Origin of the sequence: Weissella coleopterorum (genome assembly GCF_011304355.1) — a bacterium.
Lineage (GTDB): Bacteria > Bacillota > Bacilli > Lactobacillales > Lactobacillaceae > Weissella > Weissella coleopterorum.
This window is the reverse complement of sequence record NZ_CP049888.1, coordinates 1,268,773-1,326,443: the sequence shown is the minus strand read 5'-3', so window position 1 is coordinate 1,326,443 and position 57,671 is coordinate 1,268,773. Positions and strand designations below refer to the sequence as shown.

Annotated in this window: 58 protein-coding genes, 2 tRNA genes, 3 pseudogenes and 1 riboswitch (1 of these 64 running past the window's edge); of the genes and pseudogenes, 54 read left to right on the top strand and 9 right to left on the bottom strand. The window is 38.7% G+C overall.

All coding sequences use genetic code 11. The features are described from left to right. The 9 genes from galU to G7084_RS06720 form a co-directional block, all read left to right on the top strand. Positions 1 to 172, top strand: the 3' portion of a protein-coding gene (gene galU, locus G7084_RS06760; protein ID WP_166011201.1) for a UTP--glucose-1-phosphate uridylyltransferase GalU. It extends 704 nt beyond the left edge of the window; the window shows 172 of its 876 coding nt (coding positions 705-876); its start codon lies off the left edge, out of view; its stop codon occupies positions 170 to 172. A gap of 207 nt (positions 173 to 379) precedes the next feature. Then, positions 380 to 1,309: a thioredoxin-disulfide reductase gene (trxB, locus tag G7084_RS06755; protein ID WP_166011199.1), complete on the top strand. Its 930-nt coding sequence runs from the start codon at positions 380 to 382 to the stop codon at positions 1,307 to 1,309. A gap of 50 nt (positions 1,310 to 1,359) precedes the next feature. Next, positions 1,360 to 1,554: a hypothetical protein gene (locus tag G7084_RS06750; RefSeq protein WP_166011197.1), complete on the top strand. Its 195-nt coding sequence runs from the start codon at positions 1,360 to 1,362 to the stop codon at positions 1,552 to 1,554. Between the two features lie 200 nt (positions 1,555 to 1,754). After that, the gene (locus G7084_RS06745; RefSeq protein ID WP_166011195.1) at positions 1,755 to 2,018 is read left to right on the top strand and encodes a phosphocarrier protein HPr; all 264 of its coding nucleotides are present in this window, start codon (positions 1,755 to 1,757) and stop codon (positions 2,016 to 2,018) included. A gap of 47 nt (positions 2,019 to 2,065) precedes the next feature. Then, the gene (ptsP, locus tag G7084_RS06740) at positions 2,066 to 3,793 is read left to right on the top strand and encodes a phosphoenolpyruvate--protein phosphotransferase (RefSeq protein ID WP_166011192.1); all 1,728 of its coding nucleotides are present in this window, start codon (positions 2,066 to 2,068) and stop codon (positions 3,791 to 3,793) included. 172 nt (positions 3,794 to 3,965) lie between these two features. After that, entirely contained in the window at positions 3,966 to 4,772 is an 807-nt protein-coding gene (tpiA, locus tag G7084_RS06735; RefSeq protein WP_166011190.1) for a triose-phosphate isomerase, read from the top strand. Between the two features lie 80 nt (positions 4,773 to 4,852). Next, positions 4,853 to 6,184: a phosphopyruvate hydratase gene (gene eno, locus G7084_RS06730; RefSeq protein WP_166011188.1), complete on the top strand. Its 1,332-nt coding sequence runs from the start codon at positions 4,853 to 4,855 to the stop codon at positions 6,182 to 6,184. A 104-nt stretch (positions 6,185 to 6,288) separates the two neighbouring features. Further along, positions 6,289 to 6,855, top strand: coding sequence for a DNA-3-methyladenine glycosylase I (locus G7084_RS06725; RefSeq protein WP_166011186.1), 567 nt, complete (start codon positions 6,289 to 6,291; stop codon positions 6,853 to 6,855). A 4-nt stretch (positions 6,856 to 6,859) separates the two neighbouring features. After that, positions 6,860 to 7,714 carry a DNA/RNA non-specific endonuclease gene (locus tag G7084_RS06720; protein ID WP_166011184.1) on the top strand — a complete coding sequence of 285 codons (855 nt, stop codon included), beginning with the start codon at positions 6,860 to 6,862 and terminating at the stop codon, positions 7,712 to 7,714. A gap of 62 nt (positions 7,715 to 7,776) precedes the next feature. Here G7084_RS06720 and G7084_RS06715 read toward each other — a convergent pair whose 3' ends face one another. Beyond that, complete coding sequence (locus G7084_RS06715) at positions 7,777 to 7,977, bottom strand: hypothetical protein (protein ID WP_166011182.1); 201 nt, start codon at positions 7,975 to 7,977, stop codon at positions 7,777 to 7,779. 159 nt (positions 7,978 to 8,136) lie between these two features. Here G7084_RS06715 and G7084_RS06710 point away from each other — a divergent pair, with 159 nt between their 5' ends. Both G7084_RS06710 and G7084_RS06705 read left to right on the top strand, forming a co-directional pair. After that, entirely contained in the window at positions 8,137 to 8,508 is a 372-nt protein-coding gene (locus G7084_RS06710; RefSeq protein ID WP_166011180.1) for a helix-turn-helix domain-containing protein, read from the top strand. After that, positions 8,505 to 8,960 carry a hypothetical protein gene (locus G7084_RS06705; RefSeq protein WP_166011178.1) on the top strand — a complete coding sequence of 152 codons (456 nt, stop codon included), beginning with the start codon at positions 8,505 to 8,507 and terminating at the stop codon, positions 8,958 to 8,960. The genes G7084_RS06710 and G7084_RS06705 overlap by 4 nt, the downstream gene beginning before the upstream one ends. Positions 8,961 to 9,507: 547 nt before the next feature. Here G7084_RS06705 and G7084_RS06700 read toward each other — a convergent pair. After that, positions 9,508 to 9,579 (bottom strand) — tRNA-Arg (locus G7084_RS06700). Between the two features lie 497 nt (positions 9,580 to 10,076). Between G7084_RS06700 and gap the strand changes: the two genes are divergently transcribed. After that, positions 10,077 to 11,087, top strand: coding sequence for a type I glyceraldehyde-3-phosphate dehydrogenase (gene gap / locus G7084_RS06695; RefSeq protein WP_166011176.1), 1,011 nt, complete (start codon positions 10,077 to 10,079; stop codon positions 11,085 to 11,087). 145 nt (positions 11,088 to 11,232) lie between these two features. Further along, positions 11,233 to 12,456 (top strand): phosphoglycerate kinase, encoded by a 1,224-nt coding sequence (locus tag G7084_RS06690; protein ID WP_166011174.1) that lies wholly within the window; start codon positions 11,233 to 11,235, stop codon positions 12,454 to 12,456. Between the two features lie 253 nt (positions 12,457 to 12,709). On the opposite strand, the gene G7084_RS06685 is transcribed toward G7084_RS06690, so the two are convergent. Continuing rightward, complete coding sequence (locus G7084_RS06685; RefSeq protein WP_166011172.1) at positions 12,710 to 13,288, bottom strand: LysM peptidoglycan-binding domain-containing protein; 579 nt, start codon at positions 13,286 to 13,288, stop codon at positions 12,710 to 12,712. 183 nt (positions 13,289 to 13,471) lie between these two features. Between G7084_RS06685 and G7084_RS06680 the strand changes: the two genes are divergently transcribed. The 15 genes and pseudogenes from G7084_RS06680 to ntdP all read left to right on the top strand — a co-directional run bounded on the left by G7084_RS06680 (position 13,472) and on the right by ntdP (position 26,389). Then, on the top strand, positions 13,472 to 14,002 hold the full coding sequence (locus G7084_RS06680; RefSeq protein WP_166011170.1) for a YqeG family HAD IIIA-type phosphatase: 531 nt from the start codon (positions 13,472 to 13,474) through the stop codon (positions 14,000 to 14,002). Further along, entirely contained in the window at positions 13,992 to 15,134 is a 1,143-nt protein-coding gene (gene yqeH, locus G7084_RS06675) for a ribosome biogenesis GTPase YqeH (protein ID WP_166011168.1), read from the top strand. The genes G7084_RS06680 and yqeH overlap by 11 nt, the downstream gene beginning before the upstream one ends. Before the next feature lie 2 nt (positions 15,135 to 15,136). Continuing rightward, positions 15,137 to 15,451, top strand: coding sequence for a ribosome assembly RNA-binding protein YhbY (yhbY, locus tag G7084_RS06670; protein ID WP_166011166.1), 315 nt, complete (start codon positions 15,137 to 15,139; stop codon positions 15,449 to 15,451). 23 nt (positions 15,452 to 15,474) lie between these two features. Continuing rightward, positions 15,475 to 16,113, top strand: a complete 639-nt coding sequence (locus G7084_RS06665) for a nicotinate-nucleotide adenylyltransferase (protein ID WP_166011164.1) — start codon at positions 15,475 to 15,477, stop codon at positions 16,111 to 16,113. Continuing rightward, positions 16,106 to 16,411, top strand: a complete 306-nt coding sequence (locus tag G7084_RS08400; protein ID WP_343032806.1) for an HD domain-containing protein — start codon at positions 16,106 to 16,108, stop codon at positions 16,409 to 16,411. Before G7084_RS06665 ends, G7084_RS08400 begins: the two co-directional genes overlap by 8 nt. Further along, a complete protein-coding gene (gene yqeK, locus G7084_RS08395) occupies positions 16,369 to 16,698 on the top strand; it encodes a bis(5'-nucleosyl)-tetraphosphatase (symmetrical) YqeK (protein ID WP_343032805.1) in 330 nt (109 codons plus the stop codon). Before G7084_RS08400 ends, yqeK begins: the two co-directional genes overlap by 43 nt. A gap of 20 nt (positions 16,699 to 16,718) precedes the next feature. Further along, a complete protein-coding gene (rsfS, locus tag G7084_RS06655) occupies positions 16,719 to 17,096 on the top strand; it encodes a ribosome silencing factor (protein WP_166011736.1) in 378 nt (125 codons plus the stop codon). Next, on the top strand, positions 17,096 to 17,848 hold the full coding sequence (locus tag G7084_RS06650) for a class I SAM-dependent DNA methyltransferase (RefSeq protein ID WP_166011162.1): 753 nt from the start codon (positions 17,096 to 17,098) through the stop codon (positions 17,846 to 17,848). Before rsfS ends, G7084_RS06650 begins: the two co-directional genes overlap by 1 nt. A 3-nt stretch (positions 17,849 to 17,851) precedes the next feature. Beyond that, positions 17,852 to 19,078 (top strand): nucleotidyltransferase, encoded by a 1,227-nt coding sequence (locus G7084_RS06645; RefSeq protein ID WP_166011160.1) that lies wholly within the window; start codon positions 17,852 to 17,854, stop codon positions 19,076 to 19,078. Beyond that, on the top strand, positions 19,059 to 19,613 hold the full coding sequence (locus G7084_RS06640) for a DUF177 domain-containing protein (protein ID WP_246163779.1): 555 nt from the start codon (positions 19,059 to 19,061) through the stop codon (positions 19,611 to 19,613). Before G7084_RS06645 ends, G7084_RS06640 begins: the two co-directional genes overlap by 20 nt. Positions 19,614 to 19,634: 21 nt before the next feature. After that, a pseudogene (gene mutS / locus G7084_RS06635) lies at positions 19,635 to 22,198 on the top strand (DNA mismatch repair protein MutS). Positions 22,199 to 22,282: 84 nt separating this feature from the next. Continuing rightward, entirely contained in the window at positions 22,283 to 22,918 is a 636-nt protein-coding gene (locus G7084_RS06630; protein ID WP_166011158.1) for a redox-sensing transcriptional repressor Rex, read from the top strand. A gap of 63 nt (positions 22,919 to 22,981) precedes the next feature. Further along, on the top strand, positions 22,982 to 24,919 hold the full coding sequence (locus tag G7084_RS06625) for an ABC-F family ATP-binding cassette domain-containing protein (RefSeq protein ID WP_166011156.1): 1,938 nt from the start codon (positions 22,982 to 22,984) through the stop codon (positions 24,917 to 24,919). Between the two features lie 15 nt (positions 24,920 to 24,934). Continuing rightward, a complete protein-coding gene (locus tag G7084_RS06620) occupies positions 24,935 to 25,735 on the top strand; it encodes a RecX family transcriptional regulator (protein WP_166011153.1) in 801 nt (266 codons plus the stop codon). Between the two features lie 102 nt (positions 25,736 to 25,837). Further along, on the top strand, positions 25,838 to 26,389 hold the full coding sequence (ntdP, locus tag G7084_RS06615; RefSeq protein ID WP_166011151.1) for a nucleoside tri-diphosphate phosphatase: 552 nt from the start codon (positions 25,838 to 25,840) through the stop codon (positions 26,387 to 26,389). A gap of 64 nt (positions 26,390 to 26,453) precedes the next feature. Here the strand turns inward: ntdP and G7084_RS06610 are convergent, their stop codons facing one another. Beyond that, positions 26,454 to 27,197 (bottom strand): M15 family metallopeptidase, encoded by a 744-nt coding sequence (locus G7084_RS06610; RefSeq protein ID WP_166011149.1) that lies wholly within the window; start codon positions 27,195 to 27,197, stop codon positions 26,454 to 26,456. A gap of 108 nt (positions 27,198 to 27,305) precedes the next feature. Between G7084_RS06610 and G7084_RS06605 the strand changes: the two genes are divergently transcribed. Beyond that, positions 27,306 to 28,496, top strand: a complete 1,191-nt coding sequence (locus tag G7084_RS06605) for an aminotransferase class I/II-fold pyridoxal phosphate-dependent enzyme (RefSeq protein ID WP_166011147.1) — start codon at positions 27,306 to 27,308, stop codon at positions 28,494 to 28,496. 37 nt (positions 28,497 to 28,533) lie between these two features. Beyond that, positions 28,534 to 29,154, top strand: a complete 621-nt coding sequence (locus tag G7084_RS06600) for an ECF transporter S component (protein WP_166011145.1) — start codon at positions 28,534 to 28,536, stop codon at positions 29,152 to 29,154. Between the two features lie 82 nt (positions 29,155 to 29,236). Here G7084_RS06600 and mscL read toward each other — a convergent pair whose 3' ends face one another. Continuing rightward, positions 29,237 to 29,617 (bottom strand): large-conductance mechanosensitive channel protein MscL, encoded by a 381-nt coding sequence (gene mscL, locus G7084_RS06595; protein WP_166011143.1) that lies wholly within the window; start codon positions 29,615 to 29,617, stop codon positions 29,237 to 29,239. 199 nt (positions 29,618 to 29,816) lie between these two features. On the opposite strand from mscL, the pseudogene G7084_RS06590 reads away from it, so the two are divergent. The 10 genes and pseudogenes from G7084_RS06590 (at position 29,817) to thrS (ending at position 40,879) form a co-directional block, all read left to right on the top strand. After that, positions 29,817 to 31,477, top strand: a pseudogene (locus tag G7084_RS06590) (formate--tetrahydrofolate ligase). Between the two features lie 111 nt (positions 31,478 to 31,588). After that, positions 31,589 to 32,227, top strand: a complete 639-nt coding sequence (locus G7084_RS06585; RefSeq protein WP_166011141.1) for an HD domain-containing protein — start codon at positions 31,589 to 31,591, stop codon at positions 32,225 to 32,227. Between the two features lie 125 nt (positions 32,228 to 32,352). Next, a complete protein-coding gene (locus G7084_RS06580; protein ID WP_166011139.1) occupies positions 32,353 to 32,628 on the top strand; it encodes a co-chaperone GroES in 276 nt (91 codons plus the stop codon). Positions 32,629 to 32,672: 44 nt separating this feature from the next. Beyond that, positions 32,673 to 34,292 carry a chaperonin GroEL gene (gene groL, locus G7084_RS06575; RefSeq protein WP_166011137.1) on the top strand — a complete coding sequence of 540 codons (1,620 nt, stop codon included), beginning with the start codon at positions 32,673 to 32,675 and terminating at the stop codon, positions 34,290 to 34,292. A gap of 210 nt (positions 34,293 to 34,502) precedes the next feature. Further along, entirely contained in the window at positions 34,503 to 34,997 is a 495-nt protein-coding gene (locus tag G7084_RS06570; RefSeq protein WP_166011135.1) for a hypothetical protein, read from the top strand. A 13-nt stretch (positions 34,998 to 35,010) separates the two neighbouring features. Beyond that, positions 35,011 to 35,547: an ECF-type riboflavin transporter substrate-binding protein gene (locus G7084_RS06565; protein WP_166011133.1), complete on the top strand. Its 537-nt coding sequence runs from the start codon at positions 35,011 to 35,013 to the stop codon at positions 35,545 to 35,547. A gap of 21 nt (positions 35,548 to 35,568) precedes the next feature. Continuing rightward, positions 35,569 to 37,569 (top strand): DNA mismatch repair endonuclease MutL, encoded by a 2,001-nt coding sequence (mutL, locus tag G7084_RS06560; protein WP_166011131.1) that lies wholly within the window; start codon positions 35,569 to 35,571, stop codon positions 37,567 to 37,569. A gap of 28 nt (positions 37,570 to 37,597) precedes the next feature. Further along, positions 37,598 to 38,095 (top strand): YehS family protein, encoded by a 498-nt coding sequence (locus G7084_RS06555; protein ID WP_166011129.1) that lies wholly within the window; start codon positions 37,598 to 37,600, stop codon positions 38,093 to 38,095. Positions 38,096 to 38,132: 37 nt separating this feature from the next. Beyond that, the gene (locus tag G7084_RS06550) at positions 38,133 to 38,588 is read left to right on the top strand and encodes a flavodoxin domain-containing protein (RefSeq protein ID WP_166011732.1); all 456 of its coding nucleotides are present in this window, start codon (positions 38,133 to 38,135) and stop codon (positions 38,586 to 38,588) included. A 341-nt stretch (positions 38,589 to 38,929) separates the two neighbouring features. After that, positions 38,930 to 40,879, top strand: coding sequence for a threonine--tRNA ligase (thrS, locus tag G7084_RS06545; RefSeq protein WP_166011127.1), 1,950 nt, complete (start codon positions 38,930 to 38,932; stop codon positions 40,877 to 40,879). Positions 40,880 to 40,972: 93 nt separating this feature from the next. Here the strand turns inward: thrS and G7084_RS06540 are convergent, their stop codons facing one another. From G7084_RS06540 to G7084_RS06530, 3 genes are all read right to left on the bottom strand, one after another. Further along, complete coding sequence (locus tag G7084_RS06540; RefSeq protein WP_246163777.1) at positions 40,973 to 41,473, bottom strand: energy-coupling factor transporter transmembrane component T; 501 nt, start codon at positions 41,471 to 41,473, stop codon at positions 40,973 to 40,975. 151 nt (positions 41,474 to 41,624) lie between these two features. Continuing rightward, a complete protein-coding gene (locus G7084_RS06535; protein ID WP_166011123.1) occupies positions 41,625 to 43,025 on the bottom strand; it encodes an ABC transporter ATP-binding protein in 1,401 nt (466 codons plus the stop codon). A 3-nt stretch (positions 43,026 to 43,028) separates the two neighbouring features. Next, the gene (locus G7084_RS06530; protein ID WP_166011120.1) at positions 43,029 to 43,592 is read right to left on the bottom strand and encodes an ECF transporter S component; all 564 of its coding nucleotides are present in this window, start codon (positions 43,590 to 43,592) and stop codon (positions 43,029 to 43,031) included. A 90-nt stretch (positions 43,593 to 43,682) separates the two neighbouring features. Next, a riboswitch (TPP riboswitch) is annotated at positions 43,683 to 43,776 on the bottom strand. 137 nt (positions 43,777 to 43,913) lie between these two features. Between G7084_RS06530 and G7084_RS06525 the strand changes: the two genes are divergently transcribed. The 11 genes from G7084_RS06525 (at position 43,914) to G7084_RS06475 (ending at position 55,161) form a co-directional block, all read left to right on the top strand. Then, a complete protein-coding gene (locus tag G7084_RS06525; RefSeq protein ID WP_166011118.1) occupies positions 43,914 to 44,888 on the top strand; it encodes a ribose-phosphate diphosphokinase in 975 nt (324 codons plus the stop codon). A 36-nt stretch (positions 44,889 to 44,924) separates the two neighbouring features. Further along, a complete protein-coding gene (locus tag G7084_RS06520) occupies positions 44,925 to 45,914 on the top strand; it encodes an aldo/keto reductase (RefSeq protein ID WP_166011730.1) in 990 nt (329 codons plus the stop codon). A 235-nt stretch (positions 45,915 to 46,149) separates the two neighbouring features. Then, positions 46,150 to 46,962: a Cof-type HAD-IIB family hydrolase gene (locus tag G7084_RS06515; protein WP_166011116.1), complete on the top strand. Its 813-nt coding sequence runs from the start codon at positions 46,150 to 46,152 to the stop codon at positions 46,960 to 46,962. A 17-nt stretch (positions 46,963 to 46,979) separates the two neighbouring features. Beyond that, on the top strand, positions 46,980 to 48,344 hold the full coding sequence (locus G7084_RS06510; protein WP_166011114.1) for an RsmF rRNA methyltransferase first C-terminal domain-containing protein: 1,365 nt from the start codon (positions 46,980 to 46,982) through the stop codon (positions 48,342 to 48,344). A 106-nt stretch (positions 48,345 to 48,450) separates the two neighbouring features. Next, entirely contained in the window at positions 48,451 to 48,762 is a 312-nt protein-coding gene (gene gatC, locus G7084_RS06505) for an Asp-tRNA(Asn)/Glu-tRNA(Gln) amidotransferase subunit GatC (protein ID WP_166011112.1), read from the top strand. Then, positions 48,762 to 50,219 carry an Asp-tRNA(Asn)/Glu-tRNA(Gln) amidotransferase subunit GatA gene (gatA, locus tag G7084_RS06500; RefSeq protein ID WP_166011110.1) on the top strand — a complete coding sequence of 486 codons (1,458 nt, stop codon included), beginning with the start codon at positions 48,762 to 48,764 and terminating at the stop codon, positions 50,217 to 50,219. Before gatC ends, gatA begins: the two co-directional genes overlap by 1 nt. Next, complete coding sequence (gene gatB, locus G7084_RS06495) at positions 50,219 to 51,658, top strand: Asp-tRNA(Asn)/Glu-tRNA(Gln) amidotransferase subunit GatB (protein WP_166011108.1); 1,440 nt, start codon at positions 50,219 to 50,221, stop codon at positions 51,656 to 51,658. The genes gatA and gatB overlap by 1 nt, the downstream gene beginning before the upstream one ends. A gap of 4 nt (positions 51,659 to 51,662) precedes the next feature. Next, positions 51,663 to 52,595 (top strand): diacylglycerol kinase, encoded by a 933-nt coding sequence (locus tag G7084_RS06490; protein ID WP_166011106.1) that lies wholly within the window; start codon positions 51,663 to 51,665, stop codon positions 52,593 to 52,595. 145 nt (positions 52,596 to 52,740) lie between these two features. Next, a tRNA-Gly gene (locus tag G7084_RS06485) sits at positions 52,741 to 52,812 on the top strand. Between the two features lie 144 nt (positions 52,813 to 52,956). Then, a complete protein-coding gene (locus G7084_RS06480) occupies positions 52,957 to 53,967 on the top strand; it encodes a lactonase family protein (RefSeq protein WP_166011104.1) in 1,011 nt (336 codons plus the stop codon). An 18-nt stretch (positions 53,968 to 53,985) separates the two neighbouring features. Then, the gene (locus tag G7084_RS06475; protein ID WP_166011101.1) at positions 53,986 to 55,161 is read left to right on the top strand and encodes an AI-2E family transporter; all 1,176 of its coding nucleotides are present in this window, start codon (positions 53,986 to 53,988) and stop codon (positions 55,159 to 55,161) included. Between the two features lie 48 nt (positions 55,162 to 55,209). On the opposite strand, the gene G7084_RS06470 is transcribed toward G7084_RS06475, so the two are convergent. Beyond that, positions 55,210 to 55,896: a VTT domain-containing protein gene (locus G7084_RS06470; protein ID WP_166011099.1), complete on the bottom strand. Its 687-nt coding sequence runs from the start codon at positions 55,894 to 55,896 to the stop codon at positions 55,210 to 55,212. A gap of 129 nt (positions 55,897 to 56,025) precedes the next feature. Here G7084_RS06470 and G7084_RS06465 point away from each other — a divergent pair. From G7084_RS06465 to G7084_RS06455, 3 genes and pseudogenes are all read left to right on the top strand, one after another. After that, a pseudogene (locus G7084_RS06465) lies at positions 56,026 to 56,606 on the top strand (peptidylprolyl isomerase). A gap of 31 nt (positions 56,607 to 56,637) precedes the next feature. Beyond that, a complete protein-coding gene (locus tag G7084_RS06460) occupies positions 56,638 to 57,024 on the top strand; it encodes a CvfD/Ygs/GSP13 family RNA-binding post-transcriptional regulator (RefSeq protein WP_166011097.1) in 387 nt (128 codons plus the stop codon). 41 nt (positions 57,025 to 57,065) lie between these two features. Next, on the top strand, positions 57,066 to 57,449 hold the full coding sequence (locus G7084_RS06455) for a hypothetical protein (protein WP_166011095.1): 384 nt from the start codon (positions 57,066 to 57,068) through the stop codon (positions 57,447 to 57,449). The last annotated feature ends 222 nt before the right edge of the window (positions 57,450 to 57,671 follow it).

The window sequence follows — 57,671 nt, the reverse complement described above, 5'->3', positions numbered from 1 at the left end:
TACCTTGAACCAACGTCAGCACGTTTATGCGCACGAATTTAAGGGGCATCGTTACGATATTGGCTCAAAGATTGGTTTCTTAACTACTAATATTGAATTTGGGTTAGAACATCCACAAACTGGTGCCGCCCTTAAGCAATATATTAAGGACTTGGCTAAAACTTTGGACTAAGTTAAACAAATTAGAAAAGGTGAGGGATAATTTATTCGCACCTTTTTTTATTTGTTTCTGATGTAATGTTATGATGATGGTGTTTGGCCGCCATTTGATGATTTCTGTCATTGATAATCGGTGAATGAAATTATGAGTTAAATGCGGTATAATTTTTAGATAAAACTGCGTTAAATTTTAGATAAAAAGTTTAAAGGAGGTAATGAAATGAGTGAACATTTTGCGGTGACAGTTATTGGTGCTGGACCTGGTGGAATGACCGCGGCGATATATACCGCTCGTGCTAATTTAAAGACGTTAATGTTAGACCGAGGAATTTACGGTGGTCAAATGAATAACACCGCTGAAATTGAAAATTATCCAGGTTATGTCTCGATTCAAGGACCAGAATTATCTGAAAAAATGTATGCGGCTACTGAAAAATTAGGCGTTGAATACACATTCGGCAACGTTGAGCAGATTGTAACTCAAGCCGATAAAACTTTTAAAATTATGACCGACATGGATGAATACACAACTGATTCCGTGATTATTGCAACTGGCTCACAGTATAAAAAATTAGGAGTACCTGGTGAAGATACCTATTCAGGGCGTGGAATATCATATTGTGCGGTCTGTGATGGAGCATTTTTTAAAGAAAAAAATGTGGTTGTAGTTGGTGGTGGTGATTCTGCCATTGAAGAAGCTAATTATTTGGCTGGGATTGTTGATCATGTAACTGTGATTCATCGGCGAGGCGAGTTACGCGCCCAAAAAATATTACAAGATCGTGCCTTTGCTAATAAAAAAATTGATTTTATGTGGAACACAGAAGTAGAAGCTGTGGCCGGTGATGATCAAAAGGTCACAGGGGTAAAATTAATCAATAATCAAAGTCAAGAACGTTCTATCTTTGATGCCGCAGGAGTCTTTATTTATGTGGGATTGTTGCCAGTAACAGAACCTTTTGCTAATTTAGATATTACTGATGACGCCAATTGGGTTGTAACTAACGAGCGAATGGAAACCAAGCAAGCAGGGATTTTTGCGTTAGGTGATGTCCGGGCCAAAGAATTACGGCAAATTGCTACGGCAGTTGGTGATGCAGCAATTGCTGGTCAAAATGCTTACTCTTATGTTGAAAGCTTAAATGATTAGCCACAATGAATCTATTGATTTATTAAAAAAACATATCGAGGAATTCATAGATGGATTATAATAAATTATTGGAACAATTACGAATGGGTGAAATTGATGAATTTGAATTGGAATCCGACCAATTTCAAGTCTTTTATGAAATTTGGCGAAGTTATCCATATCAAAACGCTATTCGCGGAATTGCAGGTCGAAATGGTTTGATCACTTATCGTCGAGCTGAAATTTCAGAGGAGCTAACCAAATAATTATTCATCAAAGTTGTTCTAATTAACAAGGCGATTAAGACTTTTAAATGCTGATTTATCATTTTTTGAAAGGTGTTGTTAATATGCGGTCTGTAACCGTTTGCAAAAAATACAAAAGATCGTTATAATAAGAAAGGTAAGAAGGATTAGATCCTGGTTACCTTAAACAATGAATACAAAAATAAGGGAGTACATTTATCATGGAATCACGCGAATTTCACATTATAGCCGAAACAGGTATTCATGCTCGTCCAGCCACTTTGTTGGTTCAAACAGCATCAAAGTTCTCATCAAACATTACTTTGTCATACGACGGTAAAGATGTTAACTTGAAGTCAATCATGGGTGTTATGTCTTTGGGAGTTGGACAACATGCTGATGTTAATATTTCTGCTGAAGGTGATGATGCTGCGGAAGCAATTGAAGCCATCGGACAAACAATGTCAGATGAAGGATTAGCTTAAGCATTATTGGAAAATTAAAATGTTGCACAATGAGGGGGAGCCGAATTATGGCACAAGTGATCAAGGGGATCGCCGCATCAAATGGAGTGGCGATTGCAAAAGCCTATAAGTTAGTGGAACCTGATTTGTCTTTTGAGCAAGTTACAATTGATGACGTGCAAGCAGAAAAGGGCCGCTTAGAAGCGGCTTTTTCTGTATCAAAGACAGATCTGGAACAAATCAGAGATAAAGCTAAACAAAATATGGGGGCCGAAGAAGCTGAAGTTTTTACGGCGCATATTATGGTGTTGGAAGATCCAGAGTTAATCAGTGGGATCAATAATATGATTGATAGCGAGCATGTGAATGCAGAAAGTGCACTGAAGAGTGTGACTGACATGTATATTGACATGTTTGAAGGAATGGCCGATGACAATCCATATATGGCGGAACGAGCTGCTGATATTCGGGATGTGACTAAGCGTGTTTTGGCGCATTTGTTGGGAAAACAATTACCTAACCCAGCATTGATTCAAGAAGAAGTTGTAATCATTGCAAAGGATATGACGCCATCTGATACGGCACAGTTGGATCGGAAATTTGTTAAAGGTTTTATCACTGATTTGGGCGGGCGGACTGCGCATGCGGCCATTATGGCACGAACATTGGAAATTCCAGCGGTTGTCGGTTCAGCATCTGCAACTAAAAAGATTAACGATGGAGATATGTTGATCTTAAACGGATTAGATGGAACGGCAATGGTAGATCCTGATCAGGATGAAATCCAACAAGCACAAAAGACGGCGGCGGATTATAATGCAAAGAAAACCGAATGGGCTAAGTTGAAAAATGAAGCATCAGTTTCTGCGGATGGTAAAAAGTTAGTTGTTGGTTCAAACATTGGAACACCAAAAGATTTAGCGGGTGTGTTAGAAAGTGGATCTGAAGGTGTGGGACTCTATCGGACAGAATTCTTGTACATGGATTCAGCTGAACTACCAACCGAAGATGATCAGTTTGAAGCTTATAAGACGATTTTGGAAGGAATGGGCGATAAGCCGGTGACAGTTCGGACCATGGATATTGGTGGAGATAAGTATCTTCCTTATCTTCCCCTCCCTAAGGAAGAAAATCCGTTTATGGGTTATCGAGCAATCCGAATTTCATTAGATCGCACAGATATTTTCCGGACGCAGTTGCGAGCATTGTTACGGGCTTCTGTTTATGGCGAGCTTTGGATTATGTTCCCTATGATTGCGACCCTTGGTGAATTCCGAGCAGCGCGCGATATTTTCAATGATGAAAAGCAAAAGATGATTCAAGCTGGAGTCGCGGTAGCGGATGATATTAAGCTAGGAATTATGATCGAAATTCCAGCTGCCGCCATGTTAGCCGATCGTTTTGCACAAGAAGTTGATTTCTTCTCAATCGGGACTAATGATTTAATCGCTTATACTATGGCTGCGGATCGCGGGAATGAACATGTTTCATATTTGTATCAACCCTACAACCCATCTATTTTGCGTTTAATTAAGAATGTGATTGATGCGGCTCATAAGTATGATAAGTTTGTTGCAATGTGTGGTGAAATGGCGGGAGACCAAATTGCAGCACCATTATTGTTGGGGATGGGCTTAGATGAATTTTCAATGTCATCGACTTCAGTCCTTCAGACGCGAGCACTTTTGAAGTCACTGGATTCAAAGGAAATGGCAATTTTGGCCGATAAAGCATTGAACATGGATAGTAACGATGAAGTAAAGGCACTTGTGGAAGCAACGTTAAAACTAAAATAATGTAAAATCGTATAGTCAGATCATGAGATGTGGCTATACGATTTATTTTTATAAAATCAAAATTGGTATATGTTGAAAATAACCTTGTGAATGGCTTAATAAAGTAATTTATGTTGTTCTATTGATATTTTTGGTATAATGTTGATATGCGATTGGTGAAGGGAGCAGCATGATGGAAATGATGAATCGACGACCATTGGTCATCGCGAATTGGAAGATGAATAAGTTGCCAAGCGAATCGGCCGCGTATATTCAAAAAATTGAAAATCCGTTAAAACGTTATCCAGATGTAATTCCCGTTTTAGCAGGGCAAGATGTTTTATTACCTGCGATGGTTGAAGCAGCGAAGAACACGGCCATCTCAATCGGTGCTGAAAATATGTATTGGCAAGATCGAGGTGCTTTTACAGGTGAAACTTCACCCGCTGCACTGGAAGATCTGGGTATTAGTTACGTTATTATTGGTCATTCAGAACGCCGTAATTATTTCCGTGAAACGGATGAAAAGGTGAACTTGAAGGCCCAGGCGGCTTTGCAACACAATTTGATTCCAATTATTGCTATTGATGAAGCTATTAAGCCTAGAGATGATAATGATCGTTCGCATTGGGTGGTCAATGAAGTCATTGAATCTTTAGAAGGAATTCCTGCTGAAGTAGTTAAATCCGTAATTATAGCATACGAACCAACTGCTGCAATTGGCAGTGGACAGGCGATGACACCAGCTTTAGCTCAATTTAGCTTGCGTCGAATTCGCCTGACATTGGCTGACATGTATGATTGGGATGTAGCTAATGCCGTTCGTATTATGTATGGTGGATCAGTTAAACCAGAAAATGCCTATGAATTAATGATTCAAGACGACATCGATGGTGTATTGGTTGGGGATTCAGCCTTGAATCCTGATAATTTTATTGAGCTGTGTCAAGTAGCAAATCGAGCACTTCTCACAAAAATTAGACGACTTGATGAGTTTTAATTAAAAAATATGTTATAATTTTCTTTGTGATGGGTATTACAACCCCAGTTACTAATTATATAATTTGTAAGGAGAATACAATGTCTGCAATTACTGATATTTATGCACGTGAGGTCTTGGATTCACGTGGGAATCCTACTGTTGAAGTCGAAGTTTATACTGAAGAGGGTGGTTTCGGTCGCGGAATCGTTCCTTCAGGAGCTTCAACTGGAGAACACGAAGCTGTTGAACTTCGTGACGGTGACAAGGGGCGTTTCCTTGGTAAGGGAACTTTGAAGGCTGTTGAAAATGTCAACACAACAATTAAGAATAAGTTGATTGGTATGGATGTTACTGATCAAGTTTTGTTGGATAAGACTATGATTGCTTTAGATGGAACTCCAACTAAGGCTAAGTTAGGTGCCAACGCTATTCTTGGTGTATCAATTGCTGCTGCTCGTGCCGCTGCTGATGAATTGGGAACTCCATTGTACAACTACCTTGGTGGTTTCAATGCCCACACTTTGCCAACACCAATGATGAACGTTATTAATGGAGGAGCACACGCTGCTAACTCTGTTGATTTCCAAGAATTCATGATTATGCCTGTTGGTGCTAAGACAATGGCTGAAGCGATTCGTATGGGATCAGAAACTTTCCATGCTTTGCAAGCATTGTTGAAGGCATCAGGACACTCAACTGCTGTTGGGGATGAAGGTGGATTTGCGCCTGACTTTAAGTCAAATGCAGAACCATTTGAATACTTGTTGAAAGCGATCGAAAATGCTGGTTACACTGCTGGTAAGGACATTGCAATTGCCTTTGACGTTGCTTCTTCAGAATTCTTTGATGCAGAACGTAACCTTTACGTATTGGATGGAGAACCTGATAAGAAGGAATACACGACTGACGAATTTATTGAATACTTGTCAGACTTAGTTGAAAAGTACCCAATCGTTTCAATCGAAGATCCTTTGGATGAAAACGAATGGGATGCCTGGGTTAAGTTAACTGATAAGCTTGGAGACAAGGTTCAATTAGTTGGTGATGACTTCTTTGTTACTAATACGGAATACTTGAAGAAGGGAATCGACATGGGCGCTGCCAATGCGATTTTGATCAAGGTTAACCAAATTGGTACATTAACTGAAACAATGGAAGCCATTGAAATGGCTAAGGAAGCTGGATACACAGCGATTGTTTCTCACCGTTCAGGTGAAACTGAAGACACAACAATTGCAGACTTGGTTGTCGCAACTAATGCTGGACAAATTAAGACTGGTTCAATGTCACGAACTGATCGAATTGCCAAGTATAACCAATTGATGCGGATTGAAGATTTGTTGACACCTACAGTAGCTGACTACAAGGGAATCAACAGCTTCTACAACATCGATAAAGATGCAAAAGATGCAATCATCAACTATAAGTAATAAAAATTGAGCAATCATGGTTTGCAAAAACAATGGTGACTGAATTTCGGGATGGATTGGAAGATATTTCCAATCCATTTTTTGTTGGGAGTAGGAGGTAGTAGATGATAGAACGTTGTCGCTGGGCTGTGAATGGTCCACAAAATTTACAAGAGTATCATGATCATGAATGGGGAATTCCTGAACATAGCGAGCAGAAATTATTTGAACTATTATCTTTAGAAACGTACCAAGCTGGATTAAGTTGGCAAACAGTTTTAGATAAGAGAGCTGCCTTTAAAGCGGCATTTTTTAATTATGAAATCGGAAAAGTTGCAGAAATGACGGAAATTGATCTAGAAAAATTATTACAAAATAAACAAATTATTCGGCATCGATTAAAATTAGCTGCAACGATTCAGAATGCTCAAGCGGTGGTGAAACTCTGGAAGCAGAATGTGACATTAAATCAGTTGTTATGGGAAAGTGTTAATTTTAAAACGATTGACCATCAGGTTCAGACAGATCAAGTAATTGATTCGACAACATCATTAGCAATCGACCTGTCTAAAAAATTAAAGCAAGCTGGGTTTAAGTTTATGGGCCCAGTGACAACTTACTCTTTGATGCAAGCTGCTGGATTGGTGAACGATCATGAGGTAAAATGTCAATATCACGGAGAAGGAGTTTGAATTAATGAATCGTAGGAAAAAGGTTAATTATAAAAAATGGTATGGACTAGTTGCAGCAGTAGTGGTTGCGACAGGAGGATATTTAGAAACTCAACATCAAAAAGATCCGTCAAGTAATGCTAATTATGCAACGGCGTCGGTTAAAGTTGATCAGAATATTAAAACTGGTTCAGTTAATGACGAAAAGCCAACAGAAAGCTTAGCAACTTCAGTTTTGACAGAAGATGTTAAGAAGCAAGTGAAAGCGAAATCGATTAAATATAACGGCACCGGGGCTTTTGTAGTTGATCAAAATAAGACTAATTTTAATACGAATGTTTCAGCAGCACCTTATGTCCAATTAGCGCGTCAAGATCAACAGGGGCGACCGGGAGCAGCGAATGCTTGGTTGTCAAAGGCAAGCCGCCAATATCGCAATCGTCAAGAAACGGGGAATAATCGGACAATTAATCCTGTTGGTTGGCAACAACTACGAATTAATGGGAAAAGCCAAGTGCTCTACAATCGAGGTCATTCTGTTGGTTATGCATTGGCCGGTAACATTAAAGGTTTTGATGCAAGTGAAGCAAATCCGCAAAATATCACTACCCAAACTGCTTGGGCTAATCAATCTTCGAATGGTAATGATCAGAATACGGGACAAAACTATTACGAAGGATTGGTTCGCAAGGCATTGGACTCCAATAAAAAAGTTCGATATCGGGTTACCCCGCTTTATACGGGGAACAATCTAGTCCCTTCGGTTAACCATATTGAGGCTAAATCATCAGATGGTACCCTTCAAGTGAATGTTTTAATTCCCAATGTGCAGCCAGGAATCACAATTAATTACCAAAATGGAGTTGGTAGAGTTAATTAGAAACAAAAAGAGAACTAATTGTTCAATCTGGGAAAGATGAATAAATTAGTTCTCTTTATTTTTTAATGATGAATCGCATAATACATCGCGTCTGATTTAGGTTCTCCAGTTAAACGCTTATAAAGGTAACGGGTCATTCGATAGATGCCGCGCCAATATTTTTCAGTAGATTGAATTGTAAAATTGGTCACAGTATATAAGCCCACCAAAACCAAAGAGAAGAAAAAGATCGTAATTAATGATATAAAAAGATTTGAGTACATGATAAACCTCCTGAATAATAGCAAATAATTTAAATTTTAATGAATAATCATATTATATATTAGGTTAAACTTTATTTCAATGGTTAATTAGGTTTAACCTTGAAATTAATTAAGTTTCAGTTTATAATAATGTAAAATAAATTTAAACAGGAGTTCAATATGGCAAGTTCAGAAGGTCGAATTATCATGGGGCGTAACATCAAACGTTTGTTAAAAGAAAACCGTATTACGGCGGTTAAATTTGCCGAAACGATTGGAGTTTCAACGGCAACTGTTTCGGATTGGTCCAATGGTAAGACATATCCTCGAATTGATAAACTTGAATTAATGGCTAATTTCTTTGGAGTTGGGAAATCTGAATTAGTTGAAGACCAACAGAATAAATTACATGATAATGAAGAACCTACGCTTATTGCAGCGCATTGGGGAATTGATTTATCACGCCTACCAGATGGCGATCGCCAGAGAATAATTGATCGTGCTAAATCTTATGTAGAAGGTTTAGTGGCAGATTATGAGGACCATAAATGAATAGCAATGAATATGATGAACTGTTAATACGGGTAGAGGAAGACTTAAAGCAGCACAAACTTGTGCCAATCATTTCAGATACAGTCCCGTTATATCAAGAAACCCAATTGGAAGGAGTAGCTTTTCTAAAGGGTCGAAATGCATTTATTTTTGTGGATAAAAATTTAAGCATTTTTGATAAGGCAAAAACTTTAGTTGAAGAGTACTTCCATGCGATTTCTGATTTAGGAAATCATTTAGATTACGATGAATTACGGGCGAGCAATGATGAAGTTGAGGCGCGTGCCGCTATTATTGAATATATGACTGATGAACAAACCATTTTAAATCTAGTTAAAAAATATCCCGATCAATCTTTTGAACCATGGATGATCATGGATGAACTAGGATATGATCTTGAATTTGCGGAAGAGACGGTTGCTTATTATGAGCGCCAGGGAATGATTAACTAAAAAGTGTTTAAATGAGATGTTCCGCCAAAGGTCAGATCAGTTAGTTAAACTTATGCCTTATAAAATGATGCGTGAGTGGCGCATCCAGAATTGAATCAATCAAAAGACTAATCGGTTCGGATTTAATAACTGATTAGCCTTTTTAAATTAATTTGGGAAACCTATTGATGAAGCATAAGGCTGAAATTAATAATAAGAGAACTAAGTATTAATTAGTTTGGTTTAAAGAATACTAAAATTAAGACAGTTGTCCCATAAATAAAACACTTTGCATACAAAAATATAAGCATTCAACGTCTCGAATAAAGCGTGTGAAGTTGACGCCGTTTGGTGGCATTAAATGAAACTATTTTGATTGAACAAGCTAAATATAGTTCGACAAATTAAAAGCCTACTGACTAGATTAATTTCTAGCTGGTAGGCTTTTTTAGTTTATTATGATGTAAATCAATCCAAACCGGAATATTTTAATTGGGTACTCGTATGGGTACTTGATTTATAAATAACATGCTAATTCGCACTGTACCAATACATTGCGATTTCAATATGCGCACCGGGGGAATCGAACCCTCATCTCAAGAACCGGAATCTCACGTGATATCCATTACACTAGGCGCGCCTTAACAACTTGATAATTATAGCATAAAACTAGTAATAAGTACAAGATAATCATGGCTACACAGTCGGGAAAAGGCTTAAATAATTTGGGTTAAATATATAATTAATGAACTTGGCGGAGGGTAATATTAACTTCCAAGAAAGCAGAGTATTAAAACATAAATGGGATTAATAGCTAAATTTATTAGAAGCTTTTTTTGAATGTGAAAGTGTTGAACTACGCGGAGCTGAATGAAATGTGAAACTTTCACAATCCACGATTAAAATTAGATAATAAAATTTGCTGAAAAATCAAAAAAAATGATAAAAACTCGTTGAAATTAATTATAACGAACATGTAAAAACAGCCATTGGAAACGCTTACAGTCGATCATGCAATATAAAAACTTCACAAACTAGGGAAATAATGCCTTTTTTTATTTGCGCAATGGAGTTAAATAGCGTAAAATAATAGATGTAAAAAACGTTAACAAAAATATACTTGGAGGCTTCTTACACATGACTGTTAAGATTGGTATCAACGGTTTCGGCCGTATCGGGCGTTTGGCATTCCGCCGTATCATGGAATTACAAGGTACTGCAGATGATATTGAAGTTGTTGCAATTAACGACTTGACTAACCCTGCAATGTTGGCTTACTTATTGAAGTATGACTCAACTCACGGAACTTTGGATGCTGAAGTTTCAGCAGACGAAACTGGTATCGTTGTTAATGGACGTCACATCACAGTTTATGCAGAACGTAATGCTGCAGACTTGAAGTGGGTTGCAAACGACGGTGTTGAAATCGTTTTGGAATCAACTGGATTCTATACATCAGCAGAAAAGTCACAAGCTCACTTGGATGCAGGTGCTAAGAAGGTGCTTGTTTCTGCTCCAGCCGGTGATGTTCCTACTGTTGTTTATGGTGTTAACCAAGATGTATTGACTGCAGATGACAAAATTGTTTCTGCTGGATCATGTACTACACAATCATTGGCACCATTAGCAAATGCTTTGAATAATGAATTTGGAATTGAACTTGGTTTGATGACAACTGTTCACGCCTTTACTTCTACTCAAATGATTTTGGATGGACCTAAGGGTAAGAAGGCTCGCTCAAACCGTACTGCTTCAGTTAACACTATTCCTCACTCAACTGGTGCAGCTAAGGCCATCGGACTTGTTGTCCCTGAATTGAAGGGTAAGTTGGATGGACATGCACAACGTGTTGGTGTTGTGGATGGATCTATCACTGAATTAACAACTGTTTTGTCAAAGACTGTTACTGCTGAAGAAATCAATGCTGCTGTTAAGAAGTATGAGACTCCTTCATTTGGTTATAATGGTGACGAAATTGTTTCTTCAGATATCATTGGTGACACTCACGGTGCCGTCTTTGATCCAACTTTGACTAAGATCATCACTGTTGGCGACAAGCAATTGGTTCAAACTGCTGCTTGGTATGATAATGAATACGGATTTACTTCAAACATGGTTCGTACTTTATTGCACTTGGCAGAATTGTAAAATTAGGCTAATTTAAGCAAGTAAACAGGCGGTTGGAGGAATCTAAACGTCTGTTTTTTTATTGAAAATATTGCGTTTTAGTCGTGAAATTACGGTATAATAAGTTAGTAATATTAAAAATTATAGAAAATGAGGATTTAAAAAAATGGCTAAATTAACGGTCGAAGATTTAGAGTTAAAGGGTAAAAAAGTATTAATGCGTGTTGACTTCAATGTGCCATTAAAAGAAGAAAATGGCGAAGTGATGGTTTCAAATGACAATCGAATTGTGGCAGCATTGCCAACGATTAAATATGTCTTGGAACAAGGTGGTCGTGCAATCTTATTCTCACACTTGGCCCGAATCAAGAGTGAAGATGATAAAAAGGGATTGTCAATGAAGCCAGTTGCACAAAAATTGGCTGATCTGTTAGGACAACCGGTAACTTTCGTACCTGCAACCGAAGGCGTTGAGCTTGAAGAAGCAATCAACAATCTTGAAGATGGTCAAGTTTTGGTATTTGAAAATACACGATTTGAAGATGTGGTTGATGGAGTTGAAGTTAAGCGTGAATCAAAGAACGATCCTGAATTAGGAAAGTATTGGGCTTCATTAGGTGATGTTTTCGTCAATGATGCTTTCGGAACTGCTCATCGTGCACACGCATCAAATGCTGGAATTGCAGCAAATATTGAACAAACCGCGGCCGGCTTTTTGATGGAAAAGGAAATCAAGTTCTTAGGTGGGGCAGTTGAAGAACCTGAACGCCCATTCGTTGCTATTATTGGTGGGGCCAAGGTTTCCGATAAAATTACGATCATCCAAAATCTATTGAAGAAGGCTGATAAAGTGATTGTTGGTGGTGGAATGGCTTATACATTTGATGCTGCTAATGGTAAGGCAATTGGAAATTCTTTGTTTGAAGAGGATAAAGTTGAATTGGCTAAGCAACTAATTGCCGAAGCTGGTGATAAGTTGGTTTTGCCTGTAGATGCACTTGCTGCAGATGCATTTAACAATGATGCTGATACTTATGTTGCCGCTGAAGAAGGAATTAAGGATGGCTACATGGGACTTGATATTGGACCTAAGTCGATTGAATTGTTCAAGTCAGTGTTAGCAGACGCTAAGACTGTTGTTTGGAACGGTCCAATGGGTGTCTTTGAAATGCCGAACTTCGCTAAGGGAACCCTTGCCATTGGTGAAGAATTGGTGAAGGTCACAGAGAATGGAGCTACAACGATCGTTGGTGGTGGTGATTCAACGGCTGCTGTACAACAACTTGGAGTTGCAGATCAATTAAGCCACATCTCAACGGGTGGTGGTGCTTCATTGGAATATCTTGAAGGAAAGACTTTGCCAGGAATCGCTGCTATTTCTGAAAAGTAATTATTTAAAACGTGTTTAAAATAAAAAACTCTATTCAATTAGTTTGAATAGAGTTTTTTATTTATTTTATTAGACAAAATTAGACAAATTTTGTAAGTCTATATTTTTAAGAACAGTGGCTAGTATGGGCAGCCTTTGATCAAATACTGATAATCTTAAACATGATTTGTGAGGGGCTAATTAAAACTCCTTTTAATTAACGAATATCATTGGCGGAGGCTAAATTAAATAGCGGGTTATTTAAACTAATCAATTATTTGATTCGAATCGAGGCTCCTGTTTTCAAACTTGAAACATTAGGATTAAGGGCCTTGAGTGCACTGACGGTTAAGTTATTGTTCAAAGCAACCCGATACCAGGTATCGCCTTTGGCGACCACGTATGTTTGTTTATCGGTAGCTGATTCGCTATCAGAGGTAGCTTCTTCAGTAGAAGTAACGCTAGCTTCGGAACTGGTATTATTGCTTTGTGGAACTTTAATGACCTGGCCCATCTTTAAAGCTTCCCAATCCACTTTTGAATTTAATTTTTTGAGTTCTTTTGAAGTGGTGTTGAATTTAGCAGTAATGGAAGCTAACGTATCACCAGCTTCGACCGTATAAGTTGTCGTGTGTTTAGATGTTGAGGCTTTTTGGCTCGTAGCTTTTTTACTTGAGGAGCTACTAGTGACTTGGTGTGTAATTTTACTTGATGTCGCATTTGCAGTAGTTGGGTCGCGGTGAAATAGTTTATGTGTCCCACGTGTAATGGCAAAGGCTAGGAAAAAGGTAATGACAAACATTACGACAGACAGGAAGATTCGTTTAAGCGCTAGTTTAGCTTTTTTTGACATAATTAAATACCCTACTTAAGTTGAATTAGATTTAATAAAATAAGTTTACCATTGATGGGAAACTTATAGCGTTAAATTGAGAAGTCTTAAATTGAATTTAAACATTTTATTGCTTTATTGCCGTTAGAAACTAGCGTATAATTAAAAAATAACAGACTAAAAAAGAAAATGAGGGAATTCTCAATGACTGGTTCATTTACTCCTACATGGATGGTTGAAGCAATTTATTATTTAACACCAGTTGAATTGCAAGAACATGGAATTAAAGCAATTTTAACTGATTTAGATAATACTTTAATTGCGTGGAATAATCCTGATGGTACCGAGCAACTGCATCAATGGCTTCAATCGATGGAAAAGGCCGGAATTCCAGTCATGATAGTATCAAATAATTCTTCTGACCGCATTGAGCGGGTTGCTAAGCCTTTAGCACTACCTTTTGTAGGACGGTCATTGAAGCCACTTACAAAGGGCTTGAAAGTGGCCATGCAAAAACTTAATTTGAATGATAATGAAGTGGTGATGGTTGGTGATCAACTTTTAACAGATATTTGGGCGGCAAATAATTTTGGAGTCCGGAGTATATTAGTTCAACCCTTGATTGAAACAGATCAATGGAATACAAAAATCAATCGTTTTTTTGAAAAAGGTGTTAAAAAGAATATGTTGAAACAAAATCCGGATCTACAATGGAGGAAAAATCTTGATAAGTGAAACAGATGTAAAAAATTATTTAAATGAAGGGCTTCGTTGTATTGGTTGTGGGGCTGAAATTCAAACTGATCAACCTAGTGAACTAGGCTATACACCGCTTTCAGCGCTTAAAAAAGGGTTTGAAAATGATGAAGTCTTATGTCAGCGATGCTTCCGGTTACGGCATTATAATGAAATTCAACCGGTTGATCTAACAGATGATGATTTTCGCCGATTATTAGATCAAATTTCAACTACGGATGCATTAGTTGTATATGTTATGGATGTATTTGACTTTAGTGGTTCATTGATTCCTGGATTACACCGTTTCGTTGGAAGTAATCCGGTCTTATTAGTTGGGAATAAAGTTGATATCTTGCCACACGCCTTGCGACGCGCAAAAATTAAAGAGTGGATGCGGCAACAGGCCAATCGTGCGGGGTTACGTCCGATTGATATTGCGTTGACGTCAGGTAAGAATGGGGATGATGTTCCAGCCTTGTTAGATCTGATTGAGAAGCATCGTGCGAGACGATCCGTTTATGTCGTTGGGGTGACGAATGTTGGTAAATCAACTTTAATTAATCAAATCATTAAAGATGTGACTGGTGATAAAAAGGATGTCATTACAACTTCGCGGTTCCCAGGGACAACTTTGGATCGTATTGAGATTGCTTTAGATGATCAATCAAACATCATTGATACACCAGGAATTATCCATAAAGACCAAATGGCACATTATTTATCACCAAAAGACTTGAAATATGTATCACCTCAAAAAGAATTAAAGCCACGAACATATCAATTAAATGCAGAACAAACTCTCTTTATGGGAGCGATGGCGCGTTTTGATTATGTTCAAGGCGCTAAAACTGGAATTACGGCGTATTTTGAAAATAATTTACCTATTCACCGAACTAAGTTGGACAAAGCTGATCTATTTTATGAAAAGCATGCAGGAGAATTATTAGCACCACCTGAAAAAGAAAACTTAGTGAACTTACCACCATTAAAACGATATGAATTTAAGACAACTGAGAAAACGGATATTGTGATTGATGGATTAGGATGGATCACCGTTCCTGGACAAGTTGTTGTTGCGGCTTGGGCGCCCAAAGGGGTCTCAGTGTTAACTCGAAAGGCTATGATATAAAAATGATTGAATTACGCGGTAAGCAAAAACGTTATTTACGAGCATCAGCCCATGCAATGAATCCGCTCTTTAGTGTGGGGAAGCAAGGCTTGACGGAAAATTGGTTAGAACAATTAGGCTCAGCTATGGAGAAACGTGAATTATTTAAGGTGAACATTTTGAATAATTCTGATGTAACAGTGGATGAAGTTAAAGCTTTTATTGAAGCCAATTCTTCAATTCAGGTAGTTCAAACCATTGGGCATACGTTGGTACTCTTTGATCAAGCCCATGATCCTAAGAACCGTAGCTATTCAGTTAACGTTCAAAAGATTTAGTTTGTATTAGGTAGGAGGATATTATGATTAAAACGGTTCATACTTTAGCACCCGAAACGCAGGTAGCTACCGAAATCGATCAAGAACGCCACCGAGTTGGGATTATCGGTGGGACGTTCAATCCTCCACATTTGGGCCATCTTGTTATTGCTGAGCAAGTGGCATCAAACTTAGATCTAGAACAGGTTTATTTTATGCCGAATGCACAGCCACCTCATGTTGATTTCAAAGATGCGATTGATGCATTGGATCGGGTGGAAATGGTTCGAGCGGCAATTTATGGTAATCGTCATTTTGCATTAGAATTGGCTGAAGTTAATCGCGGAGGAGTTAGCTATTCATACGATACGATGCGCTATTTAACGGAGCTACATCCTAATTATGATTATTACTTTATCATTGGTGGAGATGAAGTGGCATACCTAAAAACATGGTATAAAATTGGAGCTTTAAGCCAAATGGTACAATTTGTCGGAGTGAATCGCCCTGGACAAGAAACCCCGAAGACGGATTATCCAGTGCAATTTGTAAATGTCTCTAATCTTGATATTAGCTCGACAAAAATTCGAGAACGCATTCAAAAGCAACAAAGTGTGCGTTATTTACTGCCAGATTTAGTGGCAGCGTATATTGTTGAGAAAGGCTTGTATCAAGATGAGTGATTTAAAATATCAAAAGCATTATTATTCTGGAACACGTTTAGAATTGATGGGTGTGGTTAAAACGGCCCTATCAGATTACCGTTATCAACATGTTGTAAGGGTTGAAAAAATGGCCCTAAAGTTAGCAACTAAATGGCAAGCCGATCCCGAGATGGTTTCAGTTGCCGCACTGATTCATGATTATACCAAGGAACGTACGGATGATGAATTTATCCAAGCTATCCAAACGTATCATTTACCAGTGAGCCTATTAGCATGGGGAATAATATTTGGCACGGAGTTGTGGGTGCTGAAATGATTCAATCCGAGTTAGACATTTATGATCCAATAATACTGGATGCGGTACGACAACATACCACCGGTGCGGAAGAGATGTCACTGGTAGCAAGAATCATTTATATGGCTGACTATATCGAAAGCGCACGTAATTTTCCTGGTGTGGAAGAGGTACGTACATTGGCCTTTAATGATTTATCTGCAAGTGTTGGCTGGCAAGCACAGCATACATTAGAATTTTTAATTAAAAATAAGCAAAGGGTATATCCTTTGTCACTTTTGACCTATAATAGATGGTCAACCAAATAAGGATGGAAAGATAACGAATGATGAATGAAAATACAATGATGAAAATGTTAGAAGTCGCCGTGAAAGCAGGAGATCAAAAGCGGGCTGAAGACTTAGTTGCTTTAGATATTCATGAAACATCTATTTTTACGGATATGATGTTAATCATGGATGCGCCTACTAATCGACAAGTTTTGGCGATTGCCCAAGAGATTATGGATCAGATGAAAGAAGCTGGTTTTGAGGTACACCAACATGAAGGTCGTGATACTGGAGAATGGATTGTTCTTGATTTTGGCGAATTGACGGTCCATGTTTTCAAACAAGAAATTCGTGATTTTTATGGATTAGAACAACTTTGGCGTGCTCAAGGCCAAGAAATTGATATTTCTGATTGGATTATTGAGGAAGAATTTTAATGGCAAATTATCAAACCTTTGCAAAATTGTATGATGAATTATTTGATGACGCTGCCTATGATGATTGGTTTCAGTATGCTCAGAAAAACATTCAAAATCCGCAAGGTGAGATTTTAGAATTGGCGGGCGGTGCTGGTCGTTTGGCGATTCAGTTAGTTCAAAGTGGACATCAAGTAACCGTTTTTGATCTATCAGCTGAGATGCTAACTTTAGCTCAAGAGCATGCAAATGCCGCCGGAGTTGATTTACCCTTGGTTCAAGGAGATATGCGAGAATGGTCCGATTATTCTAAGCAATTTCAAACGATCACCTCGTTTGCTGATTCATTTAATTACTTGGGGAGCCTAGTGGAAACTAAAATGGCCTTTGAACAAGTTGCAGCGCATCTCAAACCTGGTGGTCAATTTTTATTTGATGTGATTTCACCATATCAAACGGATGAATATTATCCTGGTTATATGTACAATTTCCACGATGATGAAACTGCCTTCCTTTGGAATTCTTATGGCGTTGAGGGAGAAGCACATACTGTTGAGCATGAATTGATTTTCTTCGTCTATGATAAGCAAATTGATGGCTATAAACAGTTAACAGAAATTCATACAGAAAAAACTTATGAGTTAAAGAGCTATATCCAAACACTAGAACAAGCCGGTTTTGAAAATATTAAAGTTACCGGTGATTTTGGTCGTCAAGATGTACCAGACGCTAAAACACCACGTTGGTTCTTTAGCGCTAATAAGAAGGGATAGATAATGCGAGCAGTTGGATTGATTACTGAATATAATCCTTTTCATGCAGGGCATGAATACCATTTAGCGCAGGCAAAAGCGTTGAGCGGGGCTGATATTGCAATTGTTGTCATGAGTGGTAATTTTGTCCAACGTGGAATTCCAGCCATGTATGATAAGTGGAAACGGGCAAAGATGGCGGTTCAAAATGGTGTGGATTTGGTAATTGAGTTGCCGGTGGCTTTTTCAATTCAACCAGGTCCTTTTTTTGCGAAAGGTGCTGTTGAAATATTATTGGCAGCAGGCGTAGACACTATCATTTTTGGAGCCGAACACGCTGAATGGAATTTCATGAAGTTGGCTGAACAAGTTAGAGAATCAACCCAGCAGGCAGCTGAGTTTCACAATTATAAACAAACTTTTGCTAGTAATTTTAACGCAGTTTTATTGGATGAATTAGGTATCTCGATTCAAGATCCAAATGATTTACTGGGTTTAAGTTATGCCTTAGCAGTCCTGGAGCTAGGAGCACAAGACCAGGTTATGATCAGGGCCATCCAACGTAAGGGCCAGGCTTATCACTCTACGCAAATTTCACAAGAGTCTTTCGTGAGTGCTTCAGGGATTAGGAATGCACTTAAAAATAAATCCATGCAAACAAAAGTGCTTCATTCTTTACCAATTGGCACCCAAAGTCTGTTGCTAGAACCGCCATTTTTAGATTATGAACAGCCAATGTGGCAATTACTTTATTATAAAGTTATGACCACGCCAGTTGAGCAATTAGAAAAAATTTATCAGTTAAATGATGGTTTAGCTTATCGTTTATTGGATATTATTGGGCATTCGCCATCAGGTCATCAGGTTGATTGGAATACCTTTATGCAATGCTTTAAAAGTAAACGTTACACATATAGTCGTTTGCAAAGAAGTATTTTATATACGCTTTTAAATGTCAGTGAAGCGGAAATGCAGATAGCGTTGCAAAAACCATATTTGCGTGTCCTAGCTTTCAATAGTAAGGGGCAATTATGGCTTAAACACCAACGTAAAGACTTTAACCTACCGGTCATTAGTAAGGTTAATCAGAATAATTTACAGGAATATTTAAAATTAGATTTAAGAGCAGGTCGATTATATAATATCTTGAACAACCGGGGTGATAACATGCCACAAGATACAAATCGTCAGCCCTATCGTTTACCTAAACCCAGTCCTGAGAGGAATGAAAATGATGAAATGGAATTTTAGCGAGTTATTAAAATATAAACAGGCTCCGATGGAATTTAATGAAGAATTAGATTTATTAGGCATGAGTCAAGAACTGTTTGGTGATGTAATTTTGAACCTTGAGCCGGTTCAAGTTAATGGTTGGGCACAAATGGAACGAGATGATGTTATTTTACATGCGCATGTTACGGGGGAATTAACGACACCTTCAACCCGGTCTGCGCGACCCGTAAAATTCCCGTTGGACTTCATGATTGATGAAGTTTATATTCGGGATACAGAGCATGCCGATCGGTATGAAATTGAAGAATCTGTTATTCTAATTGAAGACGATGTAATTAATTTTAGTGAAGTTTTAGTGCAATATATTTTCTTGCAAATTCCGCTACAAGTTTTAGCTGATGGAGAAGAGCAGGAAGCTATGCCAACTGGTGATGGTTGGGAAGTTATCTCAGAAGATGACTATCTAATTGAACAAGCTAAAGGTGAAGAGACAGCTACGAATACCCCATTAGCAGGATTGGCAGATTTGATGGCTGATGAGCATGAAAAATAGATAAAGGTAAAGGGGACTAAAATGGCAAAAAACAAAGAAACACCGATGATGCAACAATATAATGAAATTAAAGCAGAATATCATGATGCCTTTTTATTTTATCGATTAGGTGATTTTTATGAATTGTTTAACGAAGACGCTATTTTAGGATCCCAAATTTTAGAATTAACATTAACACAACGTAATAAAAATTCTGATCACCCCGTTCCGATGGCCGGCGTGCCACACCATGCGGCACAAAACTATATTGATATTTTAGTGGATAAGGGCTACAAAGTTGCGGTTGTGGAGCAGATGGAAGACCCTAGTCAAGCCGAAGGTATGGTAAAACGAGAGGTAGTCCAGCTCATAACACCGGGAACGCGAATGAATATTCATGGTGATGGTGCAAAGGATAATAATTACTTAGTGGGAATTGTAGCTGAAGATGCCAATCATTATGGGTTTGCGTATACTGATTTATCAACAGGTGAAATGTCAGCGACTAATTTAATTTCTACAACAGCGGTTTTAAATGAATTAGCTAGACTTGCGGCTAAAGAAATCGTAATTGATCATTTGTTACCAGCTGATCTGAGTGCATCATTGACCAACTTAGGAATCTTGGTATCAAGACAAGCTGTTGAAGCAATGCCTGATGAGCAACAAAACTTAGTGCAAGATTTAACAGATCTAGGTTTGATGGCTACGCAAATTTTAATTGCTTACTTACATGCGACTCAGAAACGTGCATTGGACCATCTTCAACCAGCACGGGCATACGAAGTTGCGCAGTATTTAAAAATGGATCGTAATTCGCGCGTCAATCTGGAGTTGACGGTTAATTTACGGACGCAACAAAAAAGCGGTACCCTATTGTGGCTATTAGATGAAACTAAAACTGCTATGGGTGGACGGTTACTCAAGCAGTGGATTGAGCAACCTCTAATTGAGCAACAAAATTTGATAAGTCGTTATGATAAAGTAGAGCAATTTATGCAAAACTTTTTGATTGAAAATGACATTCAAAATACACTTAAAAGTGTGTATGATTTAGAACGATTAGTGGGACGAGTTGCCTATGGCAGTGCCAATGGTCGTGATCTTTTGCAAATTCGCAATTCGCTACGTCAAATTCCAATCATTTTAGAATTACTAGCAGATTTGGATCCTGCTATCTTTGGTGAAATGATCAGTCAAATCGATCCCGTGACCGACTTAGAACAGCTCATCTCAGATGCTATTATTGAAGAGCCACCGTTGTCGGTAACGGACGGGGGATGATTAAGCCGGGTTATAATCAGCAATTAGATGAATATCAAGATATCATGCATAATGGTAAACAGTGGTTGGCCGATTTAGAGGCCAGTGAACGAGTTGAAACTGGGATAAATAGTTTAAAAATTGGATTCAATAAAGTTTTTGGTTATTATATCGAAGTGACCAAAGCTAATATCAATAAATTAGATGATCATCGTTATACCCGTAAGCAAACTTTAGTTAATGCGGAGCGTTTCATTACGCCAGAGTTAAAAGAACACGAGCAAAAGATTTTAGAAGCAACTGGAGAGTCTAGTCAATTAGAATATCAGTTATTTATTCAAGTTCGTGAAAAGATTAAGATGAATATTAAACGTTTGCAACGCTTAGCAAAACAAATGGCGACTTTAGACGTTTTAACAGCATTAGCCGATGTTGCGCAAAAAAATCAATTTACCCGGCCAAAGCTCAATCAAAACCAAGAATTGGCAGTTGTGGATGGCCGACATCCAGTCGTGGAGAAGGTCTTAGGACATCAAAGTTATGTGGCTAATGATATTATGATGGACCAGCAGCAGGAGATTATGCTGATTACCGGACCAAATATGTCCGGTAAATCAACATATATGCGTCAGCTGGCATTAACGGTAATTATGGCGCAAATTGGTTCCTTTGTACCGGCGGAACAAGCTAACTTACCCATTTTTGACCAAATTTTCACACGGATTGGGGCAGCAGATGATTTAATTTCCGGGAATTCTACGTTTATGGTTGAAATGGCAGAAGCGAATACGGCATTGCAAACTGCAACGGAGCATTCCTTAATTTTATTTGATGAATTGGGACGGGGGACGGCGACATTTGATGGAATGGCCTTAGCACAGGCAATTATTGAATATGTGCATCAAAATGTCCACGCTAAGACGCTCTTTTCGACGCACTACCATGAATTAACTAGTTTGGACCAAGAATTGGCACAGCTTTTTAATGTCCATGTGGGCGCGCATGAAGAAGCTGGCGAACTCATCTTTTCCCACAAAGTGTTACCCGGACCTGCTGACCAGTCGTATGGGATTAATGTTGCTAAATTAGCCGGCTTGCCACAGAGTTTGATCGAAAGAGCCACAGTTATTTTAGATCAACTGGAACAGACCGAACAGACCGACTTTGTGAAATTGACCAATGAACAAGAGATGAAGATACAAATGGCACTGTTTGATTCATTACCAGACGATAATGATCAAAGTGCAGTCGTGGAAAGGGTTGAAAAAGCCGATTTGGCTAATTTAACACCGTTTCAAGCCATGCTGCTATTAAACGAATTACAAGAACTTTTGAAAAAATAAATGCTTTTTGTTTCACAAAGATATAGGGATGTGCTACACTAATCATAGATTTAGAAAAAATTATATAGATTAAGGTGAGCTAACATGACAGAACAAAAAATTCCGCGGGCAACAGCAAAGCGGTTGCCAATTTATTATCGTTATCTCAAATTACTGCTAGATGAAGGAACTAATAAAATTTCATCGGTTGATTTAGCGGAAATTGTTAAAATTGACGCCGCAACGATCCGCCGTGATTTTTCTTGTTTTGGGGCCTTAGGAAAAAGGGGCTATGGGTATGATGTAGCCGAATTGATTGAATTTTTCGCTGGTGAATTAAATCAAGATAACTTAGCATCTGTTGCTTTGAGCGGATTAGGAAACCTGGGTCATGCTTTACTCAATTTCAAATTCCAAAAAACTTCAAATGTACGGGTCTCAGCGGTTTTTGAAGTTAACCCTGATTTAATTAATACGATTCAAAGTGGTGTACCCGTTTTTTCAATGGACCAGTTAGAAGAACAAATTGAAGAGCAACGCATTGATGTAGCTATGTTAACTGTACCTGCTGATGCAGCTCAAACTATTGCAACACGTTTGGAAGCCAGTGGGATTAAGGGGATTTTGAATTTTACACCCCTTCGCTTAAATGTTTCCCGGAAAGTACACGTCCAAAATGTGGACTTAACTAATGAATTACAAACGTTACTTTATTTTATTGATAATGATATTAGTAACTAAAAAATACGAAAAAGAGGCTCAGACGTGTTTTGTCTCGGCCTCTTTTGTTAGATGGAGTTAGGAATGATTATTTTACAAGCAAATGATGTAAGTCGTCGATTTAACGGCGTGACTTTTTTTGAACATTTTTCTCTCCAAATCCAAGATCGGTCACGAATTGGGTTGGTTGGAAGAAATGGGGCTGGAAAGTCAACCTTGTTAAAAATCTTAATCGGTCAAGAACTACCTGATGAAGGCGTCGTTTCATCCAAAAAAGGGTTGAAACTAGCCTACTTAGCACAAAATTCGGGGATGGATTCAACCTTGAGTGTGTATGATGAAATGCTAGCTAGCTTTCATAAAGTACGTCAGATTGAACAGCAGATGCGACAAATGGAAACAGCAATTGCCGCGACGACAGACTATGAAAGCACTGCGTATCAAACGTTACTGAATGAGTATGATCAAATTCAACATGATTTTGAAGCATTAAACGGCTATGGCTATGAAGCGACCATTCGTGGTGTGTTACATGGGTTCGGCTTTGATGAGACCTTTTATGCGCAGAAAATTTCGGACCTATCAGGAGGTCAACGTACCCGTTTAGCAATTGCAAAACAATTGTTAGAGAAGCCTGATTTATTGGTTTTAGACGAGCCGACCAATCATTTGGACATGCAAACGCTGGCATGGTTAGAGAAGTATCTACAAAATTATCAAGGCGCACTTTTAATCGTTTCGCACGATCGTTATTTCTTAGATCGAGTAGTGAATGAAATTTATGAAGTTCACGGCGGAATATTAGATCATTACCAAGGTAATTATAGTCGTTACATGGAACAAAAGATCGCTAAGATTACGGCTGAACAAAAAGCGTTTGATCGCCAACAAAGTGAGATTGCTAAATTAGAGGATTTTGTTAATCGTAATATTGTCCGCGCTTCAACGACTAAGCGCGCCCAGTCACGGCGGAAGCAGCTTGAAAAGATGGAAGTTTTGGCGGCGCCTAAGAATGAATCCGGAGTAGCCCATATTACTTTCACGGCTGCTCAAAGTTCAGGGAATGAAGTCTTAAAAGTTGAAGATTTGAGTTTAGGTTATCAAATGGATCAACCCTTAGCGCAGAATGTTAATTTATCCGTTAAAAAACAACATGCCGTGGCATTGGTGGGTCCAAATGGAGTGGGAAAATCAACGATGATTAAAACGCTATTAGGATCATTACCACCTTTGGCAGGTTCTTTTAAGCTGGGAGCGAATGTCACAGTTGGTTACTATGATCAAGAACAGGCGACCTTAGATTCACATAAAACGGTCCTGAGTTCGGTTTGGGATTTACATCCGAAAATGGCTGAAAAAGATGTACGGTCGATTTTAGGATCATTCATGTTTACCGGTGAAGATGTTGACAAGAAGGTCACGGCGCTCTCTGGTGGTGAGAAAGCACGTCTCCTGCTGACGGTCTTATCCATGAATGAAGATAACTTCTTGATTCTGGATGAACCGACGAATCACTTAGATATTGATTCACGTGAAGTCTTGGAGACAGCCTTAAATGAGTATAACGGCACAATCTTTTTTGTTTCCCATGATCGATACTTTATTAATGAAGTAGCAACCGAAGTTGTTGAACTATCAGCTCAGGGGACCCAATTTTTTGATGGTGATTATGATTATTATCTTGAAAAAATTGAACAAAGAAATGAAAAGAACGGAACTGACAACCAACAAGCAACGCAGTCATCACTTGATGATGAGGTGTTAGATTATCAAACCAATCGAGAGCAGCAAAAGGAATTACGGAAAAAAGAACGTGCGGTAACAAAAGCAGAATCCGCGATGGAAGCAATTATGCAAGAAATTGAGCCTCTCGAAAGGGCACTGAATGATCCGGTGAATGGCTCAGACTTAGGTAAATTGACAGAATTGACACAGCAGATCGAAAGTTTGCAACAAAAATTGGCACAAGTAGAAGATGAGTGGACACAAGCTTCATTGGAATTAGAAACCTTTCAAGCATAAGCAAGGAGGATTAAAATGACTGAAGTCACGCGGGTAACTCGCACTAAAAAAGGTGATCGGTATAATATTTATTTAGATCATGAGTTTGCTTTTGCAGTTGCTGAGAAAATATTGATCCAATTTAATTTGTTTAAGGGGACCCAAGTTGAACCGGAATTACGGACAAAAATTATTGCCGCTGAATACAACCAAAAGGCTTATCAAAAAGCGTTGACCTACGCAGCAGGAAGCTTGCATTCCAAGCAACAAGTTAGAACTAAGCTATTGCAGGCTGACTTTCCGGCTCCCGTGATTGATCAAGCAGTTGCACGTTTAGAAGAATTAGGTATTATTGATGATGTTCAATTTGCGAATGAGTATCTAGCCGGACAGATACGTCGTGGTAAGTTAGGACCCAGATCAGTTAAATTTAATTTACAAAAATATGGTATTGATCAATTCGTAATTGAAGATTTATTAGTCCAATATGATGAGACTACAGAGAATGAAAATTTAGCACAATTGATTGAACCATTATTTCAAAAATATCGACGTGAATCGACGTTTATGGCAGATCAGAAGGTTTCTCAAAAATTGTATCAAAATGGATTTGATCAACGTGCAATTAAAAATGCGATTCAATCTTTTCATGCCACGACTCCCGTAGATATGGAACAGCTTCAAGAAAATTTTGAACGTACCATAGAGCGAGTGACACAAAAATATCAAGCTTTCACAGGCTGGGAATACCAAAGTAAGGTTAAGGCAGGAATGTATCGTCGAGGATTTGATTTGCGGCAAGTGGACCAATGGTTGAAAAGTCATCGACATGATTAAAAAGATCTGTTGGAACTGGATGGCAAATTAAGCAAAGTTTAAATAAGCGTGGTATAATTTTAAACGAAGTTCGTCGCTGTGGCGAAGGAGAAGGTTAAAGTTATGCAAAATAGTCGACTGCCGAGAGAAGGGGACTATATAACGATTAAGAGCTATAAACACGATGGAAGTCTACACCGTACTTGGCGTGAAACAATGATATTGAAGACCAGCGAAAATGAGATTATCGGGATAAATGATCATACCGTAGTGATTGAAGACGATGGTCGTCGATGGGTAACTCGGGAACCAGCGATTGTTTATTTTCATCGAAAATATTGGTTTAATATTATCGCAATGATTCGAGATAATGGAATATCGTATTATTGTAATTTGGCTAGTCCTTTTGTCTTAGATAAAGAGGCACTAAAATATATTGATTATGACTTGGATGTTAAGGTTTATCCAGATGGAGAAAAACGCTTACTTGACGCTGATGAATATCAAGCTCATCGGGAAAAATGGCAATATTCTGATGAAGTGGATTTTGTTTTAAGTGAACATGTCAAAATTTTAGTGGATTGGATTAATCAGCGTGAAGGTCCATTTTCTGAAGGTTATGTTGACCTTTGGTATCGGCGATATCAAGAGATTAAAAATCGGGCACATCGTTAATAGCTCTCTCATAAATAAAAAAACTAGTTCGGGAGAACTAGTTTTTTTATTAGGTCTAAACGGGCTAATCCAGAATAGTTACCCAAGGGAAAACTGGTTTAGTCGCCCCATACAAAGCATGGTCCTGATTTGCACAGTGAGCCCAATTTTGATTGCCATAATCGAAATGCCACCATTCATTTGATAGATTGGTGAAGCCTACCGAAGTCATAATATGGTAAAGGAGTCGCCGATTATCACGAGCTTTTAATTCGGAAGGAGTCAAATCGGTTTTAATTTCTAGGTAATTTGTTTTAGCGCTATCGTGAAAGTCATCAAAAGGGGAGGCCATATCTAACATGACTCCCTGATTATCAACGATGGTTAGATCAATAGATCCCCCAGTATTATGTGGAGAAGGTTTGTGATTATCACGTGATGGTTTAGCGACGGTTTCCAATGTTTTTTCAATTACTTGAGTTTTGGACCAAGTTGGATTAGTTTGTGAAATTTTACGTTTCAGCGAATGGAACAGGGCTGCCTGGGTGGAAACTGAACGCCAAGCATCAAAAATCACTAGTTTATAGTCTTCGGGGAGTAAGTTAGCAGCCTGCACTAATTTAATTTGCACACTTTGACGAGCATATAACTCTGACATTGCTCCTGACAAATTTTGAATAAAATAGGCCGGTTGAACAATTATTTTTTCTGGTAATAATCCAAGGGGGACAAGGGCTTCGTGGTTTTCTTCGATCTTAGCGTCTAAGGCAGTTGACCAATCCCATTCAGTCAGATTAGTTGGAATTTCATTTTGTATATTTTTTCCCATGGTTTCCCTCTTTTGGTAAATTTACGGTATAATGTTTAAAATATTAGCTATTATTATTTTAATACATTCAACAAGAAAATAGCGGATTAATTTGGAGGAAGTTTTAGAATGAAGCAAGAATTTGTGCAACCTATTAATCAAACTGTCCAAGCCATGACGATTGATGGCTTAACTGGATTTCAAAAGAAAATCGCAGGAATTGAGGATTTGGTTTATCTAACTTTTGGAGAACCAGGATTTAATATCGAAGATTCAATTAAAGATGCGGTGATTGAAGGAGTCAAGAATAATCATTCACATTATGCAGTTGCTGAGGGTGATATGGTACTTCGTCAAGCCGCTGTTGATAATTATAATGAAAAATTCGATTTGCATTTCAATGGACCGGAAAACGTAGTCGTTACCTCTGGAGTGACAGAAGCTATCTATGTGCTCTTTCAAACATTATTGAACCCTGGGGATGGTGTTTTAATTCCAACGCCTGCTTACCCACCTTATTATGCAGCCATTAACATTATTGGTGGTCAGATGTTGAAGGTTGATACTTCTAAAACTGCTTTTAAAATTACTCCACAAATGATTGATGAAGAAATCGCAAATGCTGACTTTCCAGTCAAAGTAATTTTATTCAATTATCCAAGTAATCCGACAGGGGCCACTTATACTGAAGCGGAATTACGCGAATTAGCTAATACGTTTAAGAAGCATCAATTGTGGGTTATTTCTGATGAAATTTATGCAGAACTAACTTATGATATTCAGCATGTTTCAATGATGAAAATTTTACCTGAACAAACAGTGATGATTACTGGTTTGTCAAAATCACATGCAATGACAGGGTATCGGATCGGATTCGTTATTGGGGCGGCTGCTATTATTGCAGAGGTTTCAAAGGTGCACGATACATTAACGTTCTCCTTACCACAAGTGACACAGGATGGGGCAATTGCTGCTTTGACGCAAGCGAAAGACGCTCCCGCTAAGATGCGCAAAATTTATCAACGTCGACGAGACTTTGTAGTAGAAAAAATGACGGCGATGGGCTTTGAAGTTGGTAATCCACAGGGGGCGTTTTATATTTTTGCCCGAATTCCAACAGATTTTTCAGCTGGTGCAGATGGGCTAGCCTTCGCATGGTCGCTGGCTACTGAAGGTGGTGTAGGTGTCGCTCCGGGGATTGCCTTTTCGGATCAAACAGCAGATTATATTCGGATTTCATATGCTGCAAATGATGAAAATTTGGCTACTGGAATGGAACGTATGGCGGCTTGGATTGAACAAGAGCGCGCTAAGCGTTAAGTATTGAGGTTTTAGCTATTGGAAGAGGATGAAAGGCATGATCAATAAGAGAAAATCAACGCGCCAGTTAGTTTTAACGGCAATGTTTATGGCGATTATTTTGTTACAGTGCATGGTACCGTGGCTTGGATTTATTCCCATTAATCCGATGGTGAGGGTAACAATCATTCCATTTACTGTTTCACTAGGTGGGATGTTGCTAGGACCACGAGTGGGTGGTTTATTAGGCGCCGTGATGGGAATGTATTCTTTTTATCATGCTTGGACGCTACCAATTGGAATCGGATCACTCATGTTACGCAACCCAATTACCGCCTTATTGCCGCGCATTTTGGTCGGTGTGATTGTTGGAATAATTTATATTAAATTAGTTCAACAAAAAGCGCATAGAGCATCGCCCTTATTAATGTTTTTGCTAGGGGCACTGGCAGCTATTATTAATACTGGTTTAGTGATTGGCTTAACTTGGCTTCATTTTCGAATTTTTAATACCACGGTTGCTGGACTTCCTAACCATGTAGGTATCATTTGGATGTTTACTTCTATTGCAGGATTGAATGCTTTGATTGAAGTAGTGGTGGATGGGTTACTGGGGATGCTTGTAGGTTGGCCAATTTTACGTTATATGCAAAAAGGTTCAACATTAGTTCAAAAATAAAAGGTAAGATATCAAATTAGTGTACTCATAATAAAAAGCTCCACAAACTAACTAGGTTTGTGGAGCTTTTTACTTGGAATTATCATTGATTTTGCTTAGCCAAAAGGTCACGAATTTCCGTTAACATTTCAACTTCGGGATTGACCGCATCGGTTGATTCAACGTTTTCTTGACGAATAAATTTATTCAAAAACTTAATAATTAAGAATACGACAAAGGCAGTAATCAAGAAATTGATCACATCACCTAAGAATGCTCCGTATTTCAAGACAAGACTATCATTAATAGTTAGTTTTAGATTATCCAAACTGGAAACTTGTCCGGTAAAAAGACCAATGATCGGATTGATTAAATTGTTAGTCAGTGATTTAACAAGGCCAGTAAAAGCACCCCCGATGATAACCCCAACGGCTAAGTCTAAAACGCTACCACGCGAAATGAAATCTTTAAATTCTTTAAGCATTAAATAATATCCCCTTTACAATTAAATGATTAGCTTAAGCTTACTAAAAATCAAGTAAATACACTACTTAAACTCGATATATTAAATATAAATTTAATAAAAATTAAAAAATAAATTGAGGGGTGAATAAGAAAGCGTTTCAATTCGGTAAAAGTCATCTATAATAGCAATAAATGGAATTGTATGGGAGGCATTCAAGATGACAACGGATATTGAAATCGCACAACAAGCTGAAATTTGGCCAATTCAAAAAATTGCAGCGCAGGTTGGTTTAAAGGATGATGAAATTGAAACATATGGATCAAATAAGGCCAAAATTAAACTTAGTCAAAAACATCAGGCACAAAAACTAGGTAAATTAATTTTAGTTACTGCGGTTAGTCCGACCCCAGCAGGAGAGGGAAAATCAACAGTTACAATTGGATTGGCTGATGCACTGAATTTGTCCAAGCGCCAAGCCATGGTGGCATTAAGAGAACCATCAATGGGGCCAGTGATGGGAATGAAAGGAGGTGCCACGGGCGGCGGATATTCACAAGTTATCCCGATGGCAGATATTAATTTACATTTTACGGGAGATTTTCATGCGCTAACCAGTGCCCATAATACTTTGGCGGCTTTAATCGATAATAGTCTGCAGCACGGAAATCCACTCCAAATTGATCCACGGAATATTATTTGGAAACGAGTTTTGGATGTTAATGACCGAGCCTTACGACATATTACGATCGGTTTAGGTGGACTTAAGTCTGGTGTGCCTCGTGAAGATGGGTTTGATATCACTGTTGCATCAGAATTAATGGCGATTCTAACATTATCAACAGATTTAATGGATTTAAAATCTCGAATAAAGCGTATCGTAGTGGCCTATAATCTGGATAATCAGCCAGTCACAGTCGCAGATTTAGGGGTAGCTGGCGCTTTAACGGTTATGTTAAAGGATGCTATTAAACCAAACTTAGTCCAGACTTTAGCCCATACACCTACCTTAATTCACGGTGGACCTTTTGCTAATATCGCACAGGGCACTAACTCAATTCTAGCAACTCAATCGGCATTAAAGTTAGCCGATTATGTGGTGACGGAGGCTGGGTTTGGAGCAGATTTGGGTGGCGAAAAATTTCTGGATATTAAGGTCCCATTATTAGGAAAGAGTCCGGATACTATCGTGCTAGTGGCAACAGTTCGTGCCCTTAAATATAATGGTGGACAATCGTTAGATTCGTTATCTGATTCAGATTTAACGGCCTTAAAAAAAGGGTTAGTTAATTTAGAGCAACATTTGACGGCAATGCAACGATACCATGTACCTGTGGTGGTAGCAATTAATCGCTTCGCCGCTGATACCGTGTATGAATTAGAATTGGTGAAGACGTTTGTAAAAGATCATCAAGCCACCGCTGTTGTAGCCGATGTTTGGGGCCAAGGGGAGATGGTGCATTAGAGTTGGCCGAGACCGTCGCCAATAAAAGTGAAGAGCAGCATGAATTTACACCATTGTATGACCCTATGACCACGTTTGAAGATAAAGTCGATAAATTAGTGACTGAAATTTATGGTGGCGCACAATATGAATTATCAGCCAAAGCCCAAAAGCAGTTACAGCAATTCAAAAAATTTGGTTGGGATAACATGCCCATTGTGATGGCTAAAACCCAATACTCATTATCAGATGATCCGCAGCGATTAGGGGCACCTAAGGACTTTACACTCCATATTCGCGAACTTGTGCCAAAATTAGGGGCAGGATTTATTGTGGCCTTAACTGGTTCAATTTTAACGATGCCTGGGTTACCAAAAGTACCAGCAGCCAACCGGATTGATATTGATGAAAATGGAGTTATATCTGGATTGGACTAGTTTGGCTAGCTGGAAGGGAAGATACGACGGATTAGGTGAAGTAATGTCCAGCGGATAGATGATTTTTTAAAATTAAAAGTAAATAGATAGAATGTTTGAGGAGTAGGAAAGATGCAGATTGAAGAAATTAAAGATTATGTTCGTGAGGTAACAAGCCAGGAGTTTTCGGGGCATGATTATTTACATTTGGAACGAGTATTACAAAACGCGGAATTGTTAATGCAGTCTGAGGAGAATATGAACCAAGACGTAATCGTAGCAGCAGTTTTACTGCATGATTTAATTGATGACAAATTAACTGATACGGTGAATGAAACTATTGATGAACTTCGGATTAAGATGCGTGAATGGGGACTAACGGATGTAGATAGGGCTGAAGTCTTGAATATTATGACACACATGTCCTATTCTAAAAATTTGGAACAACATTATAAGCTCAGCTTGGAAGGTGAAATTGTTCAAGATGCAGATCGGTTAGACGCTTTAGGCGCAATTGGAATTGGTCGTGCTTTTGCCTATGGTGGTCATGCGAATAATTTAATGTATAATCCCAATGAAATAGTGCGTGAAAATATGTCTGAGATTGAATATCGACAGCATAGCACTGTGATTAATCATTTTTATGAAAAACTATTGAAATTAGAGAGTACTATGAACACAAAAACAGCGCAGACGATTGCGGCGCGCCGAACAGCGTTTATGCGTTTTTATTTAGATGAATTTATGGCGGAAATCCAGGGTGAAAAGTAATCGCTTTCAATCCGTGAGATTTAATTGATGATTTAGTTGAAAAAATTTACCAGTGTGGTATTATAGAAAGTGTTAATTAGCACTGAGTGTCAAAGAGTGCTAAAAAATAAGGAGGAAATCATATTATGTTAAAACCATTAGGGGATCGGATTCTATTACAAGTCAATGATGAAAAAGAGCAAACGGTCGGTAGCATTGTGATCGCTTCAAATGCGCAAGAAAAATCTGCCACAGGAACTATCGTAGCAGTTTCTGACACCACGGTTGGTGATTTGGAGGCTCCGAAGGCTGTCAAAGTTGGGGATGAAGTTATTTATGACCAATATGCCGGCAAAGAGATAAAAAATGGTGGCGAGACATATTTGGTTTTGCATGAACGTGATATCATCGCCGTTCTATAAAAATATAAAATTCAATTAATAATATAAGGTAAAGGAGTTATCAAATGGCAAAAGAATTAAAGTTCTCTGAAGATGCGCGAGCAAAAATGAAGGCTGGGGTTGATCAACTAGCTGATACTGTAAAAACAACCATTGGACCTAAAGGCCGAAATGTAGTGATTGAACAAAGTTATGGAGCTCCGACAATTACTAATGATGGTGTAACAATTGCTAAAGCTATTGAATTGGAAGACCATTTCGAGGATATGGGAGCTAAGTTGGTTGCTGAAGTGGCTTCTAAGACGAATGATATTGCTGGTGATGGAACGACAACCGCAACCGTATTAGCACAAGCCATAATTAACGAAGGCTTGAAGAACGTCACGGCTGGAGCAAATCCAGTTGGTGTCCGTCGTGGAATTGAATTAGCTACGAATGCTGCCGTTAAATCATTACATGAAATGTCTAAGACCGTTTCAACAAAAGAAGAAATTGCGCAAATTGCGTCAATTTCAGCGGCTAACGAAGAGGTGGGTGCTTTAATTGCAGAAGCCATGGACAAGGTTGGTCATGACGGTGTAATTACCATCGAAGAGTCAAAGGGAATTGAAACAACCTTGGATGTTGTTGAAGGAATGCAATTTGACCGTGGATATATGTCACAATATATGGTTACTGATAATGAAAAAATGGAAGCTAATTTGGATAATCCATTTATCATGATTACTGATAAGAAAATCGGCAATATTCAAGATATTTTACCAGTTCTACAACAGGTCGTAGAGCAAGGCCGGGCGCTTATGATTGTGGCAGACGATATTACAGGTGAGGCACTACCAACCTTGGTTTTGAATAAGATGCGTGGAACCTTCAACGTGGTAGCTGTTAAGGCTCCGGGGTTTGGAGATCGACGTAAAGCCATGTTAGAGGATTTGGCCGTGTTAACTGGTGGAACCGTTATTACTGATGACCTTGGGTTAAATTTGAAGGATGTAACCATTGAGAATTTGGGACAAGCGGCAAAGGTTACGATCACAAAAGATAGCACAACGGTGGTAGAAGGTGCTGGAGATAAGCAATTGCTTACGGAACGAGTTGCTTTGATTAAGAGTCAAATTGATGAAACAACATCTGACTTTGATCGTGAAAAGTTACAAGAACGGCTAGCAAAATTGGCTGGAGGAGTTGCAGTTATTAATGTTGGGGCAGCGACTGAAACCGAATTAAAAGAACGTAAGTATCGAATTGAAGATGCTTTGAATGCCACTCGTGCAGCGGTTGAAGAAGGTTTCGTCGCCGGTGGTGGAACAGCATTGGTCAACGTGATTCCAGCGGTTTCAGCCTTAAAGGCTGAAGGGGATATTCAAACTGGAATTAACATTGTTGAACGCGCACTTGAGGCACCGGTTCGTCAAATTGCTGAGAATGCTGGACTTGAAGGATCTGTGATCGTCAACAAGTTGAAGGAGCAAACTCTAGGGACTGGTTATAATGCTGCTGATGATACTTGGGTTGATATGATTGCAGCTGGAATTGTGGATCCTACTAAGGTGACACGGTCAGCCTTACAAAATGCCGCATCTGTATCAGCATTGTTATTGACGACTGAGGCAGTGGTAGCTGAACAACCAAAGGATGAAGTACCTATGCCAGCCCCACAAGGTGGCATGAATGGTATGATGTAATTTAAATAATTGATTGAGAAAACCGACTACAATGAATTTGTAGTTGGTTTTTTGATTTAAAAAGAATAGGTACAAAATTTTTTGGATGATAGAGCAATATACTGGATATTTATCAAATAGCTGATTTATGGGTTAATTCAATGTGGTAAAATGAAGGTTAAGTATAAAAACACATTTTTTTGCAAAAGTCTGAAATCAAAGGAATTTAAAATGCAACTAACAGGAAATGAAGTAATTGAGGTTTTAAAGAATGAGGAAATTGAACAACGTATTTGGACGGCGGAAGACCAGACGTTGATTAAATTAGACCCGCTATTTACGTTTTTGAAGCAAAAAATTCAAGAGAATAAATTAGTGAGCGGCGAAATTATCATCAGTGGTGATGAACCAATCCACTTAAGTGTAGAAACAAATTTGATTAATTTACCGCTCCGCTATATCAATCAAATAAGCAAGATTATTATTAATGATCCCGCAAATGAAGTGAATTTATATATGTTTGTTGATCATCCAGATGTGACAAAGTCAGGGATGCGAATTGAATTAGCAGCTTCGGTTCAATCGTTTTTAGACGATTCAGAATCTGTTATGGGTAAAATTGCGCTCTTTTTTGATCGTGAGCTTAAAAATATTATAGAAAACCAAAAGCTCAAAGCAGAGCAAAAAGCTGATGATAATTCAGCCGAGACAGAATTGAAGGATTAGAGGGGATGCGCCCATGCGTTTTAAAAAAATTAAATGGATCTTTGCCCTTAGTGTGAGCATCTTATTTTTTGCATGGTTGATGCGAACTTTTCATGCTCCTCTGGGCGTTATGCATACCCAGATTAATATTGCGATGGCCTGGTTGGCCTTTGTGACATCAATTTTTGGACCAATTTTTGGACTCATGGTGGGATTATTAGGGCACGCCTTACAAGATTATTTATTATTGGATAATGCTTGGTGGTCATGGGTGATTGCCGATGGCCTGTTTGGATTATTATTAGGTTTGGTGACACAACGATTACAGTTGATTTTTAGCCCATTGACTTGGCAAAAAATTATCGCTTTTAATGTTTGGCAAGGATTAGCAAATATTATTGCATGGATCGTAATTGCTCCACTGGGTGATATTTTAATTTATGGTTCAAAGGCTAAGCTAGTATTCCAACAAGGCCTTTACGCCGGAATTGCCAATTTCATAGTTATTGCAATTGGTGGAACTTTGTTAATTATGATAGCTAATTCATTAGTTAAACTATTGAAACGATAAAATAGTAAATAGGAGGTGCACATGGGGCAAGATATCATTGAATTATCGGAAACTTTAGCAAACCAAATTGCCGCTGGTGAAGTGATTGAGCGACCCGCATCGGTTGTAAAGGAATTGGTTGAAAATGCGATTGATGCGGGAGCAACCAAAGTCGATATACTAATTGAGGCAGCTGGAATTCAATTAATTCAAGTGATTGACGATGGACAAGGGATTCGAGCTGACCAGTTAGAACGAGCTTTTTTGCGACATGCCACTTCTAAAATCAAAACCAAACAGGATTTATTTCAAATTCATTCTCTTGGTTTTCGAGGCGAAGCCTTGCCATCGATTGCTTCAGTTGCTGATGTTTTTTTGGAAACAGCTGTGGCAAATGCAGAGTCTGGAGCGATGTTGCACATTCGCGGTAATCAGATTTTAGAACAGAAGGGGGCTGAGGCACGGAAAGGGACAAATATAACCGTGCGAGATCTCTTTTTTAATACACCCGCTCGATTGAAGTATTTGAAATCTCAAACCACAGAATTAGCTAAAATCGTTGATATTATCAATCGCTTGGCGTTTAGTTATCCTGAAATTTCGTTTAACTTAGTACATAATAAAAAACGCTTAATGCAAACGGTCGGCAATGGCAACTTACAACAGGTTATTGGGGCTATTTATGGAGTCGAAGTGGCTCGAGATATGGTGACTGTCACGGCTGCTGATACTGATTTCAAGGTTCAAGGCTGGATCGCAAAGCCAGAGTTAACCCGTTCTAACCGTTCATATATTAGTCTGTTAATTAATGGCAGATATGTTCGGAATTTTAATTTAGCTAAGGCTTTGGTCAAAGGTTATGGAACGCGTTTAATGGTGGGGCGGTTCCCGTTAGCGGTGTTACAGATCGAGTTAGATCCGAGTTTAGTAGATGTTAATGTCCATCCTCAAAAATTTGAGGTTCGGATTAGTAAAGAAAATCAGTTATTAACTTTACTAGAAAAGATGGTTTCTGAGGCATTTAATCAAGTGAACTTGATCCCCAATGCGACGGAACATTTAGACGATGCATCAGATGGGCCGCGTGCTGAAATAAATTTTGTCCAACAATTAAATCAAATTTCTAAAAGTAAACAAGCTCAGAGTGGTCGACAATCGCTTCAAAGTCAAAAAAAGGAACCTCATATTGGTACGGGAAAAGCCGACCAAAAAAATAATCAAACAACTCCGCAACCATCAATTCAACCTATTGTGGTGGAACATGTGGGAGATTTAAATGATAGTAGTGTGGAAGATTTCAGCCACAAATATCAAGCTAATTTACAACCGGATCCCTTTGGCGCAATAAGTACGTCGATTATTACGGGTGATCAAACACAGTTACCTTTACAATCGGATTCAAAGCAATCCATTGTAGCGGGATTCCCGCAATTGGAATATCTAAGTCAATTTCATGGAACTTTTTTATTTGCTCAAGGGGCAGATGGTTTGTATTTAATTGATCAACATGCGGCACAAGAACGAGTAAAATATGAATATTATCATGCAACTTTAGCACAGACTGGATTAGAACAACAAAAATTATTGGTGCCACTGGTGTTTGAGTTTACGACCGTAGAAATGCTGGAGTTGGAAAGTCAGGCAGAAACTCTAGGTGCGCTTGGGTTACATTTAGAAAATTTCGGTCCTAATACTTTGATTTTACGTGAGCATCCTGGATGGTTTCCAGTTGGTCAAGAGGCGGAAACAGTTCAAGAAATGGTTGACTGGTTACTGCGGGATGGTGGTTTAACGTTACAACAATTTCGAGAAAAAACGGCGATCATGATGGCTTGTAAACGTTCAATTAAGGCCAATTGGAAGTTAAATGCCAAAGAAGCTCAAAATTTAATTGACCAATTGGCTGAAACTAAAAACCCTTACAATTGTCCTCATGGCCGTCCCGTAGTAATTAATTTTAAAGAAACTGATCTCGAGAAAATGTTTAAAAGAATTCAAGATAGCCATGAAAATTGGATTGAGTATGACCAACACCCATTTTAAGGGTATTAATAAATTAGAGGGAAATTAAATGAATAATAATGATATTGTAATTCGCTTACGGTATGCACTCACAATTTCAAATGCAGATATGTTGAAAATTTTTAAATTGGGTGGCTTAGAAATTACAAATGAACGCTTGGCAAATATTTTGAAACGACAGGAAAAAGAAACTGTGCGTGATCAGAACTTATCCATGGAAGAATTAGAACGTTTTATGAATGGCTTAATTTTATCACAGCGTGGTATCAAAAAGGATACGGCGGGACAACCATTACCATCAACGTTTGATATGCAAAAAGAAGCTGATATTAATAATGTGGTCTTAAAGAAATTGAAAATTGCAATGATGTATACTAGTGCGGATTATCAAAGTTTTTTCAAATCTGCGGGAATTGAAGTATCAAATGCGGAATTGAGTGCCGTTTTGAGACGACCTGATCATCGGAATTATCGTCCGGCAGGAAATCGCTATCTCAGAAATATTTTGAAGGGGATGGCATTAGAGTATCGTCAAAAAAAAGCATAGTTTCATGGGATGAGAGATGAGAAGCGGAGGTGATCAGATGCGGGCACGAATTTTATTTGCGACTTTAACGGGCAACAATGAAGACGTTGCTGATGTCATTATTGCTGAATTTCAACGTCTAGGAGTGGAGACGATTAAAGAAGATATCACCAATGTAGAGGCTTTGGATTTAAATCCAACTACGCAAGATATTTTGGTAACAGTAGTTTATACCTTTGATCTGGGAACCCTGGCGGATGAAGCAATTGATTTCTATGAGGATTTACCGGATGTCGATTTGGCCGGCGTTGTTTATGGTGTGGCCGGTTCGGGCGATGTCTACTATGGTCAAGATTACGGAACAGCAGTGGATATCTTAGAACAACAATTTACTAAGACACAAGGGATCCAGGGTGCACCTGGCGTGAAAGTGAATTTACGACCTGATGCACAAGCAACAATAGAATTGGAACAATTCACACAGGCTTTAGTGAAACAGGCGCAACGAATTTGATTAATACAGGGGAAAGGCTTGTCACCTTTTGGAAAAGTGATTATAATAAGAAACATAATAAAACGTTGAAAAAGATACGTTAGTCTGACCAAAGTATTAAAAGCGAGACTGGAAAGGTGTGAGCCAGTTAATATGGGACAGATTGATACTCCTTTTGAAGTGAATTAGGAAACTAGTTTCGTTCCCCGCGTTAAGGGTTTTGAGTTGTATGGTTTATATACAAAAACTTCGGGTGGTACCACGTGTCAACGTCCCGTTCTGATATCAAGCTGGATATCAGAACGGGACTTTTTTTAATGTTATTGAAGTAACTACATTTAGTATAGATAAGAGGTAAAGAAATGGCAGAAATTGAAATTAAATTCCCGGATGGGGCAGTTAAGAGTTTTGAGGGTGGCATTACTCCACTTGAGATTGCAAACGGAATTTCAAAGTCGTTGGCTAAAAAGGCCGTTTCAGGGCGACTGAATGGTGAATATATTGGAATGCATGATCAGATGATGATTGGTGGCGATTTTGAACTCATTACTAAAGATTCTGAGGAAGCATTGCGCTTATTACGTCACTCAACTTCTCATTTAATGGCGCAAGCACTTAAGCGGCTTCATCCTGAGATGCACTTCGGAGTTGGACCGGCTATTGATAACGGTTTTTATTACGATACTGATAATGACGCGGGCCAAGTCTCAGTTGAAGAATTTCCAGTTATTGAAAAGATTATGCATAAGATTGTCGAAGAAAATCTGCCAATCGTTTCTCGTGAAATTTCACGAGATGAAGCTTTGGAGATGTTCAAAGATGATCCATATAAGGTTGAATTAATTAATGATCTACCAGTTGATGAGAAAATTTCAATTGCGGTGCAAGGGGAACATATCGAATTGGACAAAGGTGGACTAGTTCCATCAACGGGATGGATTAAGCATTTTAAGTTGACATCAGTTGCTGGTGCATATTGGCGTGGAAAGTCTTCTAATCCAATGCTACAACGGATTTATGGGACGGCCTTTTGGAATGCTGATGACTTACAGGCTGAATTGAAGCGTCGTGATGAAGCTAAAGAACGCGATCATCGTCGTATTGGAGCTCAACAAGATTTATTCTTTACGTCACAAGAAGTGGGATCAGGACTACCAGTGTGGATGCCAAATGGAGCGGCTATTCGCCGAACTTTGGAGCGCTACATCGTTGATCGTGAACTAGAAGCAGGTTATGAACATGTTTATACACCAATCTTATCTAATTTAGATCTGTATAAAACTTCAGGACACTGGGATCATTATCACGATGACATGTTCCCACCAATGGATATGGGGGATGGTGAATTCTTAGAATTGCGGCCAATGAATTGTCCTTCGCACATTCAAGTTTATAATCATCATCCACGTTCATATAAAGAATTACCTTTACGGATTGCTGAATTAGGAATGATGCACCGTTATGAAAAGTCTGGGGCACTAACTGGACTATCACGAGTTCGAGAAATGACATTAAATGATGGACATACTTTTGTAACTTTGGACCAAATTGAAGCTGAATTTAAAAATATTTTGAATTTGATGATTGATGTTTATAATGACTTCAATATTAGTGATTACCGCTTCCGCCTTTCATATCGTGATCCTGAAAATACAGAAAAATATTTTGATGATGATGAAATGTGGGCAAATTCACAACGGATGTTGAAGGCAGCTATGGACGATATGGGCTTAGATTACTTTGAAGCCGAAGGTGAAGCTGCTTTCTATGGTCCTAAGCTGGATGTACAGATTAAAACGGCTTTGGGTGGGGAAGAGACCCTCTCAACAATTCAATTAGACTTCTTACTACCCGAGAAATTTGATTTGGGTTATGTTGGTCCCGATGGTGAGCAACACCGTCCAGTTATGATTCATCGTGGAGTAATTTCAACGATGGAACGCTTTACGGCGTACCTAATTGAAATGTATAAGGGGGCTTTCCCTACTTGGTTGGCTCCCCATCAAGTACGGGTTATTCCAGTGAACCGTGAAGCACATGGTAGTTATGCGCAAAAGATTGTTGAACAATTGAAGCATCAAGGGGTGCGAGCCGAATACGAGGCCCGCAATGAAAAGTTGGGTTACTTGATTCGGGACGCCCAATCATTGAAAATTCCGTATACTTTGGTAATTGGCGATGATGAGCAAAATAATGAAAGTGTTACGATTCGTCGCTTTGGATCTCGCGATACTGAGAACATGGCATTAGCTGAATTTGAACAAAAGTTATTAGCTGATATTGCTAATTATTCACGCGATACGCAAGATTAAAATTTAATTTTTAAGGCCAAACATATTTTATTATGTTGGGCTTTTTTTGTATTAAAAAAGCCCCAACTATCCAAAAGATGGTTGAGGAATTTATTAGCTCAAGAATAAGACACTATTAAAGAGCAAAAATATTATTATAAGCAAACCAATTTGTAATAACGGCCATGATTGCTTTTCTACCTCAGTTCGAGGATATCCTTCCGAAAAGCCATGGGAATGCATGGCATTTGTTAAATCGTTAGCCCAGTAATTCGCACTCAAAATCGTTTTCAAGTACAGTTGTGGACTCCATAGATGGTATTTAATTCCGCGTAATTGTGCCGCATATTGAATGATTTTGATTTGATGTTTAACTTGTTCTAATAAATTTAACGCAGCTAAAATGCCGTAGACAAAAGTATTAGAGAGATTAAATCGGACATGTAGGTTCATGAGTAAGGCTCGGGGTGATTCAGTCAAAGTGATAACCGCACCTAGAATTAAATAAGCATATAGGCGGGTGGTATAGATACTTGCATTCATGAAATGATTACCGGTACCAAACAGCCAAAATGAGGACCAAGTTCCAAAAGCCAATGGGGTTGAAATGATCAATAGCCAGATAATTTTACGTAAATGAACCCGATTTAAAAATAAATAACATAATCCCACCAAGATTAAAAAGATGTTACCGTCAATGCTACGCACGAAGGATATTTCAATGGAACATAATAAAACCAGTATGATGAGTAAAGTTGGTTCCAATTTAAAATGGAGTGACATTTCGATGCTCCTCTACATGCGATGGGTTGATAAAATTCTGATCGACGATCATGCGTTCATAGTCAATGAATGGTTCGAGACCATGTCGTTGATGGGAAATCATGAAGATGCTGGTTTGAGTTGCTTTAACGTATGTAGACATGATTTCCATCAGGACGTGAATCGATTTTAAATCGAGCCCAGCCAGAGGTTCGTCTAATAAGAGAACGGGTAAACCTAAAATTAGTAAAGCTAAAGTTTGTACCTTTTTTTGTTGACCGCCGGATAACTGATATACACTTTGTTCTAAAGTGTGGCCTAACTCTAATCGGCTTACCGACTCGGCAATCAATTGAGGTGTCCAGTAATCGGACTGCTGACTAACTTTTGAACTAACCGCAAATTCTGCTCGAGGAGTTAGTTCAATAAATTGATGGCTGGCCGTTTGGAAGCCATATCCAACTAGTTTTGACCAAGGTTTAGGTGTTTTTTGGGTCTTCCAAGTTAATTGACCACTGAGCGGAATTTGACGACTAAGGGTCTTTAACAATGTTGATTTACCCGAACCATTTGCGCCTGAAAGTAGGCCAATTGAGGCTGCGGGGATGTTGAAATTATTTGACTTCAAAAGTAATTGATCCTGTTGGATCAATTTTAAATTATGCCAACTTAGTGGTCCCATTGTTAAATCAGAATGGTCTAAAAATATTACGGGCGGGTTCTGACTGAGTTGCTGTTGGTCACCTAATTTTAATTCGCCTGTTGCTGTGATCTGATAATGGTGATCAATAATTGACTGATAATTATTGAGATCATGATCAGTAATAATGATAGTTTTAGCATGCTGAACTTGAATTTGCTTTAACAATTTTAATAGGGCTAGACGCGAACTTGGATCAACATTGGCAAATGGTTCATCTAATAAGATGATATCGGTGTCCATCGCAAGAATAATGGCTAAAGCAATTTTTTGTTGTTCTCCTCCAGATAATTGTAGTAATGGCCGATCGGCTAAATTTATTAAATTTAGTTCTGCTAAAACGGTTTGAATTCGAGGCTGAATTTGACTCTGTGGGGTTTTGATATTTTCTAAGGCAAAAGTTAATTCTTCTTGTGCGGTTTGCATGGTAAATTGGCGTGTGGGATTTTGAAATAAGAGAGCAATTCGTTGCGCTCGATCGAAAGGGACAACCGTGTGAACCGGATATTGATTAATTAAAATGGTCCCGGTTTGTGGTTTTTCAAGTCCGGCCATTAGCCGCATTAAGGTTGATTTTCCGGCCCCACTCGGTCCACTTAGTAAATTAAAACTGTTCGGTTGAACCTTCCAACTAATATTCTTTAAGACGGATACTCCTGGTGATGCATAGGTATGTGATAAATTATTAATGGTTAAGGTTGTCATAGGCTATTTTTGAATTACTCCGGTGCGAGCAAGTAGTTTGTCAATTAAATAGATTAATATGCCGGCAAAGAAGCCTGCTGAAATGAAACGAATCAAGAATAGCAGAGCTAACATAGGTAGATGATAAGCTAGATAACCTGATTGGAAGAGATCCCAGATAAAAGTGAAGCAAGTCATCATTAATGCAGAAATGAAAAGGTTTATTTTAGGTTTTGGTTGATACTTCGTACTGGCAAAACCAACTTCTGCACCCAGTCCTTGAATCAAACCAGAAACTAGATTCATGGCCCCCCATTGGGAGAATAAAAACATTTCAATGGTCGCAGCTAAAAATTCACCTAGGGTAGCAGAGCCAGGTTTTTTAATTAAACGACCGGCCAGAGGTCCGGCCATCAACCAAACGCCCAATGTCGCATCATTTGCAAATGGTTTGAGCGGGGTTGCTGCGATTAATGTGTATGAGAAGCCCCAAATTTGGTAAATAACCCCAAAGAAAAGGGCAATGATGGCCAAAAAAATAACATCTTTGAGTTGCCAGTGAGAATGAGTTTTAGAAATAGTTTGCATGAGAATGCCTCCAAAATTTTTTTGATATTTCAAACAAAAACCGTTCTTTAGACATGCTGAAAGCACGTAAAGAACGGTTGTTTACAATTTAGAGTAAATAACCAAGCTTCCTTCGTCGGTGCTAACCGTAGCAGGTTCAATGGGTTACTTCTCAGCTCAAAAATGAGCGCCCCAGCTTGTTTGATATGTCAAAATCAGTTTAAGGCTTTTTGGAATAAAAAGCAATTAAATACATTAAGATAAATAGTTTTTATTCAGTTACTGATTTGACGCTCATTTTTTGGTAAAATAGAAAGTAACAGAAAATGGAGGAATGAGCGGGTGGAGCATGAATTAAAGTTGATTGGCTTGAGCACTAATCATGAGTTAGCACAAAAAATTGCGGATGAGATGGGTGCAGCTTTGATGCCAATGACCATCAATCAATTTGCTGATGGCGAGATTTATGAACGAATTTTAGATAGTGTGCGTGGAGCCGATGTTTATATCATGGCGCCTATTTCTGGTGAAGTAAATGATAGCTTCATGGAGATTATGATCGTTGTTGATGCGCTACGCCGTGCGTCTGCACATGGAATTAACGTGATTATGCCATATTTTGGTTACGTGCGACAGGATCGTAAAACCAAGTCACGCGAACCGATTACAGCTAAAATGGTTTCATCATTACTTGAAATGAATGGTGTACAAAGAATTTTAGCGGTGGATCTGCACGCGGATCAAGTTCAGGGGTTCTTTGATATTCCTGTGGATCAGTTGTTAGCTGCTCCATTATTGACTGAATACTTCTTTGAACGTCATTTTAAGGCGGAAGAAACGGTGGTCTTTGCCCCTGATCATAATGGAGCAGGGCGGGCTCGACAATTTGCTTCAATTTTGGATGCAACTTGGGGGGTCATTAATGATCGTGCGGTTCAAGATGATATTAAAAGTCCAAATGGAATTGTAGGAGAAGTTGCCGGTAAAAGAGCCATCGTTATTGATGATATTATCGATACAGGTCGTCGTATGGTTACGTCTGCGCAAGCTTTAAAATACGCGGGTGCTACAGACGTTTCAGTTGTGGCTACACATGGGGTTTTGTCGGATGGGGCAGCAGAACGTTTAGCAGCATGCGAAGAAATTTCGCAGGTAATTATCACGGATACTGTGGAAGTTCCATCCGTTAAGCAATTTGATAAGTTGAAAATCATTACTGTGGCACCATTAATTGCTGCGGCAATTGAACGGGTACAAAATGATCAAGATCTATCAGGACTCTTGCGTTCGCGGTATAAGCCGGACGTGAAAATTTAAACTTAAGGCTAAATCTGATTAGGAGGAATGGAATTTATGGTATATGCAGCACAAGAAGATCGTTACGAAAAGGTTCCCGCTCGACGGGTTTCAGATTCAGGATTGATTCTACCAGCGCTTTCTTTTGGACTTTGGCGGAATCTCGGTGATCAAAAGCCGTTGGCTAACTCAAGAGAAGTGATCTTAAAGGCTTTTGATAATGGTATTTATTCATTTGATAATGCTTCAAACTATGGTCCATCCAATGGAAGTGCTGAGGAAACTTTTGGCGCAGTTTTCAACTCTGATTTGAAAGCTTATCGAGATGAATTGGTCATAACGACTAAAGCAGGTTATCATATGTGGCCTGGTCCACTTGGTGAATTTTCAGGCCGGAAAACATTGCGCGCTGCGTTAGATTTGTCATTGCAACGAATGCATTTAGATTATGTTGATATTTTTTATGCGCATCGTTGGGATCCTAATACTAATTTAGAAGAGACTGCGGTTGCACTGGATTCGTTAGTACGTCAAGGTAAGGCATTGTATGTGGGGGTTTCAAATTACACAGCCGAGCAAACTTTGGCTATCGCTGAAATTTTCAAGGAATTGCGAACCCCCTTTGTCACAAATCAGGTTTCATATAATATGTTGCATCGTAATGAGGCTGAAGATCATGATATGTTATCGATTTTGGATCAACATCATGCTGGATTAGTGGCGTATGGTCCTTTGGCTGAGGGCTTGCTAACGGATCGTTATTTGGGCGGATTTCCAACCGACTTTCCTTTGCATCGAACGAATGCTGGATTAGCAGATGATCCTAAGGGAACGGTTGCTAAATTAAATGCTTTGAATGCTGTGGCCGCTGATCGTGGACAAACCTTGGCACAATTAGCCATGGCATGGCTTTTGAAGGATCCTCGAGTTGCTTCAATTGTCTTTGGAGCATCGTCAATTGATCACTTAATTGATAATATTAAGGTGACTGATAATTTAGAATTATCAGTTGAAGAATTACAAAAAATTGAAAATATTTTAAAGTAGGTTTTTAATTGTTAGCAGAGTAGTGCTTCCTGTTTTATGGCCTATCATAAATGCTAAGATAGATGACATTCCCAAAATCAAGTAAGCGTCGTTAGTTACTTTAGATGGGAAAGATCATCTATCTTGGCTTTTTTAGTGAAGTAATAGGGGGATTTTAGGATAATAAATGAGAGAAGTCGGGTAAAAGTTCTGCTATAATATGAGGATAAAGGGTTAACACGAGGGGAATGATATAATGAAACGTAAATTAATTGGAATCGATTTAGATCACACCACTTTAAATGAAGCGGGGATGGTTTCAAAATATACTCGCGAAACTTTACAATCTGCTCAAGCGGCAGGTCACATTATTTCGATTATTACTGGACGTCCACCACGGTTGACCAATGCAATTTATCAAGATTTAGGGCTGAATTCGCCAATGATTAATTTTAATGGCGCATTAGGAATGATTCCCGATCAAAATTGGAAAGATGCTTATTCTCATCAAGTGCAACGCAATATTGTTTTTGATTTGCTAGAACAAGCAAGTGACTTAGGCGTTGATTTAGTTGTTGCTGAGCAAAATCAACAGGCTTGGAGCCATCAATTTGGTACACAAAAACTCAACCAAAAGTTTTTCCCGCAAGATAATGATATGAAAGCGCAATTAAATGTCCATAACCTAACAACGGATGTTAATGCTATTTTATTACATGCTATTGATGAGACACAGCAAGTGCAAATTCAAGAATGGGTCCAAGCTCGTTATGGTAAGGACTTGGTTAATGTAAAAATTTGGGGTGGGGATGCACCTGTATTGGAGGTGGCACCAGCTGGTGTTGCTAAGGATACAGGTCTACAAGTTTTACAAAAATCATTTGGAATTGCAATTGAGGATGTCTATGCTTTTGGTGATGAGATGAATGATTTAGAAATGATTGATTATGCGGGGCATGGTGTTGTCATGCAGAACGGGAATCCAGAATTGAAAAAAATTGCGAATGATGTTACCCCGTACACCAATGAGCAAGATGGATTGGCTCGCTATCTAAAAACAATTTTATAGGAAATTAGGTTACTAAAATGGATGATTTTCCGAATGGATTTAAAGCACGTTATGAAGAATTATTGGGAACTGAGGCAGGTGCTTTTTTTGCAACGTTCGAGCAGCCAGTACAAAAGGGATTTCGGATTAATCCTCTAAAAGCACTCCAAGCATTATACGATACGCAGGCAATGAAACCCGTAGCATGGGGGAAATGGGGGTATTTTGGTCGAGTAAACGGTCATTCGATTGACCATACAACTGGGCTGATTTATTCTCAGGAACCCAGTGCCCAGTTGGTGGGAGAGATTGCGCATCCAAAGCCAGGGGAGAAAGTGTTGGATTTGGCAGCTGCTCCTGGTGGTAAGACCACCCATTTGGCATCGTTCATGAGGCAAGAAGGCTTATTAGTTAGTAATGAAATTTTCAAAAAACGTGCCCAGATATTAAGTGAAAATGTAGAACGGTTTGGGACTGAAAATGTCTTGGTCACCAATCATGCACCAGCTGAATTAAGTCCTAAATTTCCTGCATATTTTGACCGGATTGTATTAGATGCACCATGTTCGGGTGAAGGAATGTTTCGAAAAGATCCAGCAGCGATGCAATATTGGGATGTTGAATATCCTAGTCGTTGTGCTAAATTACAAAAAGAAATTTTAGTTGAAGCGTTGAAAATGTTAAAGACTAATGGTGAGTTGATTTATTCCACTTGTACTTTTGCCCCTGAAGAAGATGAACAAGTAATTGCATGGTTGTTGGCAACGTACCCTGACTTAGAATTGATACCCATTGTTAAACCCCTTGGCGTAGACGATGGTCGCCCCGAGTGGGCAGATGGTAACCCAGAGTTGACAAAAACCGCCCGCCTATTCCCGCATCATATAGACGGTGAAGGCCATTTTATTGCACATTTACGCTTAAAATCAGAAGTCGAAAAGCCCCAACGCTCTCTTCCGGAATTGCAAAGCAATTTAACCAAGTCGCAACATGAACTTTGGCAAATATTTGCTGAAGAGACGTTAAAAAAAGTCCCCAATGGCATTCTAGTAGCATTTGGTGATCAGCTGTATTTAGCCCCCTATGGAACTCCGGTTTTAACGGGACTAAGAATTTTGCGGGTAGGATTACATCTTGGCACATTTAAAAAGAATCGGTTTGAACCTAGTTTGGCCCTAGCACTTGCTGAACATCCAACTGCTTTTAAAAACGTTTATGCCTTGAATGATCGAGAATGGAGCCAATATGTACACGGTGAAACATTCTTTGTTGATGATTCGCAAAAAATGTTAAAGGGATGGTATTTATTAACAGCGAACGGGAATGGGACTGGGTTTGGAAAATTTGTAAATGGACAGATGAAAAACTTTTATCCGAAAGGACTACGGTTTCTGCCAAAATAATTACTATAGTCGTTTTAAATTTTATTTTGAGCATAACTAGTAAATCGTAATGCTAAGTCTTTAAAATGCTAAAATTAAAATATAACCTTGAAAGGACATCAAATTGATGACATCAAATAATATAACACCAGCCGAAGTCGAGCATGTGGCAAATTTAGCTAAATTGACTTTAACTGAATCAGAGAAAATGGCTTTTACCAATCAATTGGATAAAATTTTTGAAGTTGTTGATACTTTATCTGAAGTTGATACAGATGGAATTGAACCAACATATTCTATGACGGATGGAGCAAACAAGTTACGTTCAGATGAAGCGATTAATGCGAACCAACGCACTGAACTATTAAAAAATGCCCCTGAAACGCAAGAGACCTTGATAAAGGTTCCAGCAATCTTAACGGCAGGAGAGGATAAATAATGGATTTTCTAAAAACAACGGTAAAAGATTTACATCAAGAATTAGTTAATAAATCTTTATCAGTGGCTGATTTAACACAAGCGACGCTGGATCATATTAAAGCGACTGACGATCGATATGAAGCTTTTATTACTTTGATGGAAACAAACGCGCTTGAACAAGCGAAAAAAATAGATCAAGCAGGTGTTTCATCGGCACAAATGCTTGCGGGGATTCCGTTTGGGATCAAGGATAATATGGTGACTAAGGGGGTGCAAACGACGGCAGCATCACGGATGTTACACGACTTTAAACCTATATATGATGCGACGGTTCTGGAGCGCTTAAGTCAAGCGGGTGCCATTGGTGTGGGTAAGTTAAATATGGATGAGTTCGCAATGGGTTCAACCACGGAGACCTCATATTATAAACAGACTAAAAATGCATGGGATCAAACAAAAATTCCTGGGGGATCATCAGGTGGTTCAGCTGTATCTGTTGCAGCGGGACAAGTACCGTTTGCTCTCGGTTCTGATACAGGTGGTTCAATTCGGCAACCTGCGGCGTTTAATGGGGTAGTAGGTTTGAAGCCAACCTATGGTCGAGTTTCACGATGGGGTCTCATTGCTTTTGCCTCATCTTTGGATCAAATTGGACCGATTACACGTACGGTGGAAGATAACGCCCTAGTTTTAAATGCGATTGCTGGGTACGATGCACGAGATCAAACTTCATCTAAGCAAACGGTTCCTGATTTTACTGCGAACTTAACTGGAAATATTAAGGGGATGAAAATTGCGATTCCCAAAGAATATTTTGGGGATGGGGTTGATCCTAAGGTCGTTTCAGTGGTTAAAGCTGGAATCGCACAATTGGAGGCGCTAGGAGCTCATGTTGAAGAGGTTTCATTGCCACATACTAAATATGGAGTCGCAGCCTACTATATTTTAGGATCTTCAGAGGCATCATCTAATTTACAAAGATTCGATGGAATTCGCTATGGATTCCGGGCTGAAAATGTTCAAACTTTAGAAGATTTATATGTTCAGACGCGTTCGCAAGGATTTGGTGATGAAGTGAAACGGCGAATTATGCTTGGAACATATTCACTTTCGGCTGGTTCATATGATGCTTACTTTAAAAAAGCCGCGCAAGTTCGTACTCTGATTGCAGATGAATTTGAGCAAGTATTTGGGCAGTATGATTTGATTGTAGCACCAACGACTCCTAATATTGCTTATGGATTTGGAGAGAACCAAGACGATCCACAGGTTGCATATATGAATGATGCTTTAACAATTCCAGTTAATTTAGCTGGATTGCCTGGGATGTCAATTAATGCTGGATTTATTGACGGATTACCGGTGGGGATGCAATTAATTGGAAATCGCTTTGAAGAAGCTAAAATTTATCAAGCGGCCTATGCTTTTGAACAGGCAACGCGTTTATTTGATAAAATTCCCGGGGGTGATCAATAATGGCTATTTCAAATTTTGAAACGACAATTGGACTAGAAGTCCACGTTGAACTAAAAACAAACTCTAAGGCAATGTCACCATCACCAGTTAGCTATGGAGCAGAACCAAATTTAAATACTAACGTCATTGATTGGGGTTACCCAGGAGTTTTGCCACAAGCGAATGAAGGCGCCTTAGAAGCCGGAATGATGGCTGCTCTGGCTTTGAATGCGGAGATCACCCCATATTTACATTGGGATCGGAAAAATTATTTTTACCCCGATAATCCCAAAGCGTATCAAGTTACACAACAATTTGAGCCAATTGCTAAAAATGGTTGGTTGGAAATTGAAGTTAATGGTGAAAAGAAGCGGGTCGGAATTACTGAAATGCATGTGGAAGAAGATGCTGGTAAAAATACTCACGCCGATGATGGCTATTCGTATGTTGATTTGAATCGACAAGGAACCCCGCTAATTGAAATTGTCGGTGAACCTGATTTGAAAACACCAGATGAAGCCTATGCATATTTGGAAGCCTTGAAAGAAGCGATTCAATTTACAGGGATTTCTGATGTGAAAATGGAAGAAGGCTCAATGCGTGTGGATGCCAATATTTCAATTCGGCCCATTGGCTCTAAGCAACATGGGACCAAGATTGAGCTGAAAAATTTGAATTCCTTTAATTATGTTCGTAAAGGGTTAATGTTTGAAGAGCAACGTCAAGCAAAACTATATCTATCTGGTCAGACATTGAAGCAACAAACTAGGCGCTATGATGAATCCACCGGGGAGACAATCTTAATGCGGGTAAAAGAAACCGCTGATGATTATCGCTATTTCCCAGAGCCGGATTTGGCACCAATTCATATTGATGAGGCATGGATTCAACGAGCGCAAACTAAGTTACCTTTGGCAGCAGGTGTACGTCGTGCACATTATATGAATGATTTAGGCTTAGAACCATACGATGCTGAGGTTTTGACGCAAACATTGGCCATGGCTGATTTCTTTGATCAGACGGTTGAATTGGGAGCAGATGCCAAGCGCGCTGCTAATTACTTAATTGGTGATGTGAATGCCTTCTTGAATTCTAAGCATCAAGATTTGCAGGAAACACAACTAACTCCGAATAATCTTGCGAATATGATTAACTTAATTGAAGATGGAACCATTTCAACTAAGATGGCTAAACAGGTCTTTAAAGCTATTACTGAGGGTCAAGAACCGGTTCAGTATGTTGAAGATCACGATCTAAAACAATTATCTGATCCAGCAATCTTATTACCTATGATTAATAGTGTCTTAGATGATAACGAACAATCGGTCATTGATTTCTTGGGTGGGAAAGAACGCGCTACCAAGGCTTTAATCGGACCAATTATGAAAATGACCAAAGGAAATGCAAATCCAACGGTGGTAAATGATCTTATGCACCAAGCTTTGGAAGCACGGAGGTAGAGTGATGAATAAGCGGGCACGTATTATTTATAATCCAACTTCGGGACGAGAAGCAATTCGCCGTGATTTAGTCGATATCTTGGCTGTCTATGAAAAAGCCGGATATGAAACCTCTGCATTTGCGACTACCGCTAGCCCGAAATCAGCGGAAAAAGAAGCACGGCGGGCGGCATTGGATGGCTTTGATTTGCTGGTGGCAGCCGGTGGCGATGGAACCATTAATGAAGTTGTCAACGGGGTTGCTCCTTTAGAAAACCGCCCAAAATTGGCGATCATTCCTGCGGGGACGACTAATGATTTTGCGCGGGCTTTAAGAATTCCTAGAAATGAACCTTTTGAAGCGGCCTCGGTTATTTTAAAAGATCAGTCAGCTTTAATGGACGTTGGTCGAGCAAATGAAGAATATTTTATTAATATTGCAGCTGGTGGGTCAATTTCAGAGTTAACTTATAAAGTTCCTTCAAAATTAAAATCAATGTACGGTTATTTAGCGTATGTTGTGAAAGGTGCTGAGTTAATTCCACGAACAAAACCGATGCATTTACGAGTTAAACATGATGAGGGAATCTATGAAGGACCATCATCGATGTTTTTCTTGGCATTGACTAATTCGGTTGGTGGGTTTGAATCGATTGTCCCCGATGCGAAGTTAAACGATGGAAAATTCACAGTGTTGATTGTTAAAACGACCAAGATCCCTGAAATTATGACATTAATTACTGAAGTCCTAAATGGTGGGCGTCATGTTGATGATCCGAACTTGATTTATGTTAAATCTTCGCATGTGGAAGTTGAATCTTTGAATGCAGATGAAAAAGTTATGGTTAATTTGGACGGTGAATACGGTGGTGATGCACCGATGGTTTTTGAAAATTTTCAGAAACATATTGAAATTGTCTCTAACTTTAATGAAAAAGATGAGAAGCATTTGTTATAAGTTTAAAAAAGGTGCGTGTTGAGCGCTAGTAAAAATGGTTGAATGAACAATCGGGATAAAATTAAATAAATAAGATAAAGATGATTGACAATTACTTGGCTATTAGATATAATAGTTTATGTTGTTAAGGCAACGACAAGTAATTGCGGATGTAGTACAATGGCTAGTGCTCCAGCCTTCCAAGCTGGGAATGCGGGTTCGATTCCCGTCGTCCGCTTCAGATAATAATTAACGTCGACTATGAGTCGACGTTTTTTTGTATTTTTAGTAAATATAGTTTAAAAAAATTTTTAATAAAATATATGAAAGCGCGACCATGATATAATTAATTGTGGAACATAATGATTGGGGGAATAGATGAATGAAAAGTGAGACAGTTTTCTTTGGGACTTATACAAGACGAATTTCAGAAGGGTTGTATCAAGCTAAACTAATAGACGGTCAATTGATAGATGCGCGGCTTGTTTCAGTACTTGGGAGTCCAACATATACCAAAGTGGCAAAAGACGACGTGATTTATACCGTTGATAAAATCGACGATGAGGGCGGAATTGCTGTTGTGAATAGTAAAACAGGTGATATCAAACAGATAGTTGTGACACCTGGGGCGTCACCAGCGTATTTAGGAATGGACGTACAGCGTGGTTTTTTGTTTTCAGGAAATTATCATCGCGGGACGGTCGAAGTTTTCCGAATTGATCAGGATGGGAAGTTATCTTTAGTTGATAAATTCCAAAATACAGGCAATGGGCCACTTCCTGAACAAACAAGTTCGCATATTCATTTTGCTAATTTAACACCTGACCAACGCTTAGTAGTTGTGGATTTAGGGACTGATGAAGTTTTGGTGTTTGATTTATCAGCAAATGGACAATTAACTAATAAAACTGTTTTTAAAACGGAGGCCGGTTTTGGACCCCGACACATTAGATTTAGTCCGGATGGACAAACTGCATATTTATTAGGAGAATTGTCATCAAAATTATTAATTTTAGATTACAAGGCAGGTAAGTTCCAACTCAAGCAGACGCTAGCAACCATCCCCGATGATTGGACAATGCATAATGGGGCAGCAGCAATCCGGGTCTCACAAGATGGTAACTTTGTCTACGTTTCAAATCGAGGACATAATTCAGTTGCAGTCTTTGACGTAGCAGGTGAAATGGCGAAATTGATACAAATAATTAGTACGGAAGGTGATTTCCCACGAGATATGGCATTGAATGCCGACGACGGTTATTTAATCGTGGCCAATCAGAAGACTGATAATGTCAGCGTGTTCAAGCGAGATGCCCGGACCGGTAAATTGAAGTTACAGCAAAAAGATTTTATGATTCCTGAAGGTGTTCGGGTTGAATTTAGTCCCAAATAAAATAGGTAGGATAAATATATGGACAAAAAGTATCAATCAAACCGATCTTGGACGTGGCAATGGTTTTGGAATAATAAATTTGTTTCAGCGCTATTAGTGGTTCTGTTAGTTTTGATCATTATTTTTATGTTAGAGAAAGTTAATTTTATTTTTAACCCACTATTCTCGCTCTTTTCCGCAGTGGGAGCTCCAATCATTGTTGCCGGATTATTGTATTATTTGATGAATCCGATGGTTGACTGGCTAGAGAAACGTTACCGTGTCAATCGGGTCGTTACGATTACGGGACAATTCATTGGGTTACTCTTACTAATTGGGTTAGCAATTATTGCTGTGATTCCATGGTTGCAAAATCAGATCTATAGCTTAGTGCAACACTGGCCAGAATATTGGCATGGAATTTCTCATTGGTCTGACACATTGATGAAAAACAGTAATTTTAAGGTTGTTAATGAGTGGGTGAAAAATAACGACCAGATGATTGAGCATACTTTGAAGTCTTTGACCAGTGGTGGGACGTTGCATGTTTCATCCGTCTTTGGAACGATGAGCTCAGTGATTGTCACGATCATTACTTTCCCATTGATTCTTTTCTATCTGTTGAAAGATGGACACCAATTACCTGGGTTCATGGTTAAGTTTCTACCCAAACGAATGCAAAGTTCTATGCGTGCTACGTTGACAGAGATCAATACACAAATGTCTAATTATATTCGTGGACAAATTGCAGTAGCGATCGCGGTAGCAATTATGTTTATGGTTGGATTTACCATCGTAGGTCTCCCATATGGATGGTTGTTGGCAATTGCAGCGGGATTTTTAAATTTAATTCCATTCCTAGGCTCATTTTTAGCGATGGTTCCCGCAGTTATTGTGGCGATTTTTATTTCACCAATGATGTTAGTTAAAATCTTAATTGTCTTTTCGGTTGAACAATTGCTTGAAGGAAAAGTTATTTCCCCTAAACTGCTTGGTGATTCATTGAAAATTCACCCGGTAACGGTGGTTGTTATTTTACTTTCAGCTGGGAACATGTTTGGTTTTCTAGGTGTTTTATTTGGGATTCCGGGATATGCGGTATTAAAAGTGCTAGTTTCAAAATTATATCAATGGTGGCAAAGTGAGTCTTCCTTATACGAAGATGATAACTTGGAACCGGGTAAAGCAGTGCAATTAAAACCACATTCCAAATAAAAAATGATAAATAAAAACACTTCGAAACTTATTCGAAGTGTTTTTTTATTAATTCTCAAATTGATCCTGATCCATTTGCTTTTCTTTTCTACCTGTCAGATATGAGCGTAGTCCGGCAATGATGGCGGGTAGGGCAGTAACCACTAAAATACCGATAATGACCAATGAAAAATGATCACGAATGAAAGGGATGCTTCCAAAGTAAAAGCCAGCTTCAACGGCAATGACGGTCCAAAGGGTAGCCGCGATAATATCGAGGGTGACAAAAGTACGATATGAAAATCCAGAAACAGAAGCTACGAACGGAGTTAATGTTCGAATGATTGGTAAGAAACGTGAGAAAATAATTGCGAGTGGTCCATGTTTGATGAAAAATGTATTGGCTTCATCTAATTGTTTTTGTTTAATGAAGCGTCCAAGAAAAGGATGCTGAACTAGTTTGAGTCCCACTGTGCGACCAAGGAAAAAGTTACAAGAATCACCTAGGACAGCTGCAAACCAGAATAAGATTATTAGTGCATAATGATGAAGTTGGCTACCTGGAATGGCGGCAATTGCTCCCGCGGCAAATAATAGTGAATCGCCAGGCAAGAATGGTAGAATCACTGCACCGGTTTCGATGAAAATCACGGCAAATAGCAATACATACGACCAAGGACCGAGAATATTTACCCAGTGGGCTAGATGTTTATCTAGATGTAACATAATATCTATTAATATTTGAAAATAGTTCATGATAGTTAGATTCTCCATTTTTTGTTGTAGGTAGTTATCAATTAAACATTTTATCCATCATATCATGTAATTACCAGTTATTTTGATGTGTTATAATTAATAATAATTTTAAAAGAAATGAGAATATAAATGTTACCACAATTTGATTTAGAAAATGTTGAGGGTCCAATCGCTGTTTTTGAAACGACCAAGGGGACAATAAAGTTTAAATTATTTCCAACTCAAGCGCCTAAGACGGTGGAAAATTTTACAGGGTTAATTGAAAAAGGATATTACGATGGAATTATTTTCCATCGAGTAATTAATGATTTCATGATTCAAGGGGGGATCCCACTGGAACTGGAATGGGTGGAGAATCAATTTGGGGTGACGCATTTGAAGATGAGTTTTCAAATGAAGTCTTTAACTTCCGGGGAGCGCTATCAATGGCGAACGCGGGACCAAATACAAACGGATCACAATTCTTTATTGTTGAAGCATCAAGAGTTCCTAATGATATGATTAAGCAATTGGACGCGATTATGCCAAAAGAAGTTACTCAGCGATATGCCACTGAAGGTGGAACTCCATGGCTAGATCGTCGTCATACTGTTTTTGGTCATATTTTAGATGGTATAGATACAGTGGAAGCAATTGCCAAGGTGAAAGTTGATTATGCTGATAAGCCGGTAGATCCGATTGTCATTACGCGTGCATATATAGAAGCTTAGGCTTTTTATTAAAATATATCGGGGTTAGAACATGGGATATCACATTGGACAATTAGTTGAAGGCGTGATTACTGGGATTCAACCTTATGGGGCTTTTTTACAGTTGGATGCCCATACGCAAGGACTCGTTCACATTTCCGAGTGTCGCTCAGCCTATATTAAAAGCGTGGATGAAGAATTGGCCGTTGGAGATGTGGTAAAGGTCGTGGTTTTAAACATTGATAAATATTCAAACAAAATTTCACTATCGCGCCGAGAAACGTTACTAGACGAAATTAAGCTACCAATTGTGGTGGAAAAGTATCCTAAGAAGGGTAAAATTCATTATTGGACGAATCAATATACCGAGTATGGGTTTAAAACAATTGCAGAATCACATTCACAAATGTTACAAGAAGCTTTAGAACGCTTAAGATAAGATATCGCAACATTATTGTGGAATTGAAAGGACATTGGCGTATGTCATTGATTGCAGGAACTATTTATTTTACCCGGGGAGATCAAACTTTCTTCCTAGTAACAGATCAACCAGCTTCTAAATTTTTTACAGTTAAGATGCATCGGCATAAGAATGATACTGCATTAGGTGCATTACTTACGGGCATTAAAAATGAACTAGGGATTGATCCTGATACGTTACGATTAGGTGAACTAGGAGCTTGGCATACACAAGGATTATCTATTCAAGATGATTTAGTATCTTTATACACATTGGAATTATTAGATGAGAGCACCCTGAACTTAGAACGTTTAAGTAATTTGGGAATGTCATTTGCTAGTGCTGGAAACTTGTCAAAGTTAATCACTAAAGTTGATGTAACTGGTGTTGCACGATTAGAGTAAATCAATATTATTAAGCGTAACTTAGCCTTTCTGACGTTGGTAAGAGGGTTAAGAGACGCTTTTTTTATTTGCATATAACAAATTAATTGATTTTTTTTGCAAAAAGCGTTGACATGTCTTTTCAAATTGAGTATTATGATTAAGTTGTCGTTTAGCAGGTAAGCAATTGAAATATTATCGCTAAAAAATGTTTATAAAAAAATGTTGACATTGAGTTTGATA

Bases quoted from the DNA above. Each gene is read 5' to 3' on its own strand.
- G7084_RS06475 (WP_166011101.1), top strand. From the start codon at position 53,986: ATGGACAAAAAGTATCAATCAAACCGATCTTGGACGTGGCAATGGTTT.
- G7084_RS06710 (WP_166011180.1), top strand. From the start codon at position 8,137: ATGGCAAGTTCAGAAGGTCGAATTATCATGGGGCGTAACATCAAACGT.
- groL (WP_166011137.1), top strand. From the start codon at position 32,673: ATGGCAAAAGAATTAAAGTTCTCTGAAGATGCGCGAGCAAAAATGAAG.
- G7084_RS06665 (WP_166011164.1), top strand. From the start codon at position 15,475: ATGATTAAAACGGTTCATACTTTAGCACCCGAAACGCAGGTAGCTACC.
- G7084_RS06605 (WP_166011147.1), top strand. From the start codon at position 27,306: ATGAAGCAAGAATTTGTGCAACCTATTAATCAAACTGTCCAAGCCATG.
- gap (WP_166011176.1), top strand. From the start codon at position 10,077: ATGACTGTTAAGATTGGTATCAACGGTTTCGGCCGTATCGGGCGTTTG.
- gatA (WP_166011110.1), top strand. From the start codon at position 48,762: ATGGATTTTCTAAAAACAACGGTAAAAGATTTACATCAAGAATTAGTT.
- G7084_RS06620 (WP_166011153.1), top strand. From the start codon at position 24,935: ATGACTGAAGTCACGCGGGTAACTCGCACTAAAAAAGGTGATCGGTAT.
- G7084_RS06625 (WP_166011156.1), top strand. From the start codon at position 22,982: ATGATTATTTTACAAGCAAATGATGTAAGTCGTCGATTTAACGGCGTG.
- G7084_RS06640 (WP_246163779.1), top strand. From the start codon at position 19,059: ATGATGAAATGGAATTTTAGCGAGTTATTAAAATATAAACAGGCTCCG.
- G7084_RS06455 (WP_166011095.1), top strand. From the start codon at position 57,066: ATGTCATTGATTGCAGGAACTATTTATTTTACCCGGGGAGATCAAACT.
- G7084_RS06650 (WP_166011162.1), top strand. From the start codon at position 17,096: ATGGCAAATTATCAAACCTTTGCAAAATTGTATGATGAATTATTTGAT.
- G7084_RS06460 (WP_166011097.1), top strand. From the start codon at position 56,638: ATGGGATATCACATTGGACAATTAGTTGAAGGCGTGATTACTGGGATT.
- G7084_RS06515 (WP_166011116.1), top strand. From the start codon at position 46,150: ATGAAACGTAAATTAATTGGAATCGATTTAGATCACACCACTTTAAAT.
- gatC (WP_166011112.1), top strand. From the start codon at position 48,451: ATGACATCAAATAATATAACACCAGCCGAAGTCGAGCATGTGGCAAAT.
- yqeK (WP_343032805.1), top strand. From the start codon at position 16,369: ATGGGGAATAATATTTGGCACGGAGTTGTGGGTGCTGAAATGATTCAA.
- mscL (WP_166011143.1), bottom strand. From the start codon at position 29,617: ATGCTTAAAGAATTTAAAGATTTCATTTCGCGTGGTAGCGTTTTAGAC.
- thrS (WP_166011127.1), top strand. From the start codon at position 38,930: ATGGCAGAAATTGAAATTAAATTCCCGGATGGGGCAGTTAAGAGTTTT.
- G7084_RS06645 (WP_166011160.1), top strand. From the start codon at position 17,852: ATGCGAGCAGTTGGATTGATTACTGAATATAATCCTTTTCATGCAGGG.
- gatB (WP_166011108.1), top strand. From the start codon at position 50,219: ATGGCTATTTCAAATTTTGAAACGACAATTGGACTAGAAGTCCACGTT.
- G7084_RS06610 (WP_166011149.1), bottom strand. From the start codon at position 27,197: ATGGGAAAAAATATACAAAATGAAATTCCAACTAATCTGACTGAATGG.
- G7084_RS06510 (WP_166011114.1), top strand. From the start codon at position 46,980: ATGGATGATTTTCCGAATGGATTTAAAGCACGTTATGAAGAATTATTG.
- tpiA (WP_166011190.1), top strand. From the start codon at position 3,966: ATGGAAATGATGAATCGACGACCATTGGTCATCGCGAATTGGAAGATG.
- G7084_RS06745 (WP_166011195.1), top strand. From the start codon at position 1,755: ATGGAATCACGCGAATTTCACATTATAGCCGAAACAGGTATTCATGCT.
- yhbY (WP_166011166.1), top strand. From the start codon at position 15,137: ATGATTGAATTACGCGGTAAGCAAAAACGTTATTTACGAGCATCAGCC.
- G7084_RS06470 (WP_166011099.1), bottom strand. From the start codon at position 55,896: ATGAACTATTTTCAAATATTAATAGATATTATGTTACATCTAGATAAA.
- G7084_RS06715 (WP_166011182.1), bottom strand. From the start codon at position 7,977: ATGTACTCAAATCTTTTTATATCATTAATTACGATCTTTTTCTTCTCT.
- G7084_RS06680 (WP_166011170.1), top strand. From the start codon at position 13,472: ATGACTGGTTCATTTACTCCTACATGGATGGTTGAAGCAATTTATTAT.
- G7084_RS06690 (WP_166011174.1), top strand. From the start codon at position 11,233: ATGGCTAAATTAACGGTCGAAGATTTAGAGTTAAAGGGTAAAAAAGTA.
- G7084_RS06705 (WP_166011178.1), top strand. From the start codon at position 8,505: ATGAATAGCAATGAATATGATGAACTGTTAATACGGGTAGAGGAAGAC.
- G7084_RS06630 (WP_166011158.1), top strand. From the start codon at position 22,283: ATGACAGAACAAAAAATTCCGCGGGCAACAGCAAAGCGGTTGCCAATT.
- G7084_RS06480 (WP_166011104.1), top strand. From the start codon at position 52,957: ATGAAAAGTGAGACAGTTTTCTTTGGGACTTATACAAGACGAATTTCA.
- G7084_RS06580 (WP_166011139.1), top strand. From the start codon at position 32,353: ATGTTAAAACCATTAGGGGATCGGATTCTATTACAAGTCAATGATGAA.
- G7084_RS06490 (WP_166011106.1), top strand. From the start codon at position 51,663: ATGAATAAGCGGGCACGTATTATTTATAATCCAACTTCGGGACGAGAA.
- G7084_RS06750 (WP_166011197.1), top strand. From the start codon at position 1,360: ATGGATTATAATAAATTATTGGAACAATTACGAATGGGTGAAATTGAT.
- G7084_RS08400 (WP_343032806.1), top strand. From the start codon at position 16,106: ATGAGTGATTTAAAATATCAAAAGCATTATTATTCTGGAACACGTTTA.
- G7084_RS06720 (WP_166011184.1), top strand. From the start codon at position 6,860: ATGAATCGTAGGAAAAAGGTTAATTATAAAAAATGGTATGGACTAGTT.
- ptsP (WP_166011192.1), top strand. From the start codon at position 2,066: ATGGCACAAGTGATCAAGGGGATCGCCGCATCAAATGGAGTGGCGATT.
- G7084_RS06565 (WP_166011133.1), top strand. From the start codon at position 35,011: ATGCGTTTTAAAAAAATTAAATGGATCTTTGCCCTTAGTGTGAGCATC.
- trxB (WP_166011199.1), top strand. From the start codon at position 380: ATGAGTGAACATTTTGCGGTGACAGTTATTGGTGCTGGACCTGGTGGA.
- G7084_RS06535 (WP_166011123.1), bottom strand. From the start codon at position 43,025: ATGACAACCTTAACCATTAATAATTTATCACATACCTATGCATCACCA.
- G7084_RS06600 (WP_166011145.1), top strand. From the start codon at position 28,534: ATGATCAATAAGAGAAAATCAACGCGCCAGTTAGTTTTAACGGCAATG.
- G7084_RS06570 (WP_166011135.1), top strand. From the start codon at position 34,503: ATGCAACTAACAGGAAATGAAGTAATTGAGGTTTTAAAGAATGAGGAA.
- G7084_RS06555 (WP_166011129.1), top strand. From the start codon at position 37,598: ATGAATAATAATGATATTGTAATTCGCTTACGGTATGCACTCACAATT.
- rsfS (WP_166011736.1), top strand. From the start codon at position 16,719: ATGAATGAAAATACAATGATGAAAATGTTAGAAGTCGCCGTGAAAGCA.
- G7084_RS06520 (WP_166011730.1), top strand. From the start codon at position 44,925: ATGGTATATGCAGCACAAGAAGATCGTTACGAAAAGGTTCCCGCTCGA.
- mutL (WP_166011131.1), top strand. From the start codon at position 35,569: ATGGGGCAAGATATCATTGAATTATCGGAAACTTTAGCAAACCAAATT.
- ntdP (WP_166011151.1), top strand. From the start codon at position 25,838: ATGCAAAATAGTCGACTGCCGAGAGAAGGGGACTATATAACGATTAAG.
- G7084_RS06725 (WP_166011186.1), top strand. From the start codon at position 6,289: ATGATAGAACGTTGTCGCTGGGCTGTGAATGGTCCACAAAATTTACAA.
- eno (WP_166011188.1), top strand. From the start codon at position 4,853: ATGTCTGCAATTACTGATATTTATGCACGTGAGGTCTTGGATTCACGT.
- G7084_RS06685 (WP_166011172.1), bottom strand. From the start codon at position 13,288: ATGTCAAAAAAAGCTAAACTAGCGCTTAAACGAATCTTCCTGTCTGTC.
- G7084_RS06550 (WP_166011732.1), top strand. From the start codon at position 38,133: ATGCGGGCACGAATTTTATTTGCGACTTTAACGGGCAACAATGAAGAC.
- G7084_RS06530 (WP_166011120.1), bottom strand. From the start codon at position 43,592: ATGCAAACTATTTCTAAAACTCATTCTCACTGGCAACTCAAAGATGTT.
- G7084_RS06585 (WP_166011141.1), top strand. From the start codon at position 31,589: ATGCAGATTGAAGAAATTAAAGATTATGTTCGTGAGGTAACAAGCCAG.